At 71.3% G+C, this 56,211-nt stretch carries 57 protein-coding genes (1 of these 57 only partly in view); 30 read left to right on the plus strand and 27 right to left on the minus strand.

What is annotated here, in order from left to right; genetic code table 11:
* Positions 1-132: 132 nt before the first annotated feature.
* The 5 genes from ACZ4TO_RS30020 to ACZ4TO_RS30040 form a co-directional block, all read right to left on the minus strand.
* The gene (locus ACZ4TO_RS30020) at positions 133-2,160 is read right to left on the minus strand and encodes a HelD family protein (RefSeq protein ID WP_468025888.1); all 2,028 of its coding nucleotides are present in this window, start codon (positions 2,158-2,160) and stop codon (positions 133-135) included.
* A gap of 261 nt (positions 2,161-2,421) precedes the next feature.
* Positions 2,422-2,850, minus strand: a complete 429-nt coding sequence (locus ACZ4TO_RS30025) for a hypothetical protein (protein WP_385037982.1) — start codon at positions 2,848-2,850, stop codon at positions 2,422-2,424.
* Between the two features lie 24 nt (positions 2,851-2,874).
* Complete coding sequence (locus ACZ4TO_RS30030; RefSeq protein WP_468025799.1) at positions 2,875-4,101, minus strand: beta-ketoacyl-[acyl-carrier-protein] synthase family protein; 1,227 nt, start codon at positions 4,099-4,101, stop codon at positions 2,875-2,877.
* A complete protein-coding gene (locus ACZ4TO_RS30035) occupies positions 4,098-4,361 on the minus strand; it encodes an acyl carrier protein (RefSeq protein ID WP_382785226.1) in 264 nt (87 codons plus the stop codon). The genes ACZ4TO_RS30030 and ACZ4TO_RS30035 overlap by 4 nt, the downstream gene beginning before the upstream one ends.
* Positions 4,362-4,474: 113 nt before the next feature.
* Positions 4,475-5,554 carry an ACP S-malonyltransferase gene (locus tag ACZ4TO_RS30040; protein ID WP_468025800.1) on the minus strand — a complete coding sequence of 360 codons (1,080 nt, stop codon included), beginning with the start codon at positions 5,552-5,554 and terminating at the stop codon, positions 4,475-4,477.
* A 531-nt stretch (positions 5,555-6,085) separates the two neighbouring features.
* Between ACZ4TO_RS30040 and ACZ4TO_RS30045 the strand changes: the two genes are divergently transcribed.
* Positions 6,086-7,957: a hypothetical protein gene (locus ACZ4TO_RS30045; RefSeq protein ID WP_468025801.1), complete on the plus strand. Its 1,872-nt coding sequence runs from the start codon at positions 6,086-6,088 to the stop codon at positions 7,955-7,957.
* A gap of 239 nt (positions 7,958-8,196) precedes the next feature.
* A complete protein-coding gene (locus tag ACZ4TO_RS30050; protein WP_468025802.1) occupies positions 8,197-9,408 on the plus strand; it encodes a S8 family peptidase in 1,212 nt (403 codons plus the stop codon).
* 99 nt (positions 9,409-9,507) lie between these two features.
* On the opposite strand, the gene ACZ4TO_RS30055 is transcribed toward ACZ4TO_RS30050, so the two are convergent.
* A complete protein-coding gene (locus ACZ4TO_RS30055; protein WP_468025803.1) occupies positions 9,508-10,020 on the minus strand; it encodes a GNAT family N-acetyltransferase in 513 nt (170 codons plus the stop codon).
* Positions 10,021-10,397: 377 nt separating this feature from the next.
* On the opposite strand from ACZ4TO_RS30055, the gene coaD reads away from it, so the two are divergent.
* Entirely contained in the window at positions 10,398-10,826 is a 429-nt protein-coding gene (coaD, locus tag ACZ4TO_RS30060) for a pantetheine-phosphate adenylyltransferase (protein ID WP_385037961.1), read from the plus strand.
* Positions 10,827-10,865: 39 nt separating this feature from the next.
* Here coaD and ACZ4TO_RS30065 read toward each other — a convergent pair whose 3' ends face one another.
* A complete protein-coding gene (locus ACZ4TO_RS30065) occupies positions 10,866-11,852 on the minus strand; it encodes a tetratricopeptide repeat protein (protein WP_468025804.1) in 987 nt (328 codons plus the stop codon).
* 252 nt (positions 11,853-12,104) lie between these two features.
* On the opposite strand from ACZ4TO_RS30065, the gene ACZ4TO_RS30070 reads away from it, so the two are divergent.
* From ACZ4TO_RS30070 to ACZ4TO_RS30085, 4 genes are read left to right on the plus strand one after another with little or no spacing between them, the layout of a single operon-like run.
* Entirely contained in the window at positions 12,105-12,485 is a 381-nt protein-coding gene (locus tag ACZ4TO_RS30070) for an effector-associated constant component EACC1 (RefSeq protein ID WP_451075881.1), read from the plus strand.
* Between the two features lie 2 nt (positions 12,486-12,487).
* Positions 12,488-14,140 (plus strand): caspase, EACC1-associated type, encoded by a 1,653-nt coding sequence (locus ACZ4TO_RS30075; RefSeq protein WP_451075880.1) that lies wholly within the window; start codon positions 12,488-12,490, stop codon positions 14,138-14,140.
* An 8-nt stretch (positions 14,141-14,148) separates the two neighbouring features.
* Complete coding sequence (locus ACZ4TO_RS30080; RefSeq protein WP_468025805.1) at positions 14,149-14,943, plus strand: hypothetical protein; 795 nt, start codon at positions 14,149-14,151, stop codon at positions 14,941-14,943.
* Positions 14,944-14,974: 31 nt separating this feature from the next.
* On the plus strand, positions 14,975-15,586 hold the full coding sequence (locus ACZ4TO_RS30085) for a hypothetical protein (RefSeq protein WP_468025806.1): 612 nt from the start codon (positions 14,975-14,977) through the stop codon (positions 15,584-15,586).
* Here ACZ4TO_RS30085 and ACZ4TO_RS30090 read toward each other — a convergent pair.
* The 3 genes from ACZ4TO_RS30090 to ACZ4TO_RS30100 all read right to left on the minus strand — a co-directional run bounded on the left by ACZ4TO_RS30090 (position 15,565) and on the right by ACZ4TO_RS30100 (position 17,513).
* On the minus strand, positions 15,565-16,599 hold the full coding sequence (locus tag ACZ4TO_RS30090; RefSeq protein ID WP_468025807.1) for a serine hydrolase domain-containing protein: 1,035 nt from the start codon (positions 16,597-16,599) through the stop codon (positions 15,565-15,567). The genes ACZ4TO_RS30085 and ACZ4TO_RS30090 overlap by 22 nt on opposite strands.
* Positions 16,600-16,679: 80 nt before the next feature.
* A complete protein-coding gene (locus tag ACZ4TO_RS30095; RefSeq protein WP_385037946.1) occupies positions 16,680-17,039 on the minus strand; it encodes a hypothetical protein in 360 nt (119 codons plus the stop codon).
* Positions 17,040-17,072: 33 nt separating this feature from the next.
* The gene (locus tag ACZ4TO_RS30100; protein ID WP_468025808.1) at positions 17,073-17,513 is read right to left on the minus strand and encodes a glutaredoxin domain-containing protein; all 441 of its coding nucleotides are present in this window, start codon (positions 17,511-17,513) and stop codon (positions 17,073-17,075) included.
* A 251-nt stretch (positions 17,514-17,764) separates the two neighbouring features.
* Here ACZ4TO_RS30100 and ACZ4TO_RS30105 point away from each other — a divergent pair, with 251 nt between their 5' ends.
* Complete coding sequence (locus ACZ4TO_RS30105; RefSeq protein ID WP_385037941.1) at positions 17,765-18,058, plus strand: ArsR/SmtB family transcription factor; 294 nt, start codon at positions 17,765-17,767, stop codon at positions 18,056-18,058.
* A complete protein-coding gene (locus ACZ4TO_RS30110; protein WP_382785181.1) occupies positions 18,055-18,441 on the plus strand; it encodes a VOC family protein in 387 nt (128 codons plus the stop codon). The genes ACZ4TO_RS30105 and ACZ4TO_RS30110 overlap by 4 nt, the downstream gene beginning before the upstream one ends.
* Before the next feature lie 81 nt (positions 18,442-18,522).
* Here the strand turns inward: ACZ4TO_RS30110 and ACZ4TO_RS30115 are convergent, their stop codons facing one another.
* Positions 18,523-19,347, minus strand: a complete 825-nt coding sequence (locus tag ACZ4TO_RS30115) for a hypothetical protein (RefSeq protein ID WP_468025809.1) — start codon at positions 19,345-19,347, stop codon at positions 18,523-18,525.
* Positions 19,348-19,746: 399 nt separating this feature from the next.
* Entirely contained in the window at positions 19,747-20,910 is a 1,164-nt protein-coding gene (locus ACZ4TO_RS30120) for a ScbA/BarX family gamma-butyrolactone biosynthesis protein (RefSeq protein ID WP_468025810.1), read from the minus strand.
* A gap of 122 nt (positions 20,911-21,032) precedes the next feature.
* Here ACZ4TO_RS30120 and ACZ4TO_RS30125 point away from each other — a divergent pair, with 122 nt between their 5' ends.
* From ACZ4TO_RS30125 to ACZ4TO_RS30210, 18 genes are all read left to right on the plus strand, one after another.
* Entirely contained in the window at positions 21,033-21,734 is a 702-nt protein-coding gene (locus ACZ4TO_RS30125) for a ScbR family autoregulator-binding transcription factor (protein ID WP_468025811.1), read from the plus strand.
* Positions 21,731-22,684: an NAD-dependent epimerase/dehydratase family protein gene (locus ACZ4TO_RS30130; protein ID WP_468025812.1), complete on the plus strand. Its 954-nt coding sequence runs from the start codon at positions 21,731-21,733 to the stop codon at positions 22,682-22,684. Before ACZ4TO_RS30125 ends, ACZ4TO_RS30130 begins: the two co-directional genes overlap by 4 nt.
* Positions 22,685-23,252: 568 nt before the next feature.
* Entirely contained in the window at positions 23,253-24,140 is an 888-nt protein-coding gene (locus ACZ4TO_RS30135; protein WP_468025813.1) for a TetR family transcriptional regulator, read from the plus strand.
* 220 nt (positions 24,141-24,360) lie between these two features.
* Positions 24,361-25,128, plus strand: a complete 768-nt coding sequence (locus tag ACZ4TO_RS30140; protein WP_468025814.1) for an SDR family NAD(P)-dependent oxidoreductase — start codon at positions 24,361-24,363, stop codon at positions 25,126-25,128.
* 86 nt (positions 25,129-25,214) lie between these two features.
* On the plus strand, positions 25,215-26,012 hold the full coding sequence (locus tag ACZ4TO_RS30145) for a carbon-nitrogen family hydrolase (protein ID WP_382785926.1): 798 nt from the start codon (positions 25,215-25,217) through the stop codon (positions 26,010-26,012).
* 363 nt (positions 26,013-26,375) lie between these two features.
* Positions 26,376-27,017: a hypothetical protein gene (locus ACZ4TO_RS30150; RefSeq protein ID WP_451075869.1), complete on the plus strand. Its 642-nt coding sequence runs from the start codon at positions 26,376-26,378 to the stop codon at positions 27,015-27,017.
* Positions 27,014-27,286 carry a transcriptional regulator gene (locus tag ACZ4TO_RS30155; protein WP_468025815.1) on the plus strand — a complete coding sequence of 91 codons (273 nt, stop codon included), beginning with the start codon at positions 27,014-27,016 and terminating at the stop codon, positions 27,284-27,286. Before ACZ4TO_RS30150 ends, ACZ4TO_RS30155 begins: the two co-directional genes overlap by 4 nt.
* Positions 27,287-27,538: 252 nt before the next feature.
* Positions 27,539-29,440: a GH3 family acyl-acid amido synthetase gene (locus ACZ4TO_RS30160; protein ID WP_468025816.1), complete on the plus strand. Its 1,902-nt coding sequence runs from the start codon at positions 27,539-27,541 to the stop codon at positions 29,438-29,440.
* Positions 29,441-29,453: 13 nt separating this feature from the next.
* Positions 29,454-30,335: an alpha/beta fold hydrolase gene (locus ACZ4TO_RS30165; protein ID WP_382785149.1), complete on the plus strand. Its 882-nt coding sequence runs from the start codon at positions 29,454-29,456 to the stop codon at positions 30,333-30,335.
* Positions 30,328-31,533 carry a mandelate racemase/muconate lactonizing enzyme family protein gene (locus ACZ4TO_RS30170; RefSeq protein ID WP_468025817.1) on the plus strand — a complete coding sequence of 402 codons (1,206 nt, stop codon included), beginning with the start codon at positions 30,328-30,330 and terminating at the stop codon, positions 31,531-31,533. Before ACZ4TO_RS30165 ends, ACZ4TO_RS30170 begins: the two co-directional genes overlap by 8 nt.
* Before the next feature lie 104 nt (positions 31,534-31,637).
* Positions 31,638-32,561: an FAH family protein gene (locus ACZ4TO_RS30175; protein WP_382785143.1), complete on the plus strand. Its 924-nt coding sequence runs from the start codon at positions 31,638-31,640 to the stop codon at positions 32,559-32,561.
* Positions 32,558-34,393: a hypothetical protein gene (locus tag ACZ4TO_RS30180; RefSeq protein WP_468025818.1), complete on the plus strand. Its 1,836-nt coding sequence runs from the start codon at positions 32,558-32,560 to the stop codon at positions 34,391-34,393. Before ACZ4TO_RS30175 ends, ACZ4TO_RS30180 begins: the two co-directional genes overlap by 4 nt.
* A gap of 187 nt (positions 34,394-34,580) precedes the next feature.
* A complete protein-coding gene (locus ACZ4TO_RS30185) occupies positions 34,581-35,786 on the plus strand; it encodes an IS701 family transposase (RefSeq protein WP_468025819.1) in 1,206 nt (401 codons plus the stop codon).
* Entirely contained in the window at positions 35,786-37,102 is a 1,317-nt protein-coding gene (locus ACZ4TO_RS30190; RefSeq protein WP_468025820.1) for an MFS transporter, read from the plus strand. Before ACZ4TO_RS30185 ends, ACZ4TO_RS30190 begins: the two co-directional genes overlap by 1 nt.
* Positions 37,099-37,854 carry an SDR family NAD(P)-dependent oxidoreductase gene (locus ACZ4TO_RS30195; protein ID WP_382785130.1) on the plus strand — a complete coding sequence of 252 codons (756 nt, stop codon included), beginning with the start codon at positions 37,099-37,101 and terminating at the stop codon, positions 37,852-37,854. Before ACZ4TO_RS30190 ends, ACZ4TO_RS30195 begins: the two co-directional genes overlap by 4 nt.
* Before the next feature lie 86 nt (positions 37,855-37,940).
* Entirely contained in the window at positions 37,941-38,234 is a 294-nt protein-coding gene (locus tag ACZ4TO_RS30200) for a YciI family protein (RefSeq protein WP_382785128.1), read from the plus strand.
* A 2-nt stretch (positions 38,235-38,236) separates the two neighbouring features.
* A complete protein-coding gene (locus tag ACZ4TO_RS30205) occupies positions 38,237-39,607 on the plus strand; it encodes an aminotransferase-like domain-containing protein (protein WP_468025821.1) in 1,371 nt (456 codons plus the stop codon).
* A gap of 148 nt (positions 39,608-39,755) precedes the next feature.
* Positions 39,756-41,027: an ATP-grasp domain-containing protein gene (locus tag ACZ4TO_RS30210; protein ID WP_382785122.1), complete on the plus strand. Its 1,272-nt coding sequence runs from the start codon at positions 39,756-39,758 to the stop codon at positions 41,025-41,027.
* Here ACZ4TO_RS30210 and ACZ4TO_RS30215 read toward each other — a convergent pair.
* Positions 41,011-41,214, minus strand: coding sequence for a hypothetical protein (locus ACZ4TO_RS30215; RefSeq protein WP_468025822.1), 204 nt, complete (start codon positions 41,212-41,214; stop codon positions 41,011-41,013). The two genes, ACZ4TO_RS30210 and ACZ4TO_RS30215, sit on opposite strands and share 17 nt — an antisense overlap.
* Before the next feature lie 18 nt (positions 41,215-41,232).
* Between ACZ4TO_RS30215 and ACZ4TO_RS30220 the strand changes: the two genes are divergently transcribed.
* The 3 genes from ACZ4TO_RS30220 (at position 41,233) to ACZ4TO_RS30230 (ending at position 44,036) form a co-directional block, all read left to right on the plus strand.
* Positions 41,233-42,345 (plus strand): LLM class flavin-dependent oxidoreductase, encoded by a 1,113-nt coding sequence (locus ACZ4TO_RS30220; protein ID WP_382785119.1) that lies wholly within the window; start codon positions 41,233-41,235, stop codon positions 42,343-42,345.
* A gap of 136 nt (positions 42,346-42,481) precedes the next feature.
* Positions 42,482-42,955: a flavin reductase family protein gene (locus ACZ4TO_RS30225; RefSeq protein ID WP_382785117.1), complete on the plus strand. Its 474-nt coding sequence runs from the start codon at positions 42,482-42,484 to the stop codon at positions 42,953-42,955.
* A gap of 52 nt (positions 42,956-43,007) precedes the next feature.
* A complete protein-coding gene (locus tag ACZ4TO_RS30230; protein ID WP_468025823.1) occupies positions 43,008-44,036 on the plus strand; it encodes a ScbA/BarX family gamma-butyrolactone biosynthesis protein in 1,029 nt (342 codons plus the stop codon).
* Positions 44,037-44,069: 33 nt separating this feature from the next.
* Here ACZ4TO_RS30230 and ACZ4TO_RS30235 read toward each other — a convergent pair whose 3' ends face one another.
* From ACZ4TO_RS30235 to ACZ4TO_RS30300, 14 genes are all read right to left on the minus strand, one after another.
* The gene (locus ACZ4TO_RS30235) at positions 44,070-44,423 is read right to left on the minus strand and encodes a hypothetical protein (protein ID WP_468025824.1); all 354 of its coding nucleotides are present in this window, start codon (positions 44,421-44,423) and stop codon (positions 44,070-44,072) included.
* Between the two features lie 111 nt (positions 44,424-44,534).
* A complete protein-coding gene (locus tag ACZ4TO_RS30240; RefSeq protein ID WP_468025825.1) occupies positions 44,535-45,536 on the minus strand; it encodes a LacI family DNA-binding transcriptional regulator in 1,002 nt (333 codons plus the stop codon).
* Positions 45,537-45,574: 38 nt separating this feature from the next.
* Positions 45,575-46,606 carry a Gfo/Idh/MocA family protein gene (locus tag ACZ4TO_RS30245; protein ID WP_468025889.1) on the minus strand — a complete coding sequence of 344 codons (1,032 nt, stop codon included), beginning with the start codon at positions 46,604-46,606 and terminating at the stop codon, positions 45,575-45,577.
* Positions 46,606-47,442 carry an HAD-IIB family hydrolase gene (locus ACZ4TO_RS30250; RefSeq protein WP_468025826.1) on the minus strand — a complete coding sequence of 279 codons (837 nt, stop codon included), beginning with the start codon at positions 47,440-47,442 and terminating at the stop codon, positions 46,606-46,608. The genes ACZ4TO_RS30245 and ACZ4TO_RS30250 overlap by 1 nt, the downstream gene beginning before the upstream one ends.
* Positions 47,426-48,781, minus strand: coding sequence for a DegT/DnrJ/EryC1/StrS aminotransferase family protein (locus tag ACZ4TO_RS30255; RefSeq protein WP_468025827.1), 1,356 nt, complete (start codon positions 48,779-48,781; stop codon positions 47,426-47,428). Before ACZ4TO_RS30255 ends, ACZ4TO_RS30250 begins: the two co-directional genes overlap by 17 nt.
* 2 nt (positions 48,782-48,783) lie before the next feature.
* Positions 48,784-49,929, minus strand: a complete 1,146-nt coding sequence (locus ACZ4TO_RS30260) for a glycosyltransferase family 2 protein (protein ID WP_468025828.1) — start codon at positions 49,927-49,929, stop codon at positions 48,784-48,786.
* Positions 49,930-49,982: 53 nt separating this feature from the next.
* Positions 49,983-51,350 (minus strand): MATE family efflux transporter, encoded by a 1,368-nt coding sequence (locus ACZ4TO_RS30265; RefSeq protein WP_451076190.1) that lies wholly within the window; start codon positions 51,348-51,350, stop codon positions 49,983-49,985.
* 214 nt (positions 51,351-51,564) lie between these two features.
* A complete protein-coding gene (locus tag ACZ4TO_RS30270) occupies positions 51,565-52,296 on the minus strand; it encodes an HAD family hydrolase (RefSeq protein ID WP_468025829.1) in 732 nt (243 codons plus the stop codon).
* A 21-nt stretch (positions 52,297-52,317) separates the two neighbouring features.
* A complete protein-coding gene (locus tag ACZ4TO_RS30275) occupies positions 52,318-53,259 on the minus strand; it encodes an FkbM family methyltransferase (RefSeq protein WP_468025830.1) in 942 nt (313 codons plus the stop codon).
* 26 nt (positions 53,260-53,285) lie between these two features.
* The gene (locus tag ACZ4TO_RS30280; protein WP_468025831.1) at positions 53,286-54,224 is read right to left on the minus strand and encodes a branched-chain amino acid transaminase; all 939 of its coding nucleotides are present in this window, start codon (positions 54,222-54,224) and stop codon (positions 53,286-53,288) included.
* Between the two features lie 29 nt (positions 54,225-54,253).
* Positions 54,254-54,925, minus strand: coding sequence for a transaldolase family protein (locus tag ACZ4TO_RS30285; RefSeq protein WP_382785088.1), 672 nt, complete (start codon positions 54,923-54,925; stop codon positions 54,254-54,256).
* Positions 54,897-55,517 (minus strand): D-glycero-alpha-D-manno-heptose-1,7-bisphosphate 7-phosphatase, encoded by a 621-nt coding sequence (locus ACZ4TO_RS30290; RefSeq protein ID WP_382785085.1) that lies wholly within the window; start codon positions 55,515-55,517, stop codon positions 54,897-54,899. Before ACZ4TO_RS30290 ends, ACZ4TO_RS30285 begins: the two co-directional genes overlap by 29 nt.
* Positions 55,514-56,143 (minus strand): SIS domain-containing protein, encoded by a 630-nt coding sequence (locus ACZ4TO_RS30295; RefSeq protein WP_382785083.1) that lies wholly within the window; start codon positions 56,141-56,143, stop codon positions 55,514-55,516. The genes ACZ4TO_RS30290 and ACZ4TO_RS30295 overlap by 4 nt, the downstream gene beginning before the upstream one ends.
* A protein-coding gene (locus ACZ4TO_RS30300) for a GHMP family kinase ATP-binding protein (RefSeq protein WP_468025832.1) crosses the window boundary here: on the minus strand, positions 56,140-56,211 show its 3' portion. The gene runs 957 nt beyond the window's last position; only the last 72 of its 1,029 coding nucleotides appear in the window; the start codon falls outside the window, past its right edge; it ends in the stop codon at positions 56,140-56,142. Before ACZ4TO_RS30300 ends, ACZ4TO_RS30295 begins: the two co-directional genes overlap by 4 nt.

A 56,211-nucleotide genomic window follows, 5' to 3' on the forward strand; every position in this document is an offset into this window, starting at 1 on the left:
TACACTATGGGGGGTTTTTTTTTTCCGGGCCGAAACCCCCCCCCCCTCCCTCCCGGAGAGGCGGTGGGGGGGGGGGGGGGGGGGGGGGCCCCCCCCCCCCCCCCGCCCCCACCCGAACACTCGGTGAGCAGATCACGGTGCCGCGTCCACCACCATCGTGCACAGCCTCTTCGTGGCACGCGTGAGCGCGACGTACAGGTCGCGTTCGCCGCTGGGGCGGGCCGTGGCGATCTCCTCGGGGGCGACGATGACGACCGCGTCGAACTCCAGGCCGCGGGCCTCCGAGGCCGGTACGAGGCGCGCCCACCGGGTGACACCCGCGGATGCCATCTGCCCGAACCGGTCGTCCGCGCAGATCACGGCGAGCAGTTCGCCCGGGTGGGCCACGGTCTGTGCCCGGAGTTCCTCGGCCACCGTGGTCGTGACGGTGTGCGGTGTCGCGGTGAGGTGCCGCGGAGTCTCCCCGTGGCGGATCGATCGGCTCGGCGTCTGTCCGGGGGCGATCCGCGACAGGAGGCCGTGCGTGGTGGCCAGGATCTCCTGCGTCGTGCGGTAGCTGACGGTCAGTGTGTGCAGGGCGAACCGGCCGCCGAGGTGCGGGCCCAGCGCCTGGGACCAGTCGGTGGCCACCGTCAGGGCGCCGGCCTGGGCGAAGTCGCCCACCAGGGTCATCGACCGGGCCGGGCATCGGCGCATCACCATCCGCCAGTGCATCGCGGTCAGCTCCTGCGCCTCGTCGACCACGACGTGCCCGTACGCCTGCTCGGGCGGCCCGTCCACCAGGGCCGCGGCCTCGTCCAGCAGGGGCAGATCGGCATCGGTCCACGGGGCGTCGGGAGGACGGACCAGCCGGGAGCGTTCGTCGCCCGTGAGGGCGGCCAGGTGCCTGGTCATCGTGGGAGGGTCGGCCAGCAGGGTTCGTACGAGCCCCTCGGGCGTCAGTCGTGGCCAGAGTTCCTCCACCGCGCGGTCGACGTCGCCGTCGCCCATGAGGTTCGCGTGGGCGGCCTCGGCGTCGAACACCTCGGTCGTGCCGGCGGCCGGGGTGTCGTCGAAGCCGAGCGCCCGCAGGTCGGCCGCCGCCGCGGCGTCGAGATTCATGCCCGTGCTCTCGGCGAACTCGGCGTCGAAGTGCTCCAGGGTCTCGACGGCACCGCGCTCCAGGGCGCCGGTCACCGTGCCGATCAGGTGCTCCTTGAACACCTCCCGGGCAGGGTTGTGCGCCAGACCGCTCGCGGTCGCGGCCTCGCGCGCCGCGGCGACGTCCACGCTCTCCAGGTGGACCCACTCCTGCCCGACCCGCACCCTGAAACCGCTGCCGGGCGCCTGCCGGGAGCGCACCAGGTCCGCGAGCGCCTCGGCCAGCGCCGAACTCCCCTTGAGGCGCGCGACGTCGAAGGACTCCGCGGCCGCGGGCACCACCCCGGCCAGTTCCTCGCAGGTCGCCAGGAGCACGTCGTTCTCCCCCAGCGAGGGGAGCACCTGGGAGACGTAGTCGAGGAACCGCGTGTTGGGCCCGAGGACCAGCACGCCCCGGGCGGCGGCGCCCGGGAACGCGTACAGCACGTAGGCCGCCCGGTGCAGCGCGACGACGGTCTTGCCCGTGCCGGGGCCGCCCTGCACCACCGTCACGCCCCGGTGCGGTGACCGGACGATGGCGTCCTGCTCCGCCTGCAGCGTCGCCACCGCCGAACCCATCCGTCCCGTACGCCGTGCCTCCAGCGCCTCGGTCAGGGGACTGTCGCCGACGACGTCGTCGGTCTCGGCCGCGGATCCGTCCAGGAGTTCGTCGCTCACCGTGCGTACGGCACGGTCCTCGAGCCGAAGGTGACGGCGGCGGCGTAGCCCCATCGGATGGACGGCCGTCGCCTCGTAGAAGGGCCGGGCCGCGTCCGCCCTCCAGTCGACGAGCAGCGGCACATCGCGGTCGTCCACGTGCAGCCCGACGCGACCGATGTGCAGGGCGGTTCCGTCCGCCGCGTCGATCCGGCCGAACGCCAGCCCTTCCTCGGCTCCCTCCAGCCGACGCAGGCCCCGTGCCAGTCTTTCAGCGGCCGCGTCGCGCTCGTACACCTCGCCCGCGCTGCCGGCCGGCGACCTCAGCACCTCCGCCAACTGTGCCCGTACGTCCGCCAGCCGCTCGTCGAGCAGCCCGTACATGGCGGCCACGTGAACCTGCTCCGCCTCGACCTGTTCTGCGGCACCCTCGTTGAACGGCGGCAACAGCGGTCCTCTCCTCGAATCGACCCTCCACTATGCAGCCGCATCACCCTGAAAGTAAGGCTTGACTTAGTTGTCCGAGTCGATCGTCGGGCCGTGATTCCGTGGTCCTCACCAGCCTCACAACGACTCCCCGTACGTCTGACGCGGCTTCACGCACCCGGGCTCAGGGCTCCCGCCTCACGCTTCGCGCCTCACGCCTCACGCTTCGGCCGAACCCCAGCCCCAGTTGCGGCAGTCCGCGTCGCAGTGGGCCACTCCCACCGTGCTCCTCATCGCGGCTGATCCCTCGTCGGCCAGCGTATGGCCCTTCACGAGCGTCTCCTGTCTCAGTTCGTGGACGAACCGGCCGTCGGCGCCGTTCGGTCGCTGCACCACGACGAACTGGCTGGCTCCGTCGCTCCGGGCCGCGTCGAGCACCAGCTCCTTGAGACGGGCGACCTGGTCGGCCTGCGCCGAGAGGTCCCTGACGCCGGTCTGCTGGCCGTCCGTCAACTGGAAGCGCTCCTCCACCATGGCGACGAGGTCGTCCAGCCCTTCCGGCTCCTCTCCGGCGGCTACGCGACGTGTCAGATCGTTGAGTTCGATCACCAGGGCACTCGGTCCGAAGCGGCCCTTTTCCGAGTTCATCCGTTTCTCCTTCGGAGTGTTGCGTCAGTATCTGGCCAGGACGAGCGTCGACATCAGGCCGCCGAGCCCGAACGAGTTCGAGATCGCGACGTCCGCCGTCGCGGCACGTGCCTGATGGGGAACGACGTCGAGTTCGCACTGCGGATCGAGTTCGTCGACGTTGATGGTCGGCGGAAGCTGCTTCGTGTGCAGGGCCAGCGCCGTCACCGCCGCTTCCAGGGCCCCGGCGGCACCCAGCAGATGGCCCGTCATCGACTTCGTCGAGGAGACGGGCGGGGGAACGCGGCCGAAGACGCTTCTGATCGCCCGGGCCTCGGCCAGGTCGCCGACGGGGGTCGAGGCGGCGTGAGCGTTCACGTAGCCGACGTCGGCCGGCGCCACACCCGCGTCCGCCAGCGCGGATTCCATCGACCGGACGGCGCCCTCTCCGTGCGGGTGCGGGGCGATGAGGCTGTGACCGTCCAGGGAATGCGCGTACCCGAGTATCTCGGCGAGCACCGGCGCTCCGCGGGCGGAGGCGGACGCGAGATCCTCCAGTACGAGGATGACGGACCCCTCGCTGAACACGAAACCGTCGCGGGTGCGCTCGAAGGGGCGGGACGCCGCCGTGGGCTGGTCGTTGCGTCGGGACAGAGCACGGGCGGAGCAGAAGGCCCCCATGGACAGCGGTGTCAGGGCCGCGTCCGTCCCACCGGCCAGGACCACATCCGCCCTTCCGGACATGACCAGGTCGGTGGCGCGGCCGATCGCATGGGCACCGGAGGCGCAGGCGGCGGCCAGACACTCGACCGGCCCGAGCAGCCCGAACTCCGTCGAGACGAAGGCGGCCGCGGAACTGGCCGCGCAGGAGACGTTGATCTCCGGCGGCACCGCCCTGACACCCCGGGACAGGAGCGCGGCGACCTCGGACTCCACGCGCGACGTACCGCCGTAGGCGCTGCCGATCACCACCCCGACCCGACGGGGCTCCAACTCGCCGACGCGCAGATCCGCGTCGTCGAGCGCCAGGCGGGCTGCCTCGAAGGCGAGGTGGGTAAAGCGTTCGGCCTTCCGGGACTTCTGCGGCGGCAGGGTCTTCGACACGTCGAAGTCGTCGATCTGGCCGGCGATGCGTGACGACATGCCCGAGGCGTCGAAGCGGGTGAGCGGCCCTATCCCGGACCGGCCGGCGACCAGTGCCGCCCACATCGCGTCCCGGCCGATCCCCACCGAGGTCACCGGCCCGATCCCCGTCACCGCCACGCGTCTCACGATCTGACCTTGCTCAGGACCACGTCGGCCGCGTCCTGGACGACCACCATGTGGCCGATGTCCTCGTCGAGGATCGTGACGCCGAAGCGTCCTTCGAAGAGGGTGACCGCGGTCATGAGGTCCAGCGAGTCGAGTCCGAGGTCCCTGAACACGTGCGACTCGGGAGTGATCTTCGACCGGGGGACGCCCAACTCGTCGACCAGTACGTCCACCACCTGGTTGAAGACTGCTTCGGAGCTTGTGTCCGCTGCTTCGACCACGGCTTCCTCCCAGCTCTCCTGTCGCCTGTCGCCTGTCACCTGTCGCCTGTCGCCTGTCGCCTGTCGCCGCCCCGATCCGCGGCGAGGACGTCGGACCATCGCCTGTCGTCCCGTCAACTACGTACCGCCGGAGCTACGGTGGGGACGAACGGTCTTCCGTCCGGAGCGTCGCGATCGGCCGCCACGGCGCACAGGCGTGGCGGCTGCCGTTCCGGCACATCGCACCGGCAGATCTCGCCGACGAGGCCGAGGAGGCGTGGCGGCCGGTCCGAGCCCACCTCGAGGACGTTGTCGTAGCCCTCTGAGCCGTCGGAGCCCTCGTAGCTCTCGTAGCCCTCGGACAACGCGTTGGCGACCGCTTGGCGAAAGCGGACGGGCTCGGCCACGGAGCGCACCAGGAGTGCACGGATCTCGTCGGGCCGCCTGACCCGATCCCCCGTCACGCTTGAGTAGTACGGGACGCGGGGTGGGTCGACGCGTATGTGCTCCAGCGCCTGTCCCAGGCGTTCCTGGACGGCCGCCATGTACGGGGAATGCGCGGCGAACGGCACGGGGAGGGTCCGCGTGCGCGCGGCACCCGCCGCGCGCAGTCTCGGCGCGGCGAGCGCGAGGCCTTCACGGGTGCCGGCGAGCACGGTCTGGCCGGGGCTGTTGTAGGCCGCGACGTGGACGGACACACCGCTGCGGAGCAGATCGTCGCAGACCTCCTCGACCGCCTCGTTCGTCGCCCCGATGACGGCCGCCATCGCGGTCGAGCCGTCGGCGAGGCCCGCCATGGCCTGCCCGCGGGCCACGGCGAGGCGGACGGCGTCGTCGAAGGTGAGGGATTCGGCCATGACCAGGGCTGCGTACTCCCCGAAGCTGTGCCCGAGCACGGCATCGGGTCGCGCGCCTCGGGCGCGGCAGGCCTGGGCGGACGCGGTTTCGATGGTGAGGATGGCCGCCTGCACGACGGGCTGGTCCCAGTGGGCGGTCTCGTCGAGGACGCACGCGGGGGCGAGATCGAGTCCGGCCACGGAGCGCACCCGCTCGAACAGGTCCGGTGCCGCAGAGAGGCCCACACCCATGTGGGGCTGTTGTGCGCCCTGGCCGGCGAACACCCACAACGAGCGCGGCCCGCCAGGCCCGGCGGTGGGCTGTGACGGCCGTTGCCGCTCCGAGGACGTCCGAGCGCGTTCGTACCGATGGAACATGACACCTCCTGCATGGCTCGAGCGCTCGAGGAAGGGTGATGTCGCCCCGTCGGTGCGGGCGGCTCTGCCACACGGCGCGATGGAGCGGGCGCCTCGAGACACTCGATACAGGTGCGGTGGATTCACTACAGGTGCGGTGGGATCAGCGTGCGATGGAATCAGCGTGCAGTGGGATCAGCGGCAGACGCGCTGCTGACCAGCATGCAGTGGGATGGGATCAGCGGCGGACCCGCTGCTGACGACTGTTGCACTCGTCACCCGTTCATCTTGCGGGAAAGGGGGCGGCGCTGCATGTCGAGATGGTCGTGGGCCTGGCGTCTGCCGATGGTTCTGCCCGGGTTGCGGTGGGGTGCGCTGGGGTGCGCCGCGATCGTGGATCGTCCCTCCGCATGCCATCCGCGAGCCGTCTTCCCTGTCGTCATGTACTCACATCTACGGGCTGACGGCCCCCACGCAAGGAGCCCCGCGCGCGTGAGGGGTCGCCCTGGGCCCCCGCGGACCGTTGTCGGTGCCGTCCGTCATGATCTGCCCATGACCGACAACGAGACGGCCCCGCCTCTGCTGCCCCACATACCGGACGGCCACGTGATCAGCGGCGCCCTGGGGGGTCTCGTCCATGTCCCGGACGGCTGGAGCTGGAAAACCTTCGATGACATCGAGGGCATCGGACGCTACATCGAGGGCGGTCGGGCGCTCGATCCGGGCGAACAAGAGGTCCACGTGTCCCCCGAGGGCACCTGGACCGAGCTGTTCGCCAGTTGGGCGCCCAATCCGGACGGGCACAAGGTCCGCCTTCCCGGATCGGGCACGTGGACGGACGTCATAGGACGCACGGGCGGGCTCGCCCTGCGCGCCGCCTCCCCCGCGACCAGGCCGGAGCGCCGTGAAGTGGTGCTCCGCTTCCTGGAGATGTGGGCGGGGACGCCGTTCGCCGATCCGGCCTACCGCTACCGCGTGGGCCGGCTCGCCGGACCGGTCTCGTTCAACGCCCGCGACCACCACGGGGCGTCGTTCGGCCTGCATCTGCCGGGGGCGCGCAGAACCCTCTACTTCGAGGCCCTGCTGCCCGGTGGCGAGGCCGCCCCGCGCCCCGAGGAACCGGTCCACGTCGTGGACTGCCCGCACGCCTGGGGCACTCCCGAGCAGCTACGGCGACTGGTGGAACTCGTCCGGGAGCGCGGCCCGGTCGCCTGGGACGCGGACGCGGTAGTCGCCCTGAGCGAGGCGACCGGACTGAGCCGCCCCGCCGCGGCCCTCGTGCTGGCCGGCAACCCCGGCTCGGGCACGTACTACCTGCCCTACCTCGACCAGCACGAACGCACCGTCCTCGGCTTCAAGAACGGTGAACTCGATTCGGCGCGCGCAGAGTTGATGATGCTGGGGGACGTGGGAAGGAGCGCCCTGCTCGCCGACGTGATGCCCGAGGATCCCGCGGATCTGTGGGAGCCGGGTGGCCTGGCCCGTGTCGCGGGTCGTACCGCCACGGCCTGGGCGCAGCAGCGCGGCGCCCGTCCGGCCCCGCCGTGGAGCACCTGGCAGGCGGCGGTCGCCCTGGGGACCCGCATGCCGGCCGCCCATCTGTGCCATCTGTTCCTCGACCCCACGAACTCCGCCGTGCCGCCGGGCTTTCGACCTGCTGTCCCCCTCGGCCCGGTCGAGCGGCGCGGCCCGCAGAGCCCGTGGGACGTCACGGCCCGGTACGAGGCCGACTTCCTCGTGGACGCCGTCTTCGCGGGACTGGCATGGGCCTACGCGGACCTCCCCGCCGGAGACCCCGTGCGCGAGGGGATGCCCGAAGTGGTCCGCCACTTCCGCGAGTTGCTCGCTGTGGGCGACGCCTCGGCCGGGTTCCTGCACGAGAGCATGGCCCGCTACAGCGGCGGGAACCGGCGGTCGGACTGGCTCACGGAGGGCCCGTGCGACCGCATCACCGCCCGCGTCGCCGCCGGCGAACTGCCCCCGGGCCGCTACGAGTCCGACCCGCGCGCCTGCGCCCCGGACGTGGTCGCCGACGTCGCCGCCACCCTCGGCCTGTCCGAGGACGCCGCCACCCTCTACCTCCAACTCCTGCTGCTCCCCGCCCCGTCGGACCGCAACGTACGACGCTGGAACGCCTGGACCCCGGCCCGGCACAAGAAGGCCGCGGCAGAGCTGACGGTGCGGGCTCTGGTCGTCGAGGACCGCCGAGCTCGCTCGGGACGGACGCTCTTCCTGCCCGGCCCGTGGGCGCACGCCAAGAAGCCTCTGCCGCCGATGGAGACCTGGAAAGCGCCGCTGATCGGGGCGCAGTTGAAGTTCTCCGGGGACGAGGTGTGGACCTTCGAACTCCTGCCGGACACGCTTCCCGCGCTGTTCACGGAAGCCTGGCGCCTGGTCCGCGGGGGTGAGGGACCGGTGGCCTGACGGGCGGGTGCCAGAGGCCGCTGTCCTTCCTGCGGGCGCCGCGGTGACGTGACCCCTCGTGGCCGCAGTGCTGCGCAGCATGACCACGCGTGACAGATTGATGACGTGTGCATGTAATGCCTTTCCGGTCGACGGACCCGGAACCCATGGTCGCCGTGTGGCACCGACCCGAGTGCCACCCAGGGTTCGGCGGGGATCCGCACCAGGATTCCGCGCCCGATCGCAAAGGACCTCTCCACATGGCAGCAGTACGCACCATGAAGCGGCGCATCTCCGCGGTGATCGCCACGACGGCCGCCGCGGCGACAGCCGTCGGCGCCCTGTCCGCTCTCCCCGCCGAGGCCGCGCCGGCCGAGGGAACCGTGTTAGGGGCGCATTCCCCCGATGCCGTTCCCGGCAGCTACATCGTCACGCTCAAGAAGAACGTCGGCTTCAAGGCCACAGCTCCGCGCGGAAAGAGCCTGGTGGCCGAGTACGGAGGCACCGTCAGGCGGACGTTCACCTCCGCGCTCAACGGCTACGCGGCCCACCTCACCGGCGACCAGGCCCGAAGGCTCGCGGCCGACCCCGACGTCGCCTCGGTCGAGCAGGACCAGGTCGTCCACGCCCTCGGCACCCAGACCGACGCCCCCTGGGGGCTGGACCGGATCGACCAGGCGAACCTTCCGCTGAGCGGCACGTACACCTCTCCCGACGACGGGGGCAGCGGGTCGACCGTGTACGTGCTGGACACCGGCGTGCGGATCACGCACCAGGACATCGCGGGCCGCGCCTCCTACGGCTGGGACTTCGTCGACAACGACGCCACCGCGCAGGACGGCTACGGCCACGGCACGTTCGTCGCGACCGTCGCCGCCGGAACGACCTACGGCGTGGCCAAGAAGGCGAAGATCGTCGCCGTCCGGGTCCTCGGCAACGACGGCTCCGGCACGACCGCGGGGGTCATCGCGGGCGTCGACTGGATCACCGCCAACCATGTGGCCGACTCCGTCGCCAACGTCTCCCTCGGCGGCGGCGCCAGCACCTCGCTGGACACCGCGGTGAAGAACTCCATCGCCTCCGGGGTGACGTACTCGATAGCTGCGGGCAACTCCGGCGCCCTGGCGTCCAACTACTCCCCCGCCCGGGTCACGGAAGCGCTGACCGTCGGCGCGACGACCAACGCCGACGCACGCGCGAGCTACTCCAACTACGGCTCCAGGGTGGACCTCTTCGCCCCCGGCTCCGCCATCACGGCGGCCTGGAACACCTCCGACTCGGCCACGTACACAGGTAACGGCACATCGTTCGCCGCCCCGCACGTCTCCGGGGCCGCCGCCCTCTACCTGACGGCGCACCCGGGAGCTTCCCCCGCGACCGTCGGCAGCGCGCTGGTCAACGGCGCGACCGGCGGAGTCCTCAGCGGCGTCGGCTCTGGATCCCCGAACAAGCTGCTGAAGCTCGTCCCCTGAGCGAGGGCATCGGCTCCTGACACAACGAGGCTCGGCCGGCATCCGTCGGTCGAGCCTCCTGGGCGCCCGGGGTCCGGAACCGAGGTGTCGCGCAAGGGCTCAGCTCCGTACGGCCCCGGTCAGCGGGGCCAGTACGCGCCAGCCCACCGTCTCGTACAAGGCCCGCCCCTCCGGTGTCGCGACCAGCACACCTGTCGAGGCCCCCTGACCGGCCGCGGCCTCGACGAGGGCGTGCATCAACAGGCTTCCCAGACCCCGGCGTTGATGAGCGGGGTCGGTCTCGACCTGGTCGACGACGTAGGCGGAGCCCGTGACGGCGACCTGGCCGCGCGCGGCGAAGGCGCCATCGACGGATCGGACCAGGGCGCGGGTGAGGCCGGCCCGGGTCCAGGAGTCCAACCGGTAGCCTTCGGCGATTGCGGGCGGGGCTTCGGCACGAGCGGGGCGCGAAGGAGCGGTCATCAGAAAGCCGGGTCCGCCGGCGAGGGACCAGCCGGGCCCGAGCCAGGACGCGAACAGGTCCGGCGGCGTGGGCGCCTTCAGCCAGACACCGGGGGCGGTCGTGTTCTCGGTGATCTTACGGACGACCGCCTCGTCTGTGGCCGACAACACGTGCCGCGCGACATGCCCCGGCAGGCCGACGTCAATGGTGAACCCCCAGGCAGAAGCCACAGGTTCGGCCGCACCACGCGATACGGCCCACCCATGAGTCCATGCACGTATGGCCTCGACCGTGCTCAAGTACGACAAGACGCCCCCCGGTGCGGCTGGTTACTGACTGGAACGCGCGGCCGCGCGCGAGTTCACCTTATTGCACATGCCTCGCAATAACGATCAGCCCGCAGGAGTTGGACCCGCACCCTGTGGCCGCCACCGTTGCATGTGGCGACGCGGCTGGTCTCAGCACGGTGCCCATGTGCTGGGCAGGGTGAAGTCGAGTGCCCTGGAATCTCACTGCCGCGGACGGCCGCTTGTTAGTCTTTCCGATCATGCGAGCCCTCTTCCCAGGATCCTTCGACCCGGTCACTCAAGGGCACCAGGACGTACTCCGGCGCGCTGCCCTCCTGTTCGACGAGGTCGTCGTGTGCGTGATGTTCAACGCGAGCAAGACCGGCCGACTCCCCGTCGAGGAACGGCTGGAGCGGCTCCGCGCGGCGGCCGCCGGCTTGGGCAACGTCACGGTCGACTCCCACACCGGTGGCCTGCTCGTCGACTACTGCCGTCGAGCCGGGATCGACGTCGTCGTCCGTGGAGTCCGCGGCGTGCGCGACCTGGACTACGAAATGCCGATGGCCCGCATGAACCACGAACTGGCCGGAGTCGAAACGTTCTTCATCGCCGCGGACCCCGCCCTGGCCCACATCTCCTCGACCCTCGTCACCGCGGTGGGTCAACAGGACCGTGTCCCCGAAGGATGACGTGAGCGAGCCGCGGTCTGCCCCAACCACCTGCGCACCTCAGCCGCTCTGGAAGCGGCGGGCCTCGGCGACGAGTTCTGGGGGCAGGGCGGGATCGGAGCAGGCGTGGTCGATGAGCAGGTCGCGATACGGGCTGTCCGGGAGGTGCTGGGCCAAGCCCATGAGGTCGCGCAGGTCGTCGGTTGAGCCCGTGAGCCGGGCGCGGTAGGCGGCACCGGCCGCGCGAAGCGTGATCTCGTCGGGCTCATGCTCCAGCCCTCGTCCGACGAGGTCGACGGCGGCGGTGAAGTCGCCTTGTTCGGCGTGGAGGTCGGCCAGGTCGAGATACAGCGACCAGTTGGCCGGATCCAGGGCGAGAGCGCGCTCGAAAGCCGCCGCGGTCCGCTCGGCATCACCCAGCTTGCGCCAGGTCCCCGCCCGTACGACTTCCGTCAGCATGATGCGTTCCATGGCGTCCGCCCGGTCGCAGAGGGCGAACGACGCGTCGGTGAGACCGCAGGCGCGCAGGAAGATCGCCATCTTGGCCATCGCCTCGGGCACCGGCTCGCGGTCACAGACCACGTCGATGACGTCGAACCAGGGACGGAGCTTCTCCCGTGTGTCGGGGAGATCCAGAGCATGGTCGTAGTCCGTCGTCCGCATGACGGCTTCGGCCAGGGCGTCGGCGGTCACCGCCTCCAGGAACCGTGCGTCGCTGAACCAAGGGGCTTCGGCCCAGGCGATGGTGGGCTTGGCCCCCGTGACCGATCCGATCGCCATCACCGCGGTGTCCATGTCGTTCTCGACGAAGCTGACGTACGACCGCGCCAGCACCGCCGGCAACGAGCCCCCACCTTCCAGGAGTTCCGCCAGGTCCGCCCGCCGCTCCACCCACAGTTCGGCGAGCACCGCGTAGGGTTCCGGATCCTCGGGGGCCGCGGCGATGGCGCGGGCCACATAGTGGACGGCCGCCGCGGAGCTACCCCCACAGTGCGCCATCACCCGCGCAAGCCCGATCCCACCGGCCACCGCTCGATTCGACGTCATCCCAAGATCGTAGAACGTCGAACGAGCCGCTCCGCAGGCGCCTCGGCGCAGAGCGGCTTCGGCAAGCTCGGTGGTCACGACGTTCTGGGCAAGCCCTGTCTGCCGGTTCCTCAGGAACCAGTGGGCCACGGCCGCCCGGGCGGACACCGGGGATGTCCTGCTTCCCTGATTCGCCTCCATGGAGCAGCCCGACTTGCCACAATGATCCCGCGCCGCGGGATGGTCGGACCCGTGGCCGATCGGGGGACTGCCATGGATGTGCTGCTGGAGCTGGTGCCGGAAGAGGCCGCGAACGCGCAGGAGAGCGAGCGGCTGGCGCTGCGGCTCCGCGCCGAACTCCGCGGGAAAGGCTTCCACACCTCGCAGGTGTTGGCGGACGCTGCTCCGCCGGCGCGCGCCAAAGGGGTCGACCCGCTCACCGCGGGTGCGACGGTCCTGGCGCTGAGCGCTCCTGGCGGAGTGCTGACCTCGTTGGTCGGTCTGCTGCAGGACTGGCTCGGTCGGCAGTCCGCGCGGCATCGGCTCTCGGTCACCATCGACGGCGACATGGTGGACGTGGAGCATGCGACGCCGGAGGAACGGCGGCAACTCATCGACGCGTTCGTGCGCCGCCATGGCGCGAGTGGGGAGTAGTCGTGGGACGCCGATTCGCCTTGCTGGTCGCCACCTACGAGTACGAGGACGAGGGGCTGGCGCAATTGACCGCGCCCGGCCACGACGCGGAGGCGCTGGCCGAGGTGCTGCGCGATCCGGACATCGCCGGGTTCGAGGTGACGATCCTCGTGAACGAACCGCAGCACCGAATCGGCGCGGTCCTCGGCGAATTCTTCCGCGACCGCCGCTACGACGATCTCACTCTGCTCTACTTCACGGGACACGGTCTCAAGGACGAGGAAGGCCGGCTCCACCTGGCCACGACGGACACCCGTCGATCCAACCTCATGTTCACCTCGCTGTCCGCGGAGCGCATCGACCAGGCGATGGACAACTGCGCGGCACGGCGGCAGGTGCTGATTCTCGACTGCTGTTACAGCGGCGCCTTCCCCGCAGGCCTCGTCGCCAAATCGGATGACGACGTGCACACGCTGGACCGCTTCCGGGGCAGCGGCCGCACGGTGCTCACCGCGTCCGACGCCACGCAGTACTCCTTCGAGGGAGACCGACTGCAGGGCCGCGCGCCCCGGTCCGTGTTCACCGGGCACCTGGTGCAGGGACTGCGTGACGGCAGCGCCGACCTCGACGGCGACGGCAACATCACCCTGGACGAGCTGTACACCTACGTCCATGACAAAGTCGTCGCCGAGATACCGCAGCAGCGGCCCAAGAAGCAGGAGAACGTAGAGGGCCGCACCGTGATCGCCCAGAACGTAGGCTGGGATGTTCCCGCACCGCTCCGGCACGACCTGCTCAGCCCTCGCGTCACGGACCGGCTCGGCGGAGTCCAGCAACTCGTCCACCTGTACAGGACCGGCAACAACAGGGTCCGCACTCGCACGGCGGAGCGGCTACGGCTCCTGACGCACGACGACAGCCGCGCCGTGGCCGCCGCGGCCGCCACGGCGGGTGAGGCCGACGGAGTCCTCCCGAAGACTGCTCCGGGTTCGGCGGACATCGACAGGATGCTCGACCAGGCCATGAAGGAACGGGATGCCGACAAACTCGACCAGGCGGAGGACCGCTACTGGTCGGCCCTGGACCTTGCGATAGAACACGGAACCAGAAAGCAACAGGGCTGGGCCTGGGACGGACTCGGATCCTGTCGGTGGCGAGCCAGGGACTTCACCATGGCCCTGAGGTTCTTCACACGTGCCGACCGGCTCGCCGACGAGACGGGCGACGCGCTCCTGAAGGCCTGGAGCCTGCACAACTTCGGCACGTTTCAGCGCGAGCACCACGATGTGGCGGCCGCCAAGGACTTCTTCGAGCGGTCCCTGGCGGTGTCGGACATCCATCACTGCCACACGGCGGCCGGCTGGACCCACCACCAGTTGGCCGAGCTGGCACGAGACCACGGGGACACGCGCCAGGAGCAGGAGCACTACGAAGCCGCCGCGCGGGCCGGGTCGGCCGGAGACAACCCGCATCTGGAGGGCTGGAGCCTGATTCACGTCGCAGAATGCGCGGAACGCTCTGGCGACGTGTCACATGCGGCCAAGCGCTATGCACAAGCCTTGGAGGTCGGCACAAGGATCGACCAGCGATGGATGGTCGAGAGAGCCGAGTTGGGGCTCGCACGGATCACCGATCCGGCTGACCGCAACCCGGACCATGACGAGGATCGAACCTGAGCCTGCTCATGGACTCCAACCGGCTTCCCGTACGGGACCCGCGCGCTCGCGACCTCGTTCTCGACTACGCGGACATGCACGCCCTGGTCGCCGATCTGGTTCTGCCCGGTGACGCGTCGATGTACGTCATGAGCGCTATGGAAACCTCCCGTGAGCTCATCCGGCACTCCTACTACCGGTACGAGTTCGCCACTGCCGCCGTCACGCATTCCCTGTTCGCCCTGGAGCACGTCCTCGCCGAGCGGCTGGCCGCGGAGGAACCGCTCCGCGTCCTCATCGAGCGGGCCACCGGCGCAGGGCTCTTCACGGCCGGACTCGCCGCCGAACTCGACCGCGGCCGGGTGCTGCGCGACAAGCTCGCGCAAGGCTCCGAGTCGAGTGCCGCCCTCAGCCCGCTCCGGGCCGTCGAACTGGTGCGTGCCGTCTTCGATGCCGTCTCCCTGCTCCTTCGCCCACCGTCCACGGCGCAGGCGTCAGCCGCCGACACGGGCGGAGCACAGCCCGACCGCGGCCTCGCCCGGCTGTGGGAGGACCACCTGCGCGCGCCGTTCCCCGACGGCTTCCGCGGCGTGGACTTCGACGGCGTGGACCTGGTCCTCCTGGACGCCGACGTGGCCGGCCTCGTGCAGAGGGAACTGCAGGGCGGACTCGACGACGACGGCATCGCCCACCTCTGGGGCTGCATCGCCGACCTCGACAGGATCGTCCCTCTGATCAACGAGGAGTACTGCGCCTCCTACTTCACTAAGCTTCGGACCGTGGCCCAGGTCGCAGCAGCGGCCCACACACCGGCCGCGACCTGACCACCAAGATCGATGACAAGGAGGCTGGCGCGTGGCGGATCACGACGGCGGTGACCCCGCGTCGGTGGCGTTGGCGGGTGACCGTTTGCGGGAGGGGGTCCGGCCTGTCGACGTGTTCGCCGAGATCGCTTCGCGGACCGGGGACTGGGACGGCGCGGTGTGGGCCGTGTGTCTGGCGCTCGGTCTGTCGGCCCCCGACATGCGACTGCTGGGCTCGGACCCCCGCGAGGTCTATGCCGAATTCCGTCCGGGCGAGGAGGACTTGTGCGGGCGGGTCCTGGAGATGCACGGCGTGTTCGACGTTCCCCGACTGCTGGACGAGCGCGAGTCGGAAGTACGGCGTCTGCTGAAAGAAGCCTTCGGGGCCTCGGGTGGCATCTCGACCGGCGTCGCGCTCGGACTGATCCGCAATCTCTTCAAAGGCGAACTGGCGGCGGCCTTCCTCTGCCTCGCCCGAAGACAGCCCCGTGCCCCGCGCGGCAGGCCCGTGGACTTCTGGAACGCGTTGTGCGCCGCCGGTGCGCTTCTGGAGACCGGTGACGACGACCAAGGCAGGGCGGTGCGGGAGGCTCTCGGGCGGTGTCGCCAGAATCTGGCCGACGCGGCGGGCACGGCGGACGGTCAGGTCTCCTCGGGCGCGTGAGGTCCCTGGTTCGCATCCGGCGCGGGTGTCGACGCTTCGCAGGGTTCGCCGACAGCTTCGAGCAGTACGGGTTCGAGTCGGCGCAAGACGTCGTCCAGGCCCGGCTCCTCGTTGTTGGAGAGGATCACCACGGTCGTGTCGTGGGCGGGCAGCCAGCCCAGGAAGGACTGGTATCCGGGGTTGTCACCGATGTGGAAACGCACGGTGTGCCCGGCCAGGGTGCCGAGGGCGTAGCCGTATCCGTAGCTGTCGGCGAGTGCCGGCCCGTCGGTGCCCCAGGCGCCTGCCATGGAGGCGTGCGGAGCCACCATCGCCTCGCGCGAGGAAGCGGTGAGCAGGTCTCCCGCGTTGAAAGCAGCGGTGTAGCGAGCCAGTTCACCTACGGTCGACCAGAGATCACCGGTGCCCGGCATGGCGGCGAACTCCGGGACGTCCACCCGCCGGCCGTCCCGGTAGCCCCGGGCTGCCAGTTCGAGCGGGGTCTCGCCGACGCACGTCGACGACATGCCCAGGGGCCCCAGAACCTGCTCGGTGAGGAAGTCGGCGTACCGCTGTCCGGTGACGCGCTCGACGATCAGCGCGGCCAAGAGGTAGCCGGGCGAGCTGTAGTGCCACGTGCTGCCGGGTGCGGCGCGAAGCGGCACGTCCGCGAATCGCTCGAGGAACGAGTGGGCATCGCCAGGATGGTCGACGTCGAAGCCGGGGAGCTCCCGCCAGTGCCCCAAGCCCGATGTGTGCGACAGAAGTTGATGCAAGGTCAGCGTTCGCCAACGGTGGGGGCAGTCGGTCAGCCAACGCGCAATGGGGTCGTGGAGACCGACCTTTCCTTCCTCCGCCAGGAGCATCACCGACGCGGCGGTGAACTGCTTGCTCACCGAGGCGATCTGGAAACGGGTGTCCGTCGTGCACGCCGTGTCCGTCTCGGCGTCCGCCACCCCGGCGGACGCCCGCACGACGGTCGCTCCGCCGCGAGTGACGAGGATGGCACCGGAAAATCCGTCGATCGTCTCCACACGGCAACGATAGGCCGAGAGGGTCGGCGGGGTGGGCGTCGGCCGGGATCCACCACGGGGCGTCGAGTTCCGCGCTTGATTCAAGGGTTCGTCCGGGCCTCGCGCTCGCTCACCCGCTGGCGCGCCGCTTCCGCCGCCTCGGCCCATTTCCTGTCGATCTCTTCCGGCCGGTGGTGGCCGCACTCGACGACGTTTCCGGCGCCATCGGTCACCTGGACGTCGAAGTCACCGGCCTCGATCCAGACCGTCACGTTCTCGATCCCGGCGGCCCGGTCCTCCTCGTTCACCCAGGACGTGATCGAGAAGGCCAACTCATCACCGTCGTAGTCGGATCGGATGCGGAAGGTCTCATCGGGCCTCAGCCAGCGGTCCTCCCCCAGTGGCTCCAGCCACAGCACGAGCCAGCCCTTGTTGTCGTTGCGAACGTCCATGACTGCCATGGCCGCACAGTAGGGGCACAAGGGCCGCGCACGTCAGCTGGGGTGACCGGAGAGCTTCTCGCGTACCCAGTCGGGATCGGGGTTGGTGTGCGGCCGGCCCGCCATGATGACGGTCGGCACGGTCTCGTTGCCGTCGTTGACCGCCCTGACCGCCGCGGCTCCTGCCGGGTCGCGCCAGATGTTGACCCAGTGCAGCCGACGGGCGCGCCGTCCCAGTCGGAGGCGCAGGCGTATGCAGTACGTGCAACCGGGACGCCAGTACACGACGGGCCGGCTGTCGACCTCGCTGCGGCGCTGCGCCTCCCCCGCCCCGATGGACCTCGGGAAGATCAGGGGCGAGTTCACGCCCGCGAGCACCAGGAACGCCGCAAGCACTCCCGCGGCTGTGGCGGGGCTCCCCCTGAGGAACGTCGCCGTGGCGACGGCCGAACCGCAGAGCACGAGCAGCAGGGGCAGGAACCAAGGACGCATCATGCTGCCGCAGGGTACCGGCGAGTCGGCGCGCGCACCGGACCAGGCCGCCCTGCCTCCGCCTCCGGCTCGGCCCCTCCGTCTCCGTCCATGAATCCGTCTCCGACCAGGGCTCCGTCTCCGACCATGCCTCCGCGCCGTCCCGTCGATTCCTCCAATTGAGGCGTCTCATCAGTTCGTCTCGTCGATTCGTCTCGTCGATCGGGTGAAGCTCGACTTGATAGGCAAGTCAACACTTGCCTATGGTGGTGACCGTGGCAGAAGATGTCTTCAAGGCGCTGGCCGACCCGACGCGTCGGCGGATCCTTGACGAGCTGGTGGAGCGGAACGGGCAGACCCTGTTCGAGATATGCACACGGCTGGTGACCAAGCACGGTCTGGGGCTGTCCCGTCAGGCGATCAGCCAGCATCTGGCCGTGCTGGAGTCCGCGGGACTGGTCGTCTCGCGTCGCCAGGGCCGGTACAAGTTCCACGACCTCGACACCGAACCCCTCGAGCGCATCGCGACCCGATGGCTCAGGCCCGACACATCGGAGAGCACCGAATGAGGATCCACCTGTCCAGCGTCTTCGTCGACGACCAGGAGAAGGCCCTGCGCTTCTACACCGAGGTGCTGGGATTCGTGAAGAAACACGACGTCCCCCTGGGCGAGCACCGGTGGCTGACCGTGGTCTCGCCGGAGGATCCCGACGGGACGGAGCTGCTGCTCGAGCCGTCCGGCCACCCCGCGGTGCAGCCGTACAAGACGGCGCTGGTCCAGGACGGCATCCCGGCCACCGCGTTCGCCGTGGAGGACGTGCAGGCGGAGTTCGACAGGCTGCGCGAACTCGGGGTCACCTTCACCCAGGAGCCTCTGGAGATGGGTCCGGTCACCACCGCGGTCCTGGACGACACCTGCGGCAACCTGATCCAGATCGTCCACAGCAAATAGCGATCGACTCATACCCCGGCCGCGATTCCCGGCCCGCGTGCGAGCCGGTTCGACCGTGGGGTCCCTGGGGGCGCGCGGATGTCACCCCTCCTTCACCGGATCGATCCCGTACAGGGTCGCGGCGGCCGCCGCCCCCTTCGCGTCGCACGATTTCTGCTGGTCGGCCGGGGCGACCCACAGGGGTACGAAGCCTGACGCGGCGGACGAGGACTCCATCCGCAGGCGGTGACAGACGCCGTTGATGCGCAGAGCCAGGACGTAGACGTCACCATCCCCCGCGGCCTGCCCGGAGATCACATCCACGGTGTCCTTCGCGCCGACCAGCCGCTTTTCTTCGAGGAAGTCGAGCGCGCCCTGCGGCGTATGCGGGTAGCCCTCGGTCGTCAACGGCCGGTAGGCGTACGGTCCTGTGGGCTGCCGGGCGAGGAGCGCGCCCATCTCCGCCACCGGACTGCCGGGTCGGCCGTCGGTCCGCGAAGCCGGGCAGGTCATGGCGGACCGGTCCACGCTGTAGGAGCCCAGACCGAAGGTGTAGCGGTAGCAGCGGACGGGATAGGCGTCCGCTGCGGCGGACCCGTGTCCGGGCGGCAGCAGCCCCAACATCACCTGTGCCGTGTGGACGTGAGGGTCGGACCGGTCCCGCGCATGGCCGATGCTCAGCAGGGCCCCTCCGTGCGCCTCGACCTGGGCCACGATCGTGCCCTCGGTGAACTGTCCCCCATAGGCGTGGCCGCCCGAGTAAAAGCCGGCGTTCAAGTCGCCGCGCAGGTCGTCGGCGAGAGCGGCGGCCTGGGCGTCGACAGCGGTCGTGTCCGCGCCGGCACTCCTTTGGAAGAGGAGGGTGCCGACAACTCCCGCGGCCGAGGCGACGAGCACGGTCGCCACCCGTATGAGGACCCGCACCAAGGCGCCCCGGTTCCGTTCCGGCCCGGACTCGGGCTGTCGGTCTTCCTGAACTCCTGCCGTGTGAACCGTCGTCATACCTGTTCCCGTGGGTGCTGCGCCCTTCCCGGGCGGAGTGGGACGGACTCCTGCGGAGCAGGGCGAGGAGTTGTGACTCGCCGCCAGAGTGGATCATAGATCCGGCCCGCGCGCGAGGTACGGGAGCGGTCGCGACTCGTCAATCACCGCACGGCTCGGGGATGTTGACGGCGTGGAAGCCGTCCGTACCAGGGTCATGCCGTGCGGTCCGATTCGTGCCACGACGGTGTGGGACCGGCGGTACGAAGTGCACCGGCCCCACACCGTGCGCCCGACGTACGAGCAGCAGTCCGACCGCTCGTACGACCTGTGGCGCGGCTGTCGTTACAGGTGGGTGGGAAGCGGGGCCAGGGTGACCGTCGAGGTGAAGATGTCGCGGTCGTTCTGGCGGGCGGTGACATGGACGCGGGTGCGGCCGAGGGAGTCGGCGGGGTGGGCGTCGGCCAGGATCCAGCACGGCACGTCGAGTTCCGCGTAGCGGGTGAAGACGGACTCCATGCCGACGGCGATGGTGGGTGTGGGGTGGGCCAGGGCCTGGGCGGCCTGGCGTGCCGCTTCGAGCAGCAGCATGCCGGGGGCGTGGTCGACCGCGTGGTCGAAGAGGATCGGGTGGGTGGTGTCGGCCCTCAACTGCCAGCGGTCGGGGGTGTGGGTGGGAGACAGCACCACGTCCTCGAAGCCGTCCCGGCCCACGGGTCGCGGGGACGCCGGGGGCGACAGCGGCAGGACACGAAGCGCGGCGATGTCGGCGTACCGGCCGCGCAGCCGCTCGTACACGGCTCGGTCCTGGATGGTGAAGCGGGAGTGCGCGGTGGCGAACGGGGCACCGTCGCGCAGGACTTCGACGCTCAGGGCGATCGAGGCGGCGCGGTCGCGGCGGTAGGTGACCTTCGGGCACGTGATGCGCAGTTCGACGAGGGCGGGTTCCGGGTCCGAACCCGCGCGCAGGGCGACGGGGCTTTCGGGGCCGGCGGGTGTCGCGGGTGCGGAGTCGGAGCCGACGTGCGGCGCGAGCGGGCCTTCGAGGCCCATGGGTATCTCCGGGCCCGCGGCCGGGGCCGGAGTCGCCATGTGCCAGTCGAGGTCCTGCCACAGGAGCTGGTGGCCGAGCGGCACGGCGTAGGCACCGTGCGAGAGCAGCGGCAGGGTCTGGCGGATCGTTTCGCTCAGCAGCATCGGGTCGAGGAGGCCGTGGCGGGTGCGGTAGAAGCGGTGGTCGCGAGGCCATTCGGCGGTGACGGTGAAGGCGTCGGGACCGGTGCGCTCCCAGGTTCGGAGCAGCACCTCCTCCTGCCTCGTCTTGTGCGTGTAGGTCTGCGGTACGGGTGCGAGCGAGCCGGTGGTGAACTCCCGTACAGCGGTGGCGACGGGCTCTCGTACAGCGGTGGCGACGGGTTCCCGTACGGCGGTGGTGACGTGTTCCCGTACCGCGGTGGTGACGAGTTCCTGGACGGTGGTGACCTGTTCCTGGACAGCGTTCGACGGCATGACTGAATCTCCCCCTGGGTTCAGCACGAGATGGAAGCCGGTCCCCGTTTGGTCGTCGGGCCCGACTCGAATAACATAGAGGTCGTTCTTTTTGTTTGTCGAGGGATTCAGGAGGCCGATCGATGGCGCGTCAGCAGGAGCGGGCGGTCAGGACCCGGGAAACACTGGTGCGCGCGGCCGCAGAGGTCTTCGATGAAGTCGGTTATTCCGGCGCGAGCATCAACAAGATCCTCGACCGGGCCGGCGCCACCACCGGGGCCATGTACTTCCACTTCAAGTCCAAGGAGGAACTGGCCCGCGCGGTCATCCTGGAGCAGGCAGCCGACCTGCGGCTTCCGGAGGGCGGGGGCGGACTTCAGCAACTCCTGGACATGACCGGGTACCTGGCGGTCGAGATGCAGAGCAACATCCTCTTCCGGGCGGGCGTACGGCTCGCCGTGGAGCAGGGGGCGACCGAGCTGCAGGACTACGCGATCTACGAGTGGTGGGCCGAGCAGTTCCGCCAGGAGCTGGAGCGCGCCCGCGAGATGGGGCAGATCCTGCCGGACGTCCAGACGGCGGACTTCGCCCGGCTCCTCGTCGGCGCGTACACCGGCACCCAGATCATGTCCCAGATCTCCACCAACCGGGCCGACCTGCCCGAGCGGATCGCGTCGATGTGGCGATGTCTGCTGCCCGCCCTCGCGCCGGCCGAGGTCATCGCGGACCTGGACCTGTCCCTGTACAGCGGCATCACCAGCACGGCCGGCAGCACCGCTGCCACCACTGCCACCACTGCCACCACCAACCATGCCGATGCCGCCGAGACGGAGTCTCCCGCGTGACACCCCTCAGAGTCCTGCTCACCGGCGCCACCGGCTTCGTCGGTTCCGAGGTCCTGCGCGCCCTGCTGCGCGGGCGCGCCGGTGGGCGCGACGTCACTGTCCGGGCCCTCGCCCGGACCGCTCCCGCCGACGGGCCGGGCACGCCCGGCCTGTCCTGGGTGCCCGGGGACCTGTCCGACCCGCCGTCACTGCGCGGCGCGGCACGCGACACGGACGTACTGGTCCACCTCGCCTCCCGCGTCTCGGGCGACCCGGAGGCGTGCGAGACCGTCAACGTGCACGGCACCCGGGCCCTCCTGGACGAGGCCCGGCGCGCGGGCGTCGCCCGGATCGTGCATCTGTCCACCGCCGCGGTCTACGGGCCCGGCCCGCACCGCGGGATCGCGGTGGACGAGGTCTCCCCGGCCCCCGTCTCCCCCGCCAGCGTCACCCGGCTCGCCGGGGAGCGCCTGGCCCTGGAGGCGGGGGCGGTCGTGCTGCGGCCCGGCCTCGTCCTCGGCGCCGGTGACCGCTGGGTGGTTCCCGCGCTGTCCGAGCTGCGTTCCCGAGTCCCCGCGCATTGGGACGGCGGCAGCGGTCTGCTGTCGGTGGTCGACGTCAAGGACCTGGCCCGGCTGATCGCCACGCTCGCCGCGACCGGCACCCCGGCGGGACCGGCGGTGCACCACGCGAGCCATCCGGTGCCCGTCAGCAACCGCGACCTGATGGCTGCGCTGACCGAACGGGGCCTGCTGGACCCGGTCACCGACGACTGGTCCTGGGAGACCTGCCTGGGCCGACTGCGGGAGGTGCCGGGGAGCATGAGCGAGCGTCAGTTCGCGCTGCTGGCCCGCGACCACTGGTATCGCAGCGACGACATCTGGCGGATCACCGGCTGCCCGGCGGGACCCGGCCCGCTGGCCCGTCTCGCCGAGTCCGCCGACTGGTACCGCGTTCACCTGGCGGCCTGACGGAGGACGCGCCGAAGTCGTACGACGGATGCCCGCAAGGTGCCAAAGTCGTTCGCCAGGTGCGCGAACAGGGCGGTACCGGACCCGCTCGGCTATAGGCTCCAGCCACCGAAGCACCGACATCGTGTTGCACGGTCTGGGGGTCGTCACCGAGCCCGCCGGGCCCGCGGCCCCGGTCACCGCCGGAACAGGGCCGAGGAAATCCCCGTCCCGCCGACCGCCGGGGACCGGTGGCCCCGAGCATCGGGGGCCGGCGTCCCGGGGACGAGGGCCTGGGGACGGGGACCCGGGGATCGACGGCCCCGGGCCACGCGTCCGGGGACGCGTGGCCCGGAGACCGGTGACCGCCGGCCCGAGCGCCGCGGAACCGTCTCCTCCACCGTGCGACGCACGGCACCAGACACCTCGGGCCGTTCCGGCCCGGCCGGCGCAACGCCTTCTAGCAGCCCGGAGGAACTGTGCAGCCCGGTCGAGAACAGCGGACCCCTCCTTCCCCACCGCCGCCCCCGGCGGTCGCCACCGCCCCCGCCCCGCGGGAAGAGCGCTGTCGGGGCACGGAGGTCCTGGCATGGTGAGACAGTTGCGGGCCGAACAAACCCGCCACGCGCTGATCGTGGCCGCCGCCGCGGAGTTCGACCGGCACGGATACGCCGGGACCTCGCTGTCCCGTATCTGCAAGTCGGCCGGCACCACCATGGGCGCGCTGACCTTCCACTTCCCCACCAAGGGCGACCTGGCGGAGGCCGTGCGTGCGGCCGGGGACGCGGCGACGCTCACCGCCCTGCGCCCCATCGCCGCCGTACCGCGCCCCGGGGTCCAGGTGGTCATCGACCTGACGATAGAGCTGGCCTGGCTGCTGGAGCGGGACGTCACCGTACGGGCGGCCGGACGGCTGGTCCAGGAAGGGACGGGCGACCCGGCGCAGCGGCCCGCGGGCTGGGTCCGTGTCCTGCGTGAACTGCTGGAACGGGCCCGCGCCGAGGCGGACGGGATCCCGGTCCCGTGCGACAGGGACCTGCGGGACATGGAACTGCTGGTCGCCTACCTGATGGCCGGCGCCGAGGCGTCGGTACGGTCCGGGGCCGAAGGCGGCAGCGTGTCACAGGAGTTGCGCAGCTTGTGGTCGTTCCTGACGTGCGGCGGGCTCCATGACGCCCTCACGGGAAAGCTCGTGGGAGACGACGCCCTCATGGGAGACGACACCCTCGCGGGAGACGATGTCAGCACGGGTGTCACAGGTGTCACGGGGGATTCCGGTTTCACGCGGGATTCCGGTTTCGCGGGAGAGCCCGGCTATGCCAGGGAGCCCGGTTTCGCGGGAGAGCCCCACTACGCCAGAGAACCCGGATTCACGGGAGGGCCCGGTTTCGCGGACGCCACCGAAGGCAGCACTCTCGGGGACGGTCTCCTCGCCCCGGACGTCTCCTCCGCCGGAGACTCGGAGGCGGCTCGCTGACCGCCTCGACTCTCTCACTGCCACGCCCAACTACCCTCCCAGAGCAGCCCGTTGCACCTCACGCCGCTCTGCTCGTATCGCCCGTTCCGCCCGGCGTTCCGACTTCCCGCCGCCACCGGCGCGCGTCGGCTTCCCCGTCGGCCCGCGTGACCTTTCCCCTCCGCCCTGCCCGCCGTACCTGCCGTACGTGCCGTACGTGCCGTTTCTAAGGAGCGTCCCCTTGACCACCGCCCGACGCCATGCCCTCGTCACCGGCGCGTCCCGAGGCATCGGAGCCGCCGTCGCCGCCGAACTGGCCGCCGCCGGCCATGCCGTGGCCGTGCACTGCCACGCGGACACCGCCGCCGCGCGGGCCGTCGCGGACGCGCTGCCCGGCGACGGTCACACCGTCGTGTCCGGCGACCTCGCCGACCCCGACCAGGCCGCGGCGGTGCTCACGGCCGCCGTGAGCGCCCTGGGCACCGTCGACGTCCTGGTGAACAACGCCGGGATCTACACCGAGCAGCCCATCACCAGCACGTCGTACGCGGACTGGCAGGCCGCGTGGCGGCGGGTCGTCGACGTCAACCTGCACGGCCCCGCCCAGCTCACCTGGTGCCTGGTCGACCACCTGATGCACCGGCCGCAGGGGCCGCGCGGCGCCCGGATCATCAACATCGGCTCCCGTGGCGCCTACCGGGGCGAGCCCGACGCCCCCGCCTACGGGGCGAGCAAGGCGGCCGTGCACGCCCTGACCCAGTCGCTGGCACAGTCCCTCGCGCCGCACGGCATCACGGTCACCGCCGTCGCACCGGGCTTCGTCGCCACGGAGCTGGCCGAGCCCCTGCTCGCCGGGCCGGGCGGCGACGCCATCCGCGCACAGAGCCCGTACGGGCGGGTCGCGGACCCGTCGGACATCGCCGCGGCCGTGGCCTGGCTCGCCTCGGAGCGGGCGGAGTGGGCCGGCGGGGCCGTGCTCGACCTCAACGGCGCCTCCCACCTGCGCTGACACCCGACGCTGGACGCCCGACACACCTCACATCTCACACCTCACACCTCACACGGAAAAGGGACTCGACCATGGACGGTACGACGGTGCGCGCGACGCTCCTGCAGCTCGATGTGGACCCCGGCGAGACGGCCGGTGCCCGCCGCGAGCGCGTCGCGGAGCTGGTCCGTGCGGAGCGCGGCGCGGACCTGGTGGTGCTGCCCGAACTGTGGCCGGTCGGCGCGTTCGACTTCGAGCGATTCGACGCCCACGCCGAGCCGTTGGCGGGTCCGACGGCCACGGCGATGGGGGCGGCCGCCCGCGACGCCGGAGTGTGGCTGCACGCCGGTTCGATCGTCGAGCGGTGCCCGGACGGGGCGCTGCGCAACACCTCGCTGCTCTTCGGACCCGACGGCCGTCCGCACGCCACGTACCGGAAGATCCACCGCTTCGGCTTCGACCGCGGCGAGGCCGCGCTGATGGCCGCCGGGCAGGAGGTCGTCACCGCCCCGCTGACCGGCACCGGACTGACCGCCGGCCTGGCCACCTGCTACGACCTGCGCTTCCCCGAGCAGTTCCGGCTGCTCGTCGACGCCGGGGCCGATCTCCTGGTCGTCCCGGCGGGCTGGCCCGCGCGGCGGCGCTCCCACTGGTCACTGCTGGCGCGCGCCCGCGCTGTGGAGTCACAGGCGTACGTGCTGGCCTGCAACACGGCGGGCACGCACGCCGGGGTGGAGCAGGCCGGCTACAGCGTGGTCGTCGACCCGTGGGGCGAGGTGGTCGCCGAGGCGGGAGCCGGGGAGCAGGTGCTACGGGTGGAGCTGGACCCCGGCCTCGTCGCCCGGACGCGCGAGGAGTTCCCGGTGCTGCGCGACCGGCTGCTGGGCGTGCCGCAGCCTGCCTAGGACTGACAGCCCTCCCAGGATGGGTGGGGTGGTGTCGAGTGTCGCGGGTGGCGAGTGCCAGGACGGATTCCCAGAACAGTCCCAGCACTCGCCACAGGGCCTCCAGGGCCTCCAAGGCGCCGGACTTGCCGAAGTAGCAGGGGAGTTCGGCCCCGAGGGCGGTCGGCACTTGTGGCCGATCGGCAGCCGTGTAACGCTCTTTCCCGAGCCCGTATGTCTTCTTCCGGACGCTCCCCCGCACCGCACGAACCGCCGTGTTCCACAGGCTTGTTCACGCGCACGGCGGCCCTCACCACTTCCCCGAAGCGCCGCCTCGTGCGGCGCTTTCTTGTTCACCGACCCCGAAAAAGCTAGGAGTTGGCCGTGGCCGACGAATCGTCCCTGTGCACCTCGACGCGCTGCCGCAGGGCGGACGGCGACGCCGGCCGCCCGCGCGGGCGCCGCGCGGAGCCCGGCAGTCGTCTGTGCGGCCTGTGCCGGCGGGCCGTCGTGCGCGACCTGGCCGCGCTGCCGGAGCTGCACGGGCACAGCGAGTCCGAGCGGAACAGGCCCTCCGGCGGCGCTCCCGCGCAGCGCATCACCGGCAGCCGGGAAGCGGCTCTGCCGGTTCGGTCCGCGGCCCTGGACGCCCGCCACGACGTGGTGGCCGTACTGTCCGCCTGGGCGCGGCTCGTGGTGGACGAGGTGGCGGACGCGGCGCCGCCGCGCCGGACGGTGGCCGACATGGCCGCCTTCCTCGGCCGGCACACCGGCTGGCTGGCGGCCCGTCCGGAAGCCGGCCGGTTCGCCGACGAGATGGCGAGGGCGACGGCGGGACTGCGGCGGGAGAACACCGCTCCGGCGGCCGACCTCGTCCCCCTCGGCCCCTGCGTCGAACCGGGCTGCGCGGCCGAGGTGTTCCTGCCCCGGCGGGGCGGCGAGGGCCTGCTGCTGCGTGGACCCGTCTGCGCGGCGGGACACGTCCTGACCCCGCGTCAGTGGCTCGCCCTGAGGGAAGCGGCGTGAGCGCCCGCGCCCGACGGGTGCCCACCGAGCTCGCGGCACTCGTCCTCGACGTCCAGGAGGTCACGATCCGCCAGTGGGCCCGGCGCGGCAAGATCACCAGGTACGGGACCGCGCGACGCGCCCTCTACGACCTCGACGAGCTGACCGAGCTCGCCCGTACGACCAAGCCGACGCCCAGAGCAACCCCTCCAGCTACAGCCGCAGCCACAGCCACAGCCACAGCCACGACATCGACGCCCGCCGTCGGCGGCCCCGTACTTCACAACTGACGGGACAGGGGCGGCCGTTCGCTCCACCAGGCCGCCCCATCCGGCCATCCGGCCATCCGGCCGCCCATTTGGCCGGCCTCCCCCGGCCTCCCCGGCCACCGCCTTGCCGACCGCCGGCCGTGGCCCGCCCCCGTCGCGCCCTCCCGCTCTCCCTCTTCCTCTCCCTCCCCCCGGATGCCCTGCATCACGGGCATCCTCACACCCCACATGACCGTTTTATCCACATTCATCACGATAGGAGAAGTGGCACCGATGGACACCACCGACTGGCAGCAGCACTGGAACAACCGGCGGGACCCGTTCGTGCAGGAGTGCCTCCAGGCCCGCGACGCCCTGCTCGCGGATCTCAAGGACCCCAAGTCCGCGCAGGAACGCGTGCTGCGCGACATCATCGGCGTCTGCGCCGACTCCCTCCACTGGAAGGCGCGGGGCTACAACGTCACCGCCGAGGACCCCTCCCGCTTCCGTTCGGTCCTGCCGATCAGGCGGTACGCGGACTTCCTCCCGGAGATCGAGCGCGAGACCCGGACCAAGGGAGGTGTGCTCTCGTGCAGCCCCGTACTGCGCTGGCTCAAGACGAGCGGTACCACCGGCGTGCCCAAGCGGGTCCCGTACACGCTGCACTGGCTGCTCACGTACCGCATCCCGGCCATGAAGGCCATGTGGGGCACCTACCTCCTGCACCACCCCGAGCTGCTCGCCCACCCCTGGGCCACCCTCGACACGCAGACCGTCCGCGAGGACGTGTACGACTTCGTGCACGGCGTGGAGCACCAGGCGATCAGCAACCGGCATCCGCAGATCAACAGCCGTGACTGGAACCCGCCGTGGTACCAGTCCCCCTGGTTCAACACCCAGGCCCCCGCCACCCACGCGGGCCGGATGTACCACCGCATCCGCCACCTCGTGGGCAAGGACCTGCACTACATATCGGCCATCAACCCGAGCACGCTCATTTCGCTGCGCGACCTGGTCGCCGAACACGGTGAAGAGCTCGTACGCGATCTGCGCGAGGGCACGCTCGACGGACTGCCGTGGTCCGAGCCGGACGAGACTGCGGCCCGGCACCTCGAATCGGTGCTGGCCAAGGGCGAGTTCAGCCTCACGGACGTATGGCCGTCGCTGACCCTGTACAGCTGCTGGCTGTCCTCCAGCGCGGAGCTGTACCGCGCCAAGCTGGACGCGGTGCTGCCCGGCGTCAGCAAGCTGCCGTTCATGGGCTGCGGCACCGAGGGAGTGACGTCCATCCCGGTGGACGACTCCCTGGACAGCCAGCCGCTCGCGGTCGGTCAGGCGTTCTTCGAGTTCGTCCCCGCCGACGTACCGCTGGGCGAACTGGTCGACGCGGGGACCCCGGTGCGGACGCTGCTGTTCGACGAGGTCGAGGCGGGCCGCGACTACCACCTGATCATGACGCAGGGCAACGGCCTCTACCGGCTGTGGACCGGCGACATCTACCGCGTCGACCGGGTCGTCGACGGCACGCCCTGGCTGCACTTCGTCCACCGGGACGGCGTCTTCCACTCGTTCACCGGAGAGAAGATCACCGAGGCCGAGGTCACGCAGGCCATCAAGCAGGGCATGGCCGGGCTCGGTGTCGACACCGGCTTGTACATGTGCGGGCCGCAGTGGGGGGAGCCGCCGTACTACATCGTCGCCGCTGAGGTCCCCGTACCGGGCCGGGACCTCGACCACTCGCTCTCCGAGGCGGTGGACCGGGAGTTGTGCGAGGTCAACATCGAGTACGCCTCCAAGCGGGACAGCGGCCGGCTCGGGCCGCTGAGGGTCCGCAGCGTGCCGCTCGACGCGATCACCGCGTACGCCGAGTCCCGCCGGCAGGTGGGCAACGCGACCCAGTACAAGTACAAGCCGTTCCAGAAGGACGTCGACTTCATGGCCGGCATCGACGGCATCACTACGGACACACCGGTCGACTCCCCCACGGGCACGCCCGACACACCGGTCGACGCCGCCACGGCCGCCGTCGCCACACCCGTCGACGCTGCCACGACCCCCGTCGGCACATCGGTCAACTCCCCCACGGCCAGGCCCGACACGCGGGTCGACGCCCCCGCGATCACCGCCGACATACCGGTCACCCCCGCCCTGACCACCATCCCCGCGGTAGCCACCGCACATCACTTCGCACGCTGAGGAGAACAACGAGATGATCGAGACCAAGAGGCCTCCGCAGAACACCCGCCGCGAGATAATCGACCTGCCCTCCGGGGGCGTCGACCTGGCGCTGCACCTCTGGCGGCCCGAGCGGGTCAAGGGCGCCGTCTTCTACTTCCACGGCCTCCAGAGCCACGCCGGCTGGATGTGGGAGGTCGGCCCCCGCTTCGCCGACAACGACATCGCCTTCTTCGTCCTGGACCGGCGGGGCAGCGGAATCAGCCCCGGCGACCGGGGAGACCTGCCCGCGGCCGAGACGCTGCTCGGCGACTACATCGCCGCGCTGGCCCACGTACGGGAGATGATCGGCGACGACGTGCCGCTGTCGCTCTTCGGCCACTGCCTGGGCGGGTCCTTCATGGCCGCTCTCATGCATCACCCGGACTTCACCACCCGCTACGACGCGGCCGTGTTCTGCTCGGCCTGGCTGGGGCGGATGCACGCCACGCTCGGCGAGGACGAACTGCGGGCGCTGGCGGCCGAGACGGGCACCGAGCCGTGGGACGCGGGCCTGAAGTCGCAGGACTTCACCGACGACCGCAAGTACCAGGAGTTCATCGATCACGACGACCTCGCCGTACGCCTGATCACCCGCCGTTCCCGGAGCACCCTTCTGGAACTCGAGCGGCGCTATCTGGAACCCGGCGGCCGTGTCCTCCCGGCGGTCCCGGCCACCTTCGTGTCGGGCATGACCGACCCCATCGTCGACCTCGACAGCGCCCACCGGGTGTTCGCCGCGATCGCGCCGGACCGCGGGACGATCATGAAGCTGCCCACCGACAGGCACTATCTCTTCTTCACCGGCGTCACCGCGGACCTGGTCGACTGGACCTCCACCCACACCCTGCTCCAGGGACTCGACCGCGATGCCTGAGACCGCCGTTCTCCACCGGGTGCGCCAGCCCATGCACGCCCGTTTCGACCACCCCGCGGCACGCCGCGCCACCTCCGACAGCCTGGTCCTGCGGCTCACCTGCGAGGGCGTCAGCGGCATCGGCGAGTGCGCGCCCCGCACGTACGTGACCGGCGAGAGCACCGATTCCGTCCTCGATGCCCTGCGCCGGACGCCTCTGGAGCGGCTCTTCGCGCTCCTGCACGGCGAGCCACCGGCCGAACTCCTCGATCGCACGCGGCGCGAGGGCTTCGCGGAGGTCTTCGGGATCACCGGCGGGAACAACCTGCTGTGCCTGCTGGAGACGGCGGTCCTGGACCTGCTCGGCCACCGGCTGGGGCTCGGCGCGGCGGAACTGATCGGCGACGCCGGGCCGGCTGCCGGCGTCGGCGCGCCGGGAGCCCCGCTTGCCGTCTCGCAGGTGCTCGACCTGAGCATCACCGTCGAGGAGTTCCTGGCCACGCGCGGTCCGTTCCACTTCGTCAAGATCAAGGCGTCCGACGACATCGAGCGCGACGCGCGCAGCGTCCGGGCGGTGCGCGCGCACCTCGGTGACGGCGTACCCGTCATGGTGGACGCGAACATGAGCTGGACCGAGGCCACCGCGCTCTCCCACGCGTGGCGGCTGCGGGACGCCGGGGCGGACTACGTGGAGGAGCCGCTGCCCAAGGGGTCCTGGGCCGCTCTGGGCGCCCTGCGCCGCCGGGCGGGGCTGAAGATCATGCTGGACGAATCCCTGTGCACCCTCGACGACGCCCGGACGGCGGTCGAGGCGCGGGCGTGCGACGCGTTCAACATCCGGGTCGCGAAGAACGGCGGCCCGCTGCGCGCGGCCCGTCTCATCGAGTACGCCCGCACGCACGGCATCGCGTTCCAGATCGGTGTCCAGGTGGCCGAGGTCGGCCCGCTCATCAACGCGGGCCGGGCGCTGGCCTTCCGCCACCGTGACGCGCTCACCGTCGAGGCGGGCCAGAGCGACCGCTTCTTCCCCGAGATGATCGTCTCGCCCCGCCCGGTCGTCGACCGCCGCGCCAACACCCTCTCGCCCGCGCCGGGTTCCGGCTTCGGTCTGACGCTGAACGACGCGGCCGAGCCGTGGGCCGTGCTCGCCCTCGCCGAGGAGAGCGGCTCCTGGCGGCCCCTGACCGCCCCGCGGCCGACCGCCCCCGCCTCGCTCTGAGACCCCCGACGCCTGACATCCGGTCGGCCGGACGGCCTGACAGCCGCGACGCCTCGGTCAGTCATGCCCCGACAACCTGCCCTCATCTCAAGGAGATCTCCGCCATGAACGTGTTCTTCGAATGCACCTACCAGGGTGAGCGCCACTTCGGCCTCGGCCTGCCCGCGGACGGCGAGGCCGTCCGTCTGTATCCGGTCCGGCCCGGCGAGGACCTGGGCGCCGCGGTCGTGGCCGCGGTGTCGGGGGCGGGCGGTGACGGCGACGCGCTGCGGGCCGCCCTCACCGCGGGCCGCCCGGAGGTGGTCGTCCCGGCCGCCGGACGCGACGGCCTCGTGCCGCGGCCGCCGCTGCTGCCCGCGTCCGTCGGGGACGCCATGGTCAGCGGTTTCATGCAGACCCACAACGTCAAGGTCGATGCCACCACGCAGGCGCAGCCCAACTGGTTCGTCAAGGGGCTCGGGGAGGTCCTGAAGGTCTCCGGCGAACCGCTGTCCGTGCCGCCGGGCGCCGTCGCGCTGTGCGAGGAGGCGGAGGTGGTCCTGGTGTTCGTCACCGACGAGCACGGCAGCCCGCGCTACGCCGGCTACACCTTCGGCAACGACCTGACCGACATCGGCCGGTTCCGGAACCACCCCGGGCATCTGTCGTACGCCAAGCTGTGCGACGCCGGGGTGGCGTCCCTGCTGTTCCTGGACGAGCCGCCCCGGTCGGTGACCGGGCGCGTCACGATCGAGCGGGACGGCGCGCGGGTCTGGGAAGGCGAGTTCGCCACCGGCACGAAGGCGCTGCACTACGGGCTGGAGGAGATGACGTCCGGGCTGTTCTCCCACGGGGCGCTGCTGCACCCGGGGCGGGTGCACTACGTGTATCTCGGCGCCGACCGCAGCAGTTTCCACGGCGGGTTCACGATGGCCGACCAGGACCGGGTCACGCTCGACTTCGACAGCCACGGGGTGAGCCTGACGAACACGGTCTCCTGGCCCGGCGGACGGGCGGCGCGGCCGGTCGCGGGACGAGTCGCGGGATGACGCCGGCCGGGGTGCTGCGCAGGCTCAGCGGGACCGAGGCGGCCTGCGCCTACCGGCACGCGCTGACGGGCGGGCAGACCCAGACCACCACCCGTCTGACGGTGGCCGCCGTGTTCTCCCCGGCGTACGTGGAGGGGGCCGTGGCGCGGTGGGCGCGGGGCTTTCGTGCCCTGTCCCTGCGGATCGTGGAGGAGGGCGGGAGCCTGTGGTTCCACGAGGGGCCCGGATTCGCCCCGGACCAGCTCCGCCAGGAGGTGTGCACGACGGCGGTCCCGGGTCCCGGTCGGGTCGGCGCCGGGATCGTCACGTCCTCCGCGGCCGACGACGTGTTGACGTCCGGGGCCGGAGACGTCCTGATGGGCGGGGTCGGTGACGTCCTGACGGCGGGCGGTCCGCTGTGGCGGCTGGAGGTCGGTCACGATCCGGCCGCCGCCGCGACGCATCTGCTGCTGACCTGTCACCCGGCGCTGTGCGACGGCCCGTCCACGGCGCGGCTGCTCCGGGCGTTGCTGGACGCCCTGCTCGGAGAGGGCCCGGCCGGCTGCGGCCGGCCGGGCTACCGGCAGGATCCTGCCCCCGACGCGGACGGCCTGACCTATCGCCCGCCGCCACCGCCGTACCTGGGCGCGGGGCCGGGCCCGGTGCCGGGTCCGATCCCGGCTCCCCGGGCCCCGCTCGCCTTCCGCTCTGCCGGGCCGGACAGCCCGGCCTCGCTCCCGGGAACGCGGCTGCCGTCCCATCTCCGGCCCGCGCGGGGCGCGGTGGGGACGGTGGCCGCTCCCGTCGGCGCGAGCGGCGTGGCGCCGATAACGCTGACCGCCCGGCAGAGCGCGCGCCTGACGGCGTGGTGCGGACGCCACCGCATCACCGCGGGCGAGTTCTTCGCGGCGGCGCTGGCCGACTCGTGCGCGCGGGCGGTGGGCCAGGAGGAGGTGGCCCTGCTGACGGCGGTCTCGCTGCGCCGGCGCTACGCGGAGAGTGTCCGGGTGTCCGAGGTGGGCTGCTTCGTCAACGTCGTACGGGCGACCGTACGGGCCGGGGACGGTGGCGCGCTGGCGGATCACGCCCGCGCGTACGGTCTGGCGGTGCGGGAGGCGGACGCGGCGTGGCACCCTGCCCGGCAGGACCATGCCCGTATCCGGCGTGCGGTGGAGGCCGAGACGGCGGCCGGGGGCGGGCTCGGTTTCCGGGTCACGCAGGAGGGCTGCGCGGACACCGCGCTGGGCCACCACGCGGCCCTGGTGACCCGGTACGCGACGATTCCGTACGGAACCGTCCCCTATGAACCCGCCCTGTACGGAAACGAGTTCGGGGCACCTCCCTGCGGGAGCCCGACGTACGGAACCACCGCCCGATACGACACCGGGCGCGGAACGACCCGGTACGAGACCGCGTACCAAACGGCCCGGTACGAGACCCGCGTGCACGAAGGCGCCCGACACGAGGTCCTGTACGGGACATCCCCCTACGAGTCGGCCCACGGGACCACGGCGTACACGCCCGGATTCGGCACCACGGCGTACGAGCCCGGATTCGGCACCACCGCGCACGAACCCGGCTACGGGACCACCCCATACGAGCGCGTATGGCGGCCGAGCGGGCACGGAACCCCGTACGGAGTCTCCCCCGCAACGGCCGTACGCGGCACGGCGCCCCGGCCGTTCGGTGTCCTGCACCTGTCCCGCTTCAAGGGAGCCCTCACGCTGTCCCTGGGGATGCCCGACCCCCCGGAGGCGGGGGCGAGGACGGGTGCCGGCGCCGGCGGCGGGGGTCTCAACGCGCCCGAGATCGCGGCGGAGTTGACCGCACGCGCGCTGGACCTCGTCGCCTGACCCGCGCATCGCTCGCACGTATGCGCAGGTCAGACCGCTTCTCTCGGGCTCGCTCCGTGGACGGACTTCGCAAAGTATCCGGCAGTCCCCACCCCGGAGTCGAAAACAAAGCGATCGTTCTCTATTCTTTCCGTGTGGCGCCGTTCAGGGGCCGGGACCAGCAGGACCAGCGGGAGGGACACAAGCGATGGCGACGAAGCCGGCTACGCGGCCACGGGCATCGGTCTCCGCGTTCACACAGGAGCTCTTCGGGCGGCTGCCCCGGGCCGACCAGCGGCGGTGGGCGCACGCCTACATGGAGGGGCTCCTGACCACACCGGGCAAGAAGACGGTGCGGCGCCTGGCGGCGACCGTGTCGGACTCGTGCACGGCCCCCCAGTCCCTGCACCAGTTCATCAACGCCAGCCCCTGGGCCTGGGAGCCCGTACGCGCCGAGCTGACCCGCTGGGTGCAGCGGCACACCGCGCCCCGCGCCTGGACCATCGGCCTGGCCGTGGTCCCCAAGCGGGGCGACCGGTCCTGCGGTGTGCACCGGCGCTTCGTGCCCCAGGCCGGCCGCACCCTCAACTGCCAGGTAGGCGTGGGCGCGTTCCTGTCCACGGACACCGAGGACGTACCCGTCGACTGGCGTCTGCTGCTGCCCGACCAGTGGTCCAACGACCCGGCGCTGCGCCGTCGGGCCCGGATCCCCGAGAGCACCGAACACCGTTCCGCCGAGGCGCAGACCCTCGACCTGGTCGAGAGCCTGCCGGCGGGCGGACAGCTCGCCGAGGTGCCGGTGGTCGCGGACCTCGACGGCTACGCGGACACCGGGGAGATCGTGCACGCGCTGAGCTCCCGGGGACGTCACTTCGTCGTCGCGGTGCCCGCCGCCCTGCCGGTCCTCGCCGCCCCCGCCCCGCAGCCGGGCCCCAGATCCACCCGCCCCGAACTTCCGTCCTCGCAGACAATCCTGACGGTACGACAGGTCCTCACCCGGCGCGAAGCCGCGGCGCCGCACCTCGTGACCGTGAGGACCCGCCAGGGCGAGGAACGTACGGCGCACGTCCTGACCGGAGTGGTCCGGCTGCCGGACCCGGAACCGGGAGCGTCACGCGCCTCCCGCGCCGCCGGACACCCGCCCGCCCACCGCGTGTTCGCCGAATGGGATCCGGACACCCGCCGCCTCGGACGGACCTGGATCACCAGCCTCGTGAACCGGCCCGCGGGCGAGCTGCTCGAACTCGCGGCCCTGCACGCCGGCACCGCCGACACCGTACGGCAGTTGGAGGACGACTTCGGTCTGCGCGCCTTCGAAGGCCGGTCCTACCCCGGATGGCACCACCACATGACGCTGGTCTCCGCCGCCTTCGCGTACAGCAGCCTCACCACGACACGAAGGATCGGCAACTGATGGCACTTCCCAAGGCCTTCTGGCTGCTCTGGGCCGGACAGACCGTCAGCCGGCTGGGCATCCTCGCCCCGGCTTTCCTCGTCCTCTTCCTGGAGCAGGACCACCTCGTCGACGCGCACACCACACCGATCATGGTCGGTCTGTTCGGGGCGGGCATCCTCGCCTCGGGGCTGGTGGGCGGCGCGGTGGCCGACATGATCGGGCCACGGCGCACGATCATCGCCGCCCAGCCGCTCGCGGCCGTCACGGCTCTGCTGTTCCTCGTGACCACCGATGTGTACGCGCTCGGGCTGCTCTCCCTGGCGACCGGCTTCCTGTCGGCGGTGGACCGGCCGGCCGGTGCCGGGCTGATCGCCAAGATCGTCCCGCAGGAGCAGTTCTCGAAGGCCTACAGTCTCTTCCTCGTCGGCTTCAACGTCGGGATGTCGCTGAGCCCGGTCATCTCCGGGTTCCTGCTCTCCTTCTATCCGCCCGCGCTGTTCCTCGTCTGGGCCGCCGGCAGCGCCGCCTACGCGCTCCTGGTCTGCGCCCTGCCGGCTGACGAGGCGCGTCCGGTGGAGCACGGCGCAGGCGGGGCGTCGGCCCTGCGGCGCGCGGCGCGCAGCATCGGCGAGCCCTACCGCTCCCCTGTCCTGGTCGCCTTCCTCGCCCTTGTCTTCCTGCTGGCCTGCGTCTATCTCCAGGTCAACTCCGCGCTGCCGCTGGACATGAGCGGGTCGGGGCTCAGTCCGGGAGACATCGGCATCGTGCTGGCCATCAACGCGGTGCTGTCCATCGCCCTGCTCCCCCTGGTGCCCAAAGCGGTCAAGGGGATGGGCGACGAGACGCCGCTGGTCCTGGCGGCCACGCTGATGGCCGTCGGCTTCGGTCTCAACGCCCTGGCGGACGACATCGTCCTGTTCACCGCGGCGACCGTCGTCTGGACGCTCGGCGAGGTCCTGTGGGCGCCCATGTCGGCGACCTTCATCGCCGTACGGGCCCCCGAGGGACGCGTCAGCACCTATCAGGGCTCCTACTTCTTCGCCTGGAACGCCGCCTTCGTCATCGGCGGCCCCATCGGGATCACCGTGGCGAACGCCTACGGATACCCGTTCCTGTGGATCGCTCTGCTCGTCCTCGGCCTGGGCGTCGCCGCCGGCTTCAAGTCGATGACCCGGATCTCGGACTTCGCCGCCACCACCGCGAAGCCGACGGCCGCCGACGACGCACCGGAACCCGAGCCCGCGACGACCTCCGGCACGACCACGACCACGCGGCCCCAGGCCCCCCAAGCCCAACCCTCCACCTCCCAACCCCAACCCAGGGAATCGACATGACCGTAGAGACCTCGCGCACCGCCCTCCTGATCGGCGCGGCCGGCGGAATCCTCCAGGACGTGGCGCGCGGCCTGGCCCGCCAGGGGCACACGCTCGTCCTCTTCGACAAGAACGAGGAGGCCGTGAACCGCCTCGCCGCCGAACTGGAACAGCAGACCAAGGTCGACGTGGTCGTCGGCGACATCACCGACATCCCCGCCGCGGAGGCACAGCTCGCCGACATCGTCGACCGGCACGCCCCCTCCATCCTGGTCAACGGGGTGGGAGGCGACACCCGGGTCATCGGATACGCGGACCTGACCGAGGAGCACTTCGGCCAGTCCCACCTGGAAAACGTTGTCAGCACGTTCGTCGCGATCAAGGCGTGTGCCCCGCGGATGGCGCAGGACGGCTACGGACGCATCGTCAACTTCGCCTCGGCCGGCGGCCGTACCTACAGCCACTTCAACAACGCCGCCTACGTCGGTGCCAAGGCCGCCGTGATCGGCATGACCAAGCAGATGGCGTACGAACTCGCCCCCGCCGGTGTCGTCGTGAACGTCGTCGCCCACGGGCCCATCGCGACGGACCGGGTGGCCGGTGCCTGGGAGCGCCGCGACCCGGAGCAGAAGCAGGCGGTGCTCTCGAAGCTGCCGATGCGGCGCATGGGCACGGTGGCCGAGGCGGTCGGCAGCGTCCTGCACCTGTGCTCCGAGAGCGCCGGCTACTCCACCGGCGCGGTGATCGACGTCAACGGCGGCCTCTACATGTGAGCCCCGCCGGGCCCTTTCGACAGGGCCCGGACAGCCCGCGGGCCGAGAGGACCGGCGGGACCAGGAAGAACGGACAGGAGACAACCGTGGCGAAGTTCGTCGTCGAATTCGAGTACAACGTGGACCGCGCGGGACGCCAGGGACTGCACCCGGCGCACGCCGAGAACCTTCACCGCCTCGCCGAGAGCGGCGTGCTGCTCCTCGGCGGGCCGCTGGCCGACGAGAACGCCGGCCTGCTGCTCTACGAGGTCGAGGACCGGGCCGAGCTCCAGAAGGTGCTGGACGCCGAGCCCTACGTACAGGGCGGGATCGTCGCCGCCACCCGCATCCGCCAGTGGTCGCCCGGCAAGGGCAACTGGATCACGGAAGGAAAGATCTGACCTTGAGCACCACGACATCGCCCGCATCACCGGCCGCGCCCGCGCCGTCGGCACCCGAAGCGGCGGACAGCGGCTGGGTGGCGCTGCGTCAGGAGGCGCTGCACGCCGGGATCGCCGACCCCGCCATGGACTCGATGCGGATCCTCAGCGAGACCGCCATGAAGTTCCCCGACGCCCTCTCCTTCTCCTCGGGAGCGCCGTACGACGGGAACCACGACCTGGCGGACCTCTCGTTCCACATCGACCGCTACGTCAAGCACCTCCAGGAGCGGGGCGTCCCGCAGCAGCGCATCACGCGGATGCTGTTCCAGTACGGACCGGTGAACGGCTTCATCCAGGACGACGTGGCACGGATGCTGCGGCAGGACGAGGACATCGACGTCCCCGCCGAGGCCATCATGATCACGCACGGCTTCCAGGAGGCGACGCTGGTCGCCCTGCGCGGTCTGTTCGCCGGCCCCGACGACGTGCTGCTGAGCGTCTCCCCCGCGTACGTCGGCATCCGCGGCGCGGCCCGGATGCTCGACATCCCCGTCGAGGGGATCGACGAGGGCCCCGACGGCCTCGACCCCGAGGCGGTGGCCGCGGCGGCGCGCGCCGTGCGCGCCAGGGGCAGGCGGCCGGTCGCGGTCTACCTCGTCCCCGACTTCTCCAACCCCTCCGGCACCGTGCTGCCGCTGGAGGCCCGCCGGCGCCTGCTGGAGGTGGCGGCAGAGGAGGACCTGCTCATCCTGGAGGACAACCCCTACGGGCTGTTCGCACGGGACGGCGAGGCGATGCCGACCCTCAAGTCGCTCGACACGGCGAGCCGGGTCCTCTACCTCGGTTCGTTCGCCAAGTCAGCCTTCCCCGGCGCCCGCCTGGGCTATCTCGTCGCCGACCAGCCGGTCACCGCCGCGGACGGCGTCACGCGCACGCTGGCGCAGGAACTGTCCAGGGCCAAGGCCATGTTCAGTGTCGGATCGTCGTCCCTGTCCCAGGCTGTGGTCGGCGGCATCCTCGTCGAGAACGGCCACACCCTGCGGCCCGCGACCCGCGAGCTCGCCGCCGTGTACCTGGAGCGGCTCCAGGTCACGCTGGACAGCCTCGCCGAGCACTTCCCGCCCGAGCGGTACGCCGAGCACCAGGTGCGCTGGAACACCCCGCGCGGCGGCTTCTTCCTCACCGTGGAGGTGGGGTTCGAGGCCGGGCTGGCGGAGATGGAGCGCTGCGCCCGTGAGTACGGCGTGAGCTGGGCGCCGATGAGCATGTTCCACATCGGTGGTGGCGGCGAGCGGCAGATCCGGCTCGGCTTCAGCAACCTCGCGCCGGAGGCGATCCGCGAGGGCATCGCGCGCCTGGCCCGCTTCATCGCGGCCTCACCGCGCGCGTAGCGCCCCGCCGTCCCCGTACGCCCCGTACACCGAACGGCCCCGCGCACCTCGCGGCCCCACAGCACCGCGCCCTCCGCCCCACCGCACCCCGCTGTGCACTCCCCCTGGTGAACCAGCGACCACGCGTCGCGTCAGAAGAAGGACGACCATGAGCCTGACCAGCAGTCAGCGACCCACCGTCGTGGTGGTCGACGGCTACTCCGCCGGAAACTTCTACCCCGCGGCCTTCACCGAGACCGGTGCACGGGTCGTCCACGTGCAGAGCACCCCGGAACTCATCCCCTCGATGCTCGCGCCCGGCCTGTCCGAGTACGAGGAGAACATCGTCGAGGGCGACGAGGAGGCGCTGCTGGAACGGCTCCGTCCGTACGCCCCGGCCTGTGTGGTCGCCGGCCAGGAGGGCGCCGTACCGCTGGCGGACCGCCTCAGCGAGGCGCTCGGCGTCCCCTCCAACGGCACCCGTCTGTCGTCGGCCCGCCGGGACAAGTACGAGATGATCGAGGCGCTGCGGCGGGCCGGTGTGCGGTGCGCCGACCAGTTCAAGAGCGGCGACGTGCGGGAGCTGGTGCGCTGGGCCGAGGAGCGGGGCGCGTACCCGGTCGTCGTCAAGCCGCTGAGCTCGGCCGCCTCCGACGGCGTGTACATCTGCGAGGACGCCGCGGACGTGGCGGCCGCCGCCTCCGCCGGACTGGCCTCGCAGGACATCTTCGGCGCGGCCAACACCGAGATCCTCGTCCAGTCGTACCTCAAGGGCACCGAGTACATCGTCGACACGGTCAGCAGTGACGGCGAGCACTACGCCTGCGGTGTGTGGCAGTACGAGAAGACGCTCCTGCCCTCGGGCAAGAACATCTACAACCGGGACATCCTCCTCGCCGCGGACGCCGGTCCGGTGCCGGCCCTGGTGGCGTACGTACGCGAGGTGCTGGCTGCCCTCGACGTCCGCTGGGGGCCCGCGCACGCCGAGGTCATCATGACCGAAGAGGGCCCGGCGCTGGTCGAGATCGGCACGCGCCTCAACGGCAACATCCATGCCGGTTTCCACGACGTGTGCCTCGGCCACAACCAGGCGGGGCTCGCCGCCCGGGCGTATGTGCGGCCGGAGGAGTTCCGCCGGGAGTACGGCGGCCGCGTCTACACGCGGCTGCAGCCCGGCGTCGTCTACAACACCCCCACCGAACAGGACGGCGTCGTCGAGAGCGTCGACGCCACGGCGGTGGACGAGATCCGCGCGCTCGACAGCGTGTTCCTGGCCGGCCTGAAGCTGGCTCCCGGCTCCCGGATCCGCCCCACCACCGACCTGCTGACCAGTTCTATGCGCGTCTACCTCACGGCGCGCGACGAGGCGCAGCTCGACGCCGACTACGAGAAGGTCCGCGGCCTCAAGGACAGCGTCTACCGGGTCACGCCGCAGCAGTAGTCGCGGCCACGACCGCGGCCCGCCGTCCTGCGCGGGTCTTCAGCCGCCTTGGGCGGGTCCTCGGCCGCCCCGCGCGGGTCTTCGCACCCGCGCCGCCGTCCGGATCCGCGTCCGGATCCAGGTTCAGAACCACATCCGGATTCCGATCCACATCCAGATCCAGCTCCAGATCCAGTTCCGTCTTCATATTCCTCGGAGGAATGCTGTGCACAGCCGTATCGGTCTCTTCCTGTCCCCCGTCCACGAGACCGGCCAGGACCCGCACCTCGCCGTCCGCCGCAACCTCGAACTCGTCGAGCACGCGGACCGCCTGAACTTCGACGAGGCGTGGTTCGGCGAGCACCACACCCTGGGCTGGGGCCTGGTCGGCGCCCCCGAGACGATGATCGCCGCCGCCTCCCAGCGCACCAGCCAGATCAAGCTGGCCCACGGCGTCGTACCGCTGTCCGGACACCACCCCTTCCACGTCGCGAGCCGTGCCGTCCACCTCGACCACCTCAGCCGCGGCCGCTACATCCTCGGTGTCGGCCCCGGCGTCCCCTTCGACGCGAAGATGTTCGGCCTCGCGCCCGACGTCCAGCGCCGGCGCCTCGACGAGGCCCTGCCGACCGTCCTGGAGCTCGTCAACGGCGACTCCCGGATCACGCAGAAGACCGACTGGTACGAACTCCAGGACGCGAAGCTGCAGTTGCCCCGCTTCAACCCCGACGGCATCGAGGTGGCCATGGCCACCAGCGGCACCTCGTCCTCCAGCCCGCGCCTGGTCGGCAAGTACGGCCTGAGCATGACGTCGTTCGCGCTGCCCTTCGCGCTGATGACGCCGGGCGCCCCGGACCACATAGGCCTGGCGCAGCAGTGGAAGTACGCCGAGGAGTCCGCGGACGAGCACGGTCAGACGCTGCGGCGCGAGGACTGGCGCATCGCGCTTCCGGTCCACGTCGCGGAGACGCGCGCCCAGGCGTTCGCCGACGTCCGCGAGGGCTACGACCGCTGGCTGTTCGAGTACTTCGGCAAGGCGGCCGGCCGTGAGGTCATCAGCCCCGACACCCCGCGGGAGCGGGCGCTGGAGGCCCGGGTCGAGGCAGGCGGCGCGCTCGTCGGCTCGGTCGAGGACGTCGTGCAGGGCATCCGGCGCATGCAGGAGGCGACCGGCGGCTTCGGCAAGCTCCTGGTCTACGTGGCCGACTGGACCTCGTACGAGAAGACCAACCTCAGCCTGGAGCTGCTGGCCCGGTACGTGTCCCCCCAGATCACCGGCTCTGCGGCGCGCCCGCAGGAAGCGGTGGACTGGGCCATCGCGAGCCGCGCCGGCCGCTGATCGTCGCCCACGGCGCGGGGCGGACCGCCCGGCGCGGGCGAGTCACCCGGTGCGGGGACCGTCATACGGCGCGGGGGCGGCAGGTTCCGCCCCCGCGCCGGCCCTGCCCGGCCACCAGACAACCTTTGGAGTTCACATGCTGGAGCAGCGTTCCTTCCGCGACATCCTGGGCCGGTTCACCACCGGGGTCGTCCTGGTCACCGCGCAGACGGAGACCGGCCCCGTGGGCATGGCCGTCAATTCCTTCACCTCCGTGTCCCTCGACCCGCCGTTGATCGCCCTGTGCGCGGCGTCCACGTCGACCACCTGGCCGGCGATCCGGGAGGCGGGGAGCTTCGCCGTGACCATCCTGGGCGGGCAGCACGCGCAGTTGTGCCGCACCTTCGCCACCCGGGGCGCCGACCGCTTCGGCGGCGTCGAGTGGGACTCCACCCGAGCCGGTCACCCCATACCCGCCGACGGTCTGGCCTGGCTGGACTGCCGTATCGCCACCATCCACCAGGCCGGCGACCACGAACTGGTCATCGCCGACGCCGTCGAGGGCGCCGTCACCGACACCGAGGGCCCGCTGGTCTTCCACGCCGGACGCTTCGCCGAACTGGTCGCCTGACCCGGGCCGCCGACGCCCGCCCCACCACCGGCCACGAGAAGGGCAGACCCGCGTGTCTTTGATCCAACCCTCGCGCGCGTTCCTGGCATCGGACCACGGTTCCGGTCAGGGCGAACTCTCCTACCTGCGCACCGCACCCCGTCACCTCGTCGACCGCAGCGCCATCGCCGACGTCCTGATCACCGACTGGCAGCGGACGGGTGCCGACACCTTCTTCCTCGGCGCCCAGTGGCCCCGGGGCCACGCCTTCTACGCGCCGATCGCCGGCACCTGGTACGACCCCCTGCTCGCGGCCGAGTCGCTGAGACAGGCGTCCTTGCTGGTCGGCCAGACCTACTACGGGATCCCCCGCGGCCACCGGTGGATCGTCGGCGAACTCGACATCGAGGTGTCCCCGGCCGCGCTCCTCCTGGGCAGCCGGCCCGCCGAGATCCGGCTGGAGGTGGCGCGCTCCCCCGACCCGGACCCCGACCCGGACCGGGCTCCCGGCGCGGACGGGGAGCCGGACGCCGGTGCGGGTGCGGGAACGACCGGCGTCATGACAGTGGAGGCCGAACTGCTGCGCGACGACGACGCCTTCGTCGGTGCCGGCCGCATCAGCCTCGACGTCCTGTCGCCCGCCGCGTACGCCCGGCTGCGCGGGGACCGGCTCGGGCCGCCGACGGGTCTGCCCCGGCTGCCCGAGCCCCTGCCGCCGCCCGTCGTGGGCCGTCTCGACGTACGGGACGTGGTGCTCGGCGTCCCGGCCGCGCGCTCGGGCCGGGGCGGCCACACCTGGCAGTTGCGGGTCGACCCCAGTCACCCGGCGCTCTTCGACCACCCCGTCGACCACGTCCCGGCCATGCTGCTGCTCGAGGCCGCCCGCCAGGCGGCCCAGGCGGTGTGCGCCCCGTACCGCGTTCTGCCGATCGAGGTGCGCAGCGCCTTCCACCGCCCCGTGGAGCTGGACCTCGCGTGCCACATCGCCGCGACCCCCCTCCCCCAGCAGGACGCGTCGGAGGACACGGCGGTCCGTGTGACCGCCTCGCAAAGCGGCACCCTGGTCTTCGACAGCCTGGTGGTGGCGGCTCTGTGCGACTGACCTCGGCGGGGCGCGCACGGGACGGCGGCGTCGTCACCCGCGGGTGACGACGACTCCGCCGAGCAGGCCCCAGGCGTCGATGCGGACCGTGGGGCCGCCCGGTTCACTCGGGCCGACGTCGTTGACCCCGCCGAGGCGGATGCCGCGCACCTCCACGACCACGTCGGGACGCACCCTGAGGCTCACGCCGCCGATCAGGCTCAGCTTGGTGATGCGCAGTTCGGCACCGTCGGGGATCTCGATGCCGGTGAGGTCGACGTCGGCCCCTCCGACCAGCGACACGGTGAGCGTGCGCTCGTGCAGCGTCTCACCCGTGAGCCGGTGACCGCCGATCAGGCTCACCTTGACATCGGTCTTCTGCTGGTCGTTGCCACCCGTTTTCGTCATGGGACGACGGTAGGACCGTGACGTGTCCTGCACCCAGTGCCCGGTGTACGTCCTTTGGCATGACGGATGTCATGCATGCCGTGTCTCTCGATGGTGCGCCGGGCTCGTCGTTCAGGCCGTCTCACGGAGGATCAGGCGGGTCGGGGTGACGACCGGGTCGGTGCCGCCGGCGGCCGGGGCGCCGGTGGTGTGGATCCGTCGGAACAGCAGGCGTGCCATGAGGCGGCCCATCCCCTCGATGTCCTGGCGCACGGTCGTCAGGAGTGGTTCGTTCCCCTCCTCGGGCAGGGGCAGGTCGTCGAAGCCGACGACGGCGACGTCGTCGGGCACGGCTCGGCGGTGTTCCCGCAGGGTGCGCAGCGCTCCGCGGGCCATCAGGTCCGACGCCGCGAAGACCGCGTCCAGGGCGGGGTCGCGCTCCAGCAGCCGTCGCATGGCGTCCGCTCCGCCCTGGACGGTGAAGTCGCCTTCGTCGATCAGGTGGGGCGGGCTGTGGGGCAGGACGTCGTGGTACCCGTCGAGGCGGTCGAGCGCTGCCGCCTGGTCGAGCGGGCCCGTGATCGTCGCGATGCGTTCGCGTCCGCGGGCGACCAGATGGCGGACGGCTTCGGCGGCGCCGCCGCGGTTGTCGGCGTCCACGTAGGTGTAGGTGTGCCCCTCGTGTCGCGGGCCGGGCAGGGGCCTGCCGCCGAAGACGGCGGGCAGGCCCATCCGGTCGACCGTCTCGGGCAGCGGGTCGTCGACACGCAGCGAGAAGAGCAGCGCGCCGTCCACGTGGCGGCCGGCCAGGAAGTTGCCCACCCTGAGGTAGTCGTCCGGCTCCTCGATGAGCAGGAGGACCAACTGGGCTCCCTGTGCGACGAGTTCTTGCCGGATGCCGCGTAGGTGCCGGTCGAAGAACGGGTCGACGAAGAGCCGGTTCTGGGGTTCGGTCACCACGACGGCGATGGCGTCGTTGCGCCGGGTGACGAGGCTTCGTGCCGCCTGGTTGGGCACGAAGCCGAGCTCCGCGACGGCGCCGCGGACCCGTTCGACGACGTCCGGGCTGACCCGTGGCGAGCCGTTGATCACCCGGGAGACGGTGGAACGTGAGGCTCCGGACCGCCGGGCCACGTCCTCCAGCGTGGGGCGGTGTCGTCGGGGATGTGAGGTCAACCGCGTGCTCCGATCCTCAGCAGGTCCTGGAGCACCTGCTGGGCGCGGTGGCCGTCCTCGAAGTCCGCCAGGGTCCGGGGGCCGGGGGCCGCTGTCACGGCGCGGGTCCAGTCGTGGAGCTGGTCGACGAAGGAGTCCGCCCAGCCGGTCACCTCTCCGGGCGGGTCGTCGAGCCGGGCGGTGCCCAGGAGCTTGATCTGTTCCCAGTCGACACCGGTCCGGAGCTGGAGGACCGGCCCGTCCTTGGAGTCGTGGGTGAGTTCTCCCCGGGTCCCGGTGAGGGCCAGGGTGAGGCCGGTCTCGTGGGGCTGCGAGGCCTTGGAGGCGGTCAGGGTGAAGGACGGCCCCGACCGCAGCCGTCCGCTGACGAAGGTGTGGTCGTCGACCTCGACGGTCCGGCTCCCCTTGCGGGCGACCTTCGTCCGGAGGGCGACCTGGCAGGCGGCGGGATCGACGGGACCGCCGAAGAGGAAGTGGAGCAGGTCGATCAGGTGGACGCCCAGATCGCCGAGTGCCCCGCTGGTGAGGCGTTCCTCCGCGCTGTCGCGCCAGGTGAAGTGCTTGCGCGTGAGGGCGCTGGCCCGTTTGAAGGCGACGTCGACGTGCAGGATCCGTCCCAGCGTCCCCTCGTCGATGTGCCGGCGGGTCTCCCTGATCACGTGCAGGTAGCGGTAGTTGAATCCCATCGCGCAGATCCCCGGCGCGTCGGCGGCGAGGGTCCGCATGCCCGTGGCCTGGGCCAGGGAGACCGCCATGGGCTTCTCGCACAGCACGCTCAGGCCGGTGGCGATCGCCTCGTGCGCGTAGTCGGCGTGGGTGCGGTTCGGTGAGGCGATGACGACCCCGTCGGCCGCCTCGTACAGGTCGGCGGGGGTGGTGAACGCCGTCGTTCCCATGGCGTGCGCCAGAGCCCACGCCTTGTCCTGGTCGAGGTCGAACACGCCGGCCAGGGAGGCGGTGTCACTCGCCGCCACCGCCCGGGCGTGTGTGTGGCCGATGCCGCCGGCGCCGACGATTCCCACTCGCATCACTGCAGGGCTCCTTCCAGCTCGGACAGGATCGCGTCGGTGTGACGGCCGGCGGACACATGGGGATGGCGGCTGCGGGCCTCGTCGGTGCAGTTCCCGACGAGCAGGCCCCGCCCCACGGCCTTCAGCATCTCCAGGTCGTTGCCGCTGTCGCCGAAGGCGAACGCCTGTGCCGTGTTCACCGCGTGAAGGCGGCAGATGTGTTCGACGATCTTCCGCTTGCCGCAGCCGCGGGGGAGGAAATCGACGTCGTAGCAGTCCTCGGGGTCTCCGGCGGCCGGGTTGCAGCGGCTCAGGTTCACCTGGAGGAGGGTCCTGTCCGCGATGTGTCCGATCAGGGCGAGCCGCCGGGCGTCGCGCTCGGGATCCTGTGCGGCGTAGTAGTAGCTGACCACGCGGCTGTCCGGGGCGCGACAGGTCTGCGGGATCAGCGGCACGTCCAGGGCGCGCAGTTGCCGGACGGCTTCCTCGGCCAGGCCTCTGACGTGTTCGGCGGCCGGGAGCCGCTGGTGCCAGTCAGGCTCCGGGACCGGTCCGGTGTCCCCGGAGACGTACAGCTCGGTGCCCAGTGAGCAGGCCATGAAGTGCGGCAGGAAGCGCAGGCCGTGGCCGGCGGCCTTGTGCAGTACGGAGGTCAGGGAGCTGCCGGTGACCCAGCCGAAGAGCAGCCCGTGGCGTTCGCCGGCGCGGACCAGATAGTCCTCCAGGGTCCGGCGGGAGTGCTGCTGGACAGGCGTGTCGGTGTGCGCCAGATAGGTCTCGTCGAAGTCGCAGAACGCCACGGTGCGCACGGTGGCGGGTGCGGGCAGCGGGGGGATGTCAGTGCGCGCTGGCACGGAATGCGTCATGGAGGGCTTCGATCACGCGGTCCTGCTCGGACAGGGACATCTGGTTGTGCAGGGGCAGGTGGAAGACCGTCGCGTGCGCCTGTTCGGTCAGGGGCAGCGTGAGGTGGGCGAAGTGTTTGCGGTGCATCGGTGTCTGCTGCTGGTGGGTGAGCACGGGGTAGTAGACGTCCGTCTCCACCGCGCCGGTGGTCCGCAGGTGCCGGCGGATCTCGTCCCTGGCGGCCGTTCCGGTGGTCGTCCGTACGCCGAACAGGTGCCAGGCGTGGTCGGGTGTGAAGTCGGGAAGGGCGGCCAGGCCGGACGCGGCGAGGTCCGCCAGGCCGTCGAGGTAGCGCTTGGCCAGGAAGGCTCTGCGGTAGTTGTTCAAGGTCAGGCGGGGAAGCAGGCCCATCGCGACCGCGGCGGTGGAGTTGTCGATCTTCGCGTTGAGGCCGAACAGGTCCTGCTTGACGTTCTTCCGCTCGGGATCGAAGCCGTGGTAGGCCAGCTTCCGGGCCGCCTCGGCGATCTCGCCGTCGCGTGTCACCACGGCCCCCGCCTTGCCGGTCAGGCCGAAGTTCTTGTACGGGTTGAAGCTGAGCACGGCGGCGTCCGAGTGCTGTCCGACGCCGGTGACGCCGATGGCCTGGCAGGCGTCCTCCACGATGTGCAGGCCGTGGTGCCGGGCGATCTCGGCGAGTGCCGTCATGTCGGCGAGGCGGCCGTACAGGTGGACGGGCAGGATCGAGCGGGTTCTGGGGGTGACGGCGGCCTCGACCAGGGCCGGATCCAGGGTGAGGCGTTCCGGGTCGACGTCCACGAGGACCGGGGTGGCGTCGCAGGCCCAGACGGCGTTCTCGGTGGCCGCGAAGCTGTTCGCGGGCAGGATGACCTCGTCGCCCGGACCGACCCCGACGGCCCGCAGCGCGATGATCAGGGCGTCCGTGCCGCTGCTGGTGGCCACCGCGTGCGGCACCGTGAGGAATTCCGCCAGGGCGTCCTCGAACTCGGCCGCCGCGGGTCCGCTGGTCAGCGCGCCGTCGGCCACGGCTCGGGCGAAGCGTTCGACGGCCGTGCGCTGTTCGTCGGGGGTCAGCAGGCGCGTCCTCGGCAGGAAGGGCACCGGGTCCGTGGCCGACCGGCGGGGGTCCGCGGCGAAGACGGAGCCCTCGGCCGCGGGAGCGAGCCGGTGCGGCTGCTGTGCGACGAGGGCCGCAAGGGCCTGGTTGGCCAGGGCCGTGGAGCACCTGTACGCCGGGATGTCGTCGCGCTGTACGTCGCCGACGAGCCGGTGGATGCCGGTGCTGTCGCCGGTGAAGGTGGGTGCCGGACGGGTCGTCATCGTCATCGTCACGCACCTGCCGCACGGTCGAGGAGCGCGGCACAGCCGAAGGAGCCCGCCGTCTGCTTGAGCAGGTCGGGTCCCGGCTGCTTGAAGTAGAGCAGTTCGTGTCCCGTCCGCATCGTCTGCACGGCGGTCGGAAGACCCCGGTCGTCCGTGGTGTCGACGACGATCAGGTCGCCCGCCGTCCCGGCCCGTGCGATCTCCGCCTCGGCGGTGTCCAGGCCGGCGGCATCGACGACGAGGACCTCGTACGAGCGTCCGAGCGGCAGCCGTCCCGCGATCGCCCGACAGGCGAACTCGAAGCGGAGGTAGGCCTCGAACCAGCTCGGGCGGCTCACGCGGTCCGGATCGAAGTAGGCGTTGAGCACCCACTGGTTCCGCACCTCGAGTTCCGGGTGCTTCGTGGTGAAGTAGGCGAAGTTCTCACGCCAGTCGTCGTAGCGCTCCTGGCCGGATTCCGGGTGGAACTGGTGATAGACCCGGGAGTACAGGTTGTGGACGAGGGTCAGGCCGTGCCGGTGGAGGCGGTAGCCGAGTTCGACGTCCTCGAAGCTCCACCTCTTGATGTTCTCGTCGAACCCGCCGACGGCCAGCAGGTGTTCCTTGCGCACGGAGACGTTGCAGCCGTAGAGGAAGTGCCATCCCGTGGCGAGATTCCCCATGTTCTGCGACAGGGCGTCGGTGACCTGGGCCCGCTCGTCGCGGTCCGCGACCGGAGGAAGGGCCGTGGGGGTGAAGCCCTTTTCGAGCAGGCCGAGATCCACCGTTCCCGGCTCCAGGTAGTCCCGGAATCCGATCGCGACGACATCGCCACGGTCGCGGTGGCACCGAATGTGCTCCTGGATGAACTCCGGGTCGATGATCTGGTCACCGTCGGCGAAGACGATCAGTTCTCCGTCCGCCGCCCGGATTCCGGTGTTGCGTGCCGCGGAACGGCAGGAGTTCTCGGTGCGCGGCAGATGGATCCGCCGGATCGGATAGGTGAGCGGCAACGAGTCGACGCGTTCTCCCGTACCGTCCGTGGAACCGTCGTCGACCAGGACGACCTCGAACGCGTCGTTCCCTTCGAGCCGTTGATGGTTCAGGGACATCAGGCAGGGGACGACGAGATCCCTGGAGTTGTAGGTGGGGATGACCAGACTGGCTTTCACGTAATGCTCCCCCGTGACGGAAATCGTACGGAAATCGTGGTGACAGCGGATTGTCAGCTCTCGGCGACGGGAGCCGGCAGTCGCCGCTCGACGCCGCGGTGGTCCTTCGGCTGTGCGGAGACGCGCCGCCAGCGGATGCCGAGCAGAAGGGCCCGGAGGTTCTCGTCGACCGCCATGGCGATCATGATGCCGCCGATGGCGAGGCCCAGCGGCAGTGAGAGGACGTACGCGAGGGGGATGAAGACCCCCCACAGGACGAGGATGCCGACGGCGGCCGGATAGGTGACCTGCCCGACCGCGCGCAGCGTGCCGGCCGTGGTCATGATCAGGGAGGAACCGGGCAGGTAGAGCAGGCCGCACCACAGGAGCAGCCGCCCGGACTCGGCGACCTGCGCGGAGTCCGTGAACTGCTCCATGATCCAGCCGCCCGAGAGGCCGGCGACCAGTGCGAGCGCGGCGGCGATCGCCGCGCCCGCCCATCTGGTGGTCCGGGTGACGCGGCGGATCCGGTCCATCTCCCCGGCGCCGGCGAGATGGCCGACGGTGATCTGCAGCCCTTGTGAGAGGGCCGAGCCGAACATCCCGATCATGTTGGTGATGCTCAACGTGTACATGCGGGCGGCGAGTTCGTCGGGGCCCACGGCGGTGATGATGCGGGTGGTGAAGATCTGGGCGGCCTGCCAGAAGGCGGGCTCCAGCATGGTGGGCAGGGTGAACGTGACGAGCAGCAGGCCGTGTTCGCGCCAGTGCCGCCTGCTCGACGGCCACCGGAACCGGACGCGGATCCGGAAGAGGACCAGCCAGGCGCTGAACAGGAGGCCGGCCGCCGTGGCCAGGGCCGTGGACAGCGCGATCCCGCGGACGCCCCAGCCCGGTCCCGCCGGGGACAGGACCAGGAGGTAGATCAGGGCGATGTTCGTGATGTTCGTGAGGACGGCGGCGAACATGCCCCCTCGGGTGAATCCGTTCGCCGCCATGACGCCGCCGAGCATCGCCATGAGGGAGTGGAGGGCGCAGCTTCCCCCCACGATGTGCAGGAAGGTGGTTCCGTGGCGCAGAAGCTGTCCGTGCAGACCCAGCAGTCGGGCGATCGCCTCTCCCTCGGCGAGCAGGACGACGCTCGCGACCACGCCGAGCAGAACGTGCAGGATCAGGGCGACCGAATAGCACTCCCGGACCCGTTCGGTTTTCCCCTGGCCGATCATTCTGGAATAGACGAGGCTGCCGCCCTGGCCCATGAAGGAGAACATCATGAGCACGAAGGTGGTGACCGTGTTGACGGAGCCGACGGAAGCGGCGGCCGCGTCCGATATCCGGCCGAGCGCCCATATGTCGACGAGCCCCATGCAATAGGTGAGGGTCAGTTGCAGGAAGATGGGCCAGCTGAGGGAGAAGACTCCGATGTTCACCTTGGGTGGCACGATGTCTCTTCCCTCCGCTCCCCCGAATCCCCGAAGGGGACTGCCGACCTTGAGGATCGCGGACCTCGGTTCCGGAGACTGCGCCGGGAAGGACGAATCCGCGCCAGTGATCGACTGGATGCTAGCCACGTGATCCGTTCCGCGGGAAGGGAGTTCGAGCGGCCCTCGAGTGCGGCGCGTCCGTCTCCCGACAGGGCCGTGGAAGCCTGCCCGGCTACGAAACCACCCGGAGCGGGTCGCGTGCCGCGTCGGTCAGCGAGGGGAGCTGGGACAGCGCGGTGAGGCGCGGGATGTGCGGCAGGTGGGCGTAGGCGCCGAAGCGGTCGTACAGGATGCCGTGGCCGAAACCGGCCCGCAGCGCGCCGAGGACGTCGTTGACCAGGCCGTCGCCGACGTACCAGCAGCGTTCGCCGTCGATGCCGAGCAGGTCCAGGGCGTGGCGGTAGATGCGCGGGTCGGGCTTCTCGTAGCCGACGACGGTCGAGTCGACCACGACCTCCAGGTAGGGCAGGAGGCCGGCCTGGTCGAGTTCGTCGCGCACGGTTCCCTCCGAGTTGGAGATGACGCCGAGGGTCAGTCCCTGCTCGGAGAGGGCGCGCAGGGTCGAGGCGGCCTCGGGGTCGATGTCGCGGTAGAGCTCGGGCCTGGACAGGGCCGACAGGACGGCGGGGACCACCGCGTCGGGGTCGAGGCCCAGCAGGGCGGCGAAGGTGCGCGCGACCTTGTCCGTGCCGCCGGTTCTGGTGGGCAGCGGCAGGTGGCGGGCCTCCGCCGCCAGGACGAGGGCGGTGGTGGCGCGGGCGGGGTCGACGCCGGTGTGTCCGGCGGCGGCCAGTTCCTCGGCGAGGACCTCGCCGCTGGGGTGGATCAGGGTGAGGCCGGCGTCGAACAGCACGGCGTCGGGGGCGGGCGGAAGCGGCGCGTGTGGAAGCGGGGCGTGCGGCACGGGAATCTCCTCGGGGCGAAGTCAGACACGGGCGGTGCGCGCTGGTTTCGGGCGGCGGGTCCGGGCCGGCAGGAAGACCGCGGAGTGGGGTCCGGCGGTGGCGGCGGGACGGAATCCGTGGTGGCGCAGGACCTCTTCGATCCGGGGCCGGTCGACGTACTTCGTGTGGATGTCCAGGACCAGGACGCCCACGTCCGCCAGCCACCCGGTGTCGCCGTGGAGCAGGACGTCCTCCTCCGCTCCCTCGATGTCCATCTTGACGATGTCGGCGCCGGCCCAGCCCGCGGCGGCGATCAGGTCGCCGACGGTGGTGGCGGGGACGCGGGTGGGCGGACGGCGCAGCCGGGCCTCGGGCCGGTGGGCGGCCTCCTCGCGGGCGCGGGCGACGGGCGCGCTGGTCGAACTGGAGGACCACCAGCCGTTGGTGTGCAGGGTGACGTGGCCGGGTGCGGAGGCCACGGCGGCGTGCTCGATCCGCCAGTCCCGCCGGTTGGCCTCCTTGTTGCGGCGCAGCACGGCGACGTTCTCGGCCGCCGGCTCGACGCAGACGACCTCGGCGTCGGGGAAGAGGGAGGAGAAGTACAGCGGGGACAGGCCGATGTTGCTGCCGAGGTCGAGGACGCGCTCGACGGGCCGGCCCAGCCGCTCCTCGTAGGGGAAGGAGTAGATCTGTTCCGCGAACACCTCGCGCAGCACGAACAGGTCGCTCGCGTGATGGCGGAAGACGCAGGTGACCGCGTTCCGGCCGGAGCCCAGGGACAGGCTGTGCCGGGTGCCGGGGCCGTTGCGGCCGGTGGCCATCGCCCAGTGGTAGGCGAGCATCCACCGGCTCAGGCCGGTGCTCCGGCCGGGGTGGGCGGCTCGTACCGCCGAGAGGTCCGCCAGCAGGGCGCGCCCTTCGCGGGCGAGCAGGGCACGGCCGGACAGGGCTTGCGGGTCCTCGTCGCGTCTGAGGTAGTTCATGCCTGCCTCCCGGGGGTGTGGGGGTGTCAGCCCAGGCGGGGGCCGGCGGTGAGCCACCCGCGTGTGTCGGCGGAGCCGGACTGGACGGCTTCGTAGTAGGCCCGCTGGACGGCGGTGGTGACCGGGCCGGGCCGTCCCTGGCCGACGGGGGTGCCGTCGACTCCGACGACGGGGGTGACCTCGCACAGCGTGCCGGTGAGGAAGACCTCGTCGGACAGGTAGAGCTCGGTGCGTTCGACCTGTCGTTCCTCGACGCGGAGTCCCAGGCTGTCGCGGAGCAGTTCGATCACGCTGGCGCGGGTGATGCTGTCCAGGATCGACTCGCTGATCCCCGGGGTGACGACGGTGTCGCCGCGGACGATGAAGACGGAGGCGCCGCCGGTCTCGGCGACCTTGCCCGCGCTGTTGAGGAGGATCGCCTCGCCGTAGCCGTGGGTGTCGGCCTCCAGCCGGGCCAGGCGCAGGTTGTAGTAGTTGGCCGCGGCCTTGACCTTCGGCGGTGCGGTGTCGTCGCCGGAGCGCCGCCAGGAGGAGACGAGGCAGGTGATTCCGGTGTCGATGGTCTTCTCCCGCGGGGAGGGGAAGACGGGCATGAAGAACCCGGCCTGCATCGCCGAGGCGTCGGCGGTGTAGCGGCCCTTCTCCAGGTAGAGCGTGGGCCGCGCGTAGATGTCCTCGCGGTAGTCGAGGGCACTGACGAGTTCGCTCAGCGCCTTCAGCAGCGTCTCCTCGTCGAGTGTGTGCGGGATGCGGGTGACCTTGGCCGAGTCGTACAGCCGTCGCACATGGCGGTCGAGGTGCACGAAGTAGTGGCGGGACTCCTGCGGGTTCCAGTAGCCGCGCAGTCCTTCGAAGACGCTCGCGGCGCGCAGCACGGTCTCGGTCCAGACGTGGACGCGCGCCTCGTGCCAGGGACGGACCGCGCCGTCGAACCAGATGTGGTCGGGAGTGGAGAGATCAGCCATGACGTGTCCTCGGGTCGGGGCGGGTGGGTTCAGGCGGCCTTGGCGGCGGTGGCGTCGGCGGCGTCGAGGAACTCCTGCACGGTGTGGCGCGTGTACTTGTGGTCGGCGAGCTTCGCGAGGATGGCGGGGGGCACGGTGACGCAGTGGGCGCCGGCGTCCATGGCCCGCCGGACGTCGCCGGGGCCGCGCAGGCTCGCCGCGATGATCTCCGTGTGGTAGCCCCAGCGGTCGAGCCAGCGGCGCACCTCCTCGATGACGGCGGCGCCGTCGCCGCCCTCGTCGTCGACGCGGCCGAGCATGATGCTCACGTAGCGCGCGCCGGCCTTGGTGGCGAGGGCGGCCTGGCCGTAGGAGAGGCAGGCGGTCGTGTTGACTTGGACGCCCGCGCCGGCGAGCTCGTGCATCTCGGCGAGGCAGGGCACCCCGTGGGGGGTGAGCATGGGGACCTTGATGGCCACGTTGTCGCCGAGCTCGCTCAGCATGAGTGCCTCGGAGACGAGGGCGGCGCCGGACTCGGCGGTGACCTCGGCGTGCAGGACGCCGGGGGCGATCAGGCGGGCGAGGCTGGCGAAGGTCGCCGTCGGGTCGGTGACGCCGTCGCGCAGCAGGACGCTGGGGTTGGTGGTGACCCCGTCCAGGATGCCCTGGCCGGACCAGAACTTGACGTGGTTCTCATCGGCGCTGTCGAGGAAGAGCTTCACGGTGGTCTCCGGGTTCTTCGAGGATGGTGGTGACGGCGGTCATCAGGTCGGGGGCGACGAGGTCGGGCCGGGCCGAGCGCCGGGTGGGGCACACGTCGCACCGGGTGCGGCCGACCCAGGCGGTACGGCAGCCGGCGGCCCGTCCGGCGGCGATGTCGCTCGGGGTGTCGCCGACGAACCAGCAGCGCTCCGCGCGCAGGCCGCGGTGCCGTATCGCCTCGCGCAGCAGTCCTGGGGCCGGTTTGCGGTTGGCGCAGTCGGCGCGCAGCCGGGGCAGCGCGGCCTCGGGGTGGTGCAGGCAGTAGTAGACGTGGTCCACGTGGGCGCCCTGCTCGGCGAGGAGGTGGAGCAGCGTTCCGGTCACGGCGGTCAGCAGCCGTGTGGTGAACTTCCCCTTGGCGATGCCCGGTTGGTTGGAGGCGACGATCACGGGGACGCCGGCCTCGTTGGCCCGCCGTACGGCCTGCGCGGCGCCGGGCATCAGGCGCACCTGGTCGGGTCGGTGCGGGGAGTCGACGGTGCCGAGGTCGGGCTCGTGCCACAGGGTGTTGAGAACGCCGTCGCGGTCCAGGAGCAGGGCGTCGGGGGTCATGGCCGAAGGGACTCCCAGCGCGGCGTGGTCACGGCGAGCAGGGGGTGCACGATGAGCATGTGCCATACGACGGACTGGAAGATCTCGGTGTGTGTGGTGCGGTAGTCCCGGTCGTTCACGGGCACGCGCAGGCATTCGTCGGCCATGCGGGCGGTCTCTCCGCCGTCCGGGCCGACCACGCCGCAGATGTACGCGCCGGAGTCCTGGGCGGTGCGCAGGGCCTCCACGAGGTTGACGCTCACGGGGGGTTCCTCGCTGCCGCCGCCGACGGAGAAGACCATCACGGCGTCGCGGGGGCCGATGTTCGCGCAGGTGAGCCATTCCGCGTAGGCCGAGCGCCAGCCGCGGTCGTTGATGGCGGCGGTGAGCGTGGCGGCGTTGTCGGTGGGCGCGTGGGCGTCCAGACCGGCGAGGTTGCGCAGGTCGCACACGGCGTGGGTGGCGTTGCCCGCGCCGCCGCCGACGCCGAGCAGGAAGACGCGGCCCTGTTCGGCCCGTACCCGGGCGAGGCGTTGTGCCATGCGGTCGACGGCGGTGTGGTCCAGGTCGCCGGCGACGGCGGCGAGGGTTTCCAGGAAGCGGGTGCCGAGGTCGACGCCCGGAGGGGTCTCGACAGTGACGGTCATAGTGCTGGGTCCCTTTCGTCGAGGTGGACGCGCGTGAGGGTCGTGCCCGAGGTGGAGAAGGTGAACGG

It is taken from the genome of Streptomyces sp. NPDC028298, from assembly GCF_055565895.1.

Bases quoted from the DNA above. Each gene is read 5' to 3' on its own strand.
- ACZ4TO_RS30215 (WP_468025822.1), bottom strand. From the start codon at position 41,214: ATGAAGACGGAACTGGATCTGGAGCTGGATCTGGATGTGGATCGGAAT.
- ACZ4TO_RS30190 (WP_468025820.1), top strand. From the start codon at position 35,786: ATGGCACTTCCCAAGGCCTTCTGGCTGCTCTGGGCCGGACAGACCGTC.
- ACZ4TO_RS30135 (WP_468025813.1), top strand. From the start codon at position 23,253: ATGGTGAGACAGTTGCGGGCCGAACAAACCCGCCACGCGCTGATCGTG.
- ACZ4TO_RS30210 (WP_382785122.1), top strand. From the start codon at position 39,756: ATGAGCCTGACCAGCAGTCAGCGACCCACCGTCGTGGTGGTCGACGGC.
- ACZ4TO_RS30185 (WP_468025819.1), top strand. From the start codon at position 34,581: ATGGCGACGAAGCCGGCTACGCGGCCACGGGCATCGGTCTCCGCGTTC.
- ACZ4TO_RS30235 (WP_468025824.1), bottom strand. From the start codon at position 44,423: ATGACGAAAACGGGTGGCAACGACCAGCAGAAGACCGATGTCAAGGTG.
- ACZ4TO_RS30255 (WP_468025827.1), bottom strand. From the start codon at position 48,781: ATGACGATGACGACCCGTCCGGCACCCACCTTCACCGGCGACAGCACC.
- ACZ4TO_RS30045 (WP_468025801.1), top strand. From the start codon at position 6,086: ATGACCGACAACGAGACGGCCCCGCCTCTGCTGCCCCACATACCGGAC.
- ACZ4TO_RS30170 (WP_468025817.1), top strand. From the start codon at position 30,328: ATGCCTGAGACCGCCGTTCTCCACCGGGTGCGCCAGCCCATGCACGCC.
- ACZ4TO_RS30070 (WP_451075881.1), top strand. From the start codon at position 12,105: ATGGATGTGCTGCTGGAGCTGGTGCCGGAAGAGGCCGCGAACGCGCAG.
- ACZ4TO_RS30195 (WP_382785130.1), top strand. From the start codon at position 37,099: ATGACCGTAGAGACCTCGCGCACCGCCCTCCTGATCGGCGCGGCCGGC.
- ACZ4TO_RS30080 (WP_468025805.1), top strand. From the start codon at position 14,149: ATGGACTCCAACCGGCTTCCCGTACGGGACCCGCGCGCTCGCGACCTC.
- ACZ4TO_RS30275 (WP_468025830.1), bottom strand. From the start codon at position 53,259: ATGAACTACCTCAGACGCGACGAGGACCCGCAAGCCCTGTCCGGCCGT.
- ACZ4TO_RS30040 (WP_468025800.1), bottom strand. From the start codon at position 5,554: ATGTTCCATCGGTACGAACGCGCTCGGACGTCCTCGGAGCGGCAACGG.
- ACZ4TO_RS30025 (WP_385037982.1), bottom strand. From the start codon at position 2,850: ATGAACTCGGAAAAGGGCCGCTTCGGACCGAGTGCCCTGGTGATCGAA.
- ACZ4TO_RS30225 (WP_382785117.1), top strand. From the start codon at position 42,482: ATGCTGGAGCAGCGTTCCTTCCGCGACATCCTGGGCCGGTTCACCACC.
- ACZ4TO_RS30100 (WP_468025808.1), bottom strand. From the start codon at position 17,513: ATGATGCGTCCTTGGTTCCTGCCCCTGCTGCTCGTGCTCTGCGGTTCG.
- ACZ4TO_RS30125 (WP_468025811.1), top strand. From the start codon at position 21,033: ATGGCGCGTCAGCAGGAGCGGGCGGTCAGGACCCGGGAAACACTGGTG.
- ACZ4TO_RS30020 (WP_468025888.1), bottom strand. From the start codon at position 2,160: ATGTACGGGCTGCTCGACGAGCGGCTGGCGGACGTACGGGCACAGTTG.
- ACZ4TO_RS30160 (WP_468025816.1), top strand. From the start codon at position 27,539: ATGGACACCACCGACTGGCAGCAGCACTGGAACAACCGGCGGGACCCG.
- ACZ4TO_RS30050 (WP_468025802.1), top strand. From the start codon at position 8,197: ATGGCAGCAGTACGCACCATGAAGCGGCGCATCTCCGCGGTGATCGCC.
- ACZ4TO_RS30175 (WP_382785143.1), top strand. From the start codon at position 31,638: ATGAACGTGTTCTTCGAATGCACCTACCAGGGTGAGCGCCACTTCGGC.
- ACZ4TO_RS30120 (WP_468025810.1), bottom strand. From the start codon at position 20,910: ATGCCGTCGAACGCTGTCCAGGAACAGGTCACCACCGTCCAGGAACTC.
- ACZ4TO_RS30280 (WP_468025831.1), bottom strand. From the start codon at position 54,224: ATGGCTGATCTCTCCACTCCCGACCACATCTGGTTCGACGGCGCGGTC.
- ACZ4TO_RS30290 (WP_382785085.1), bottom strand. From the start codon at position 55,517: ATGACCCCCGACGCCCTGCTCCTGGACCGCGACGGCGTTCTCAACACC.
- ACZ4TO_RS30110 (WP_382785181.1), top strand. From the start codon at position 18,055: ATGAGGATCCACCTGTCCAGCGTCTTCGTCGACGACCAGGAGAAGGCC.
- ACZ4TO_RS30180 (WP_468025818.1), top strand. From the start codon at position 32,558: ATGACGCCGGCCGGGGTGCTGCGCAGGCTCAGCGGGACCGAGGCGGCC.
- ACZ4TO_RS30165 (WP_382785149.1), top strand. From the start codon at position 29,454: ATGATCGAGACCAAGAGGCCTCCGCAGAACACCCGCCGCGAGATAATC.
- ACZ4TO_RS30065 (WP_468025804.1), bottom strand. From the start codon at position 11,852: ATGACGTCGAATCGAGCGGTGGCCGGTGGGATCGGGCTTGCGCGGGTG.
- ACZ4TO_RS30095 (WP_385037946.1), bottom strand. From the start codon at position 17,039: ATGGCAGTCATGGACGTTCGCAACGACAACAAGGGCTGGCTCGTGCTG.
- ACZ4TO_RS30295 (WP_382785083.1), bottom strand. From the start codon at position 56,143: ATGACCGTCACTGTCGAGACCCCTCCGGGCGTCGACCTCGGCACCCGC.
- coaD (WP_385037961.1), top strand. From the start codon at position 10,398: ATGCGAGCCCTCTTCCCAGGATCCTTCGACCCGGTCACTCAAGGGCAC.
- ACZ4TO_RS30245 (WP_468025889.1), bottom strand. From the start codon at position 46,606: ATGCGAGTGGGAATCGTCGGCGCCGGCGGCATCGGCCACACACACGCC.